The 57,041-nt window shown below is 67.6% G+C and carries 52 protein-coding genes and 1 tRNA gene (2 of these 53 cut by a window edge); 31 read left to right on the forward strand and 22 right to left on the reverse strand.

Annotation, left to right across the window (positions count from 1 at the left end; translation table 11 throughout):
* On the forward strand, positions 1–1,567 hold the 3' portion of the coding sequence (locus EV643_RS03550; protein ID WP_133798452.1) for a M14 family metallopeptidase. The gene continues 95 nt to the left of window position 1, outside the view; only the last 1,567 of its 1,662 coding nucleotides appear in the window; its start codon lies beyond the left edge, outside the window; the stop codon is at positions 1,565–1,567.
* Here the strand turns inward: EV643_RS03550 and EV643_RS03555 are convergent.
* Positions 1,564–2,568: a LacI family DNA-binding transcriptional regulator gene (locus EV643_RS03555; RefSeq protein ID WP_133798453.1), complete on the reverse strand. Its 1,005-nt coding sequence runs from the start codon at positions 2,566–2,568 to the stop codon at positions 1,564–1,566. The two genes, EV643_RS03550 and EV643_RS03555, sit on opposite strands and share 4 nt — an antisense overlap.
* A gap of 119 nt (positions 2,569–2,687) precedes the next feature.
* On the opposite strand from EV643_RS03555, the gene arfA reads away from it, so the two are divergent.
* The 8 genes from arfA to EV643_RS03595 all read left to right on the forward strand — a co-directional run bounded on the left by arfA (position 2,688) and on the right by EV643_RS03595 (position 11,367).
* Positions 2,688–4,196 (forward strand): arabinosylfuranosidase ArfA, encoded by a 1,509-nt coding sequence (gene arfA, locus EV643_RS03560; protein WP_133798454.1) that lies wholly within the window; start codon positions 2,688–2,690, stop codon positions 4,194–4,196.
* Positions 4,193–5,521, forward strand: coding sequence for an ABC transporter substrate-binding protein (locus EV643_RS03565; RefSeq protein ID WP_133798455.1), 1,329 nt, complete (start codon positions 4,193–4,195; stop codon positions 5,519–5,521). Before arfA ends, EV643_RS03565 begins: the two co-directional genes overlap by 4 nt.
* A gap of 2 nt (positions 5,522–5,523) precedes the next feature.
* Positions 5,524–6,465 (forward strand): carbohydrate ABC transporter permease, encoded by a 942-nt coding sequence (locus EV643_RS03570; RefSeq protein ID WP_133798456.1) that lies wholly within the window; start codon positions 5,524–5,526, stop codon positions 6,463–6,465.
* On the forward strand, positions 6,462–7,289 hold the full coding sequence (locus tag EV643_RS03575) for a carbohydrate ABC transporter permease (protein WP_133798457.1): 828 nt from the start codon (positions 6,462–6,464) through the stop codon (positions 7,287–7,289). The genes EV643_RS03570 and EV643_RS03575 overlap by 4 nt, the downstream gene beginning before the upstream one ends.
* Positions 7,290–7,316: 27 nt before the next feature.
* Positions 7,317–9,533, forward strand: a complete 2,217-nt coding sequence (locus EV643_RS03580) for a family 43 glycosylhydrolase (RefSeq protein WP_166665298.1) — start codon at positions 7,317–7,319, stop codon at positions 9,531–9,533.
* Positions 9,533–10,525 (forward strand): glycoside hydrolase family 43 protein, encoded by a 993-nt coding sequence (locus EV643_RS03585; RefSeq protein WP_133798458.1) that lies wholly within the window; start codon positions 9,533–9,535, stop codon positions 10,523–10,525. Before EV643_RS03580 ends, EV643_RS03585 begins: the two co-directional genes overlap by 1 nt.
* A 69-nt stretch (positions 10,526–10,594) precedes the next feature.
* Positions 10,595–10,999, forward strand: coding sequence for a hypothetical protein (locus tag EV643_RS03590; protein ID WP_133798459.1), 405 nt, complete (start codon positions 10,595–10,597; stop codon positions 10,997–10,999).
* Complete coding sequence (locus tag EV643_RS03595; protein WP_166665299.1) at positions 10,996–11,367, forward strand: helix-turn-helix domain-containing protein; 372 nt, start codon at positions 10,996–10,998, stop codon at positions 11,365–11,367. The genes EV643_RS03590 and EV643_RS03595 overlap by 4 nt, the downstream gene beginning before the upstream one ends.
* 9 nt (positions 11,368–11,376) lie before the next feature.
* On the opposite strand, the gene pdxR is transcribed toward EV643_RS03595, so the two are convergent.
* Entirely contained in the window at positions 11,377–12,741 is a 1,365-nt protein-coding gene (gene pdxR / locus EV643_RS03600; RefSeq protein ID WP_133798460.1) for a MocR-like pyridoxine biosynthesis transcription factor PdxR, read from the reverse strand.
* A gap of 67 nt (positions 12,742–12,808) precedes the next feature.
* On the opposite strand from pdxR, the gene EV643_RS03605 reads away from it, so the two are divergent.
* Complete coding sequence (locus EV643_RS03605) at positions 12,809–13,498, forward strand: pyridoxamine 5'-phosphate oxidase family protein (RefSeq protein ID WP_238165330.1); 690 nt, start codon at positions 12,809–12,811, stop codon at positions 13,496–13,498.
* Positions 13,499–13,507: 9 nt separating this feature from the next.
* On the opposite strand, the gene EV643_RS03610 is transcribed toward EV643_RS03605, so the two are convergent.
* From EV643_RS03610 to EV643_RS03620, 3 genes are all read right to left on the reverse strand, one after another.
* Positions 13,508–14,299, reverse strand: coding sequence for an ABC transporter permease (locus tag EV643_RS03610; RefSeq protein ID WP_133798461.1), 792 nt, complete (start codon positions 14,297–14,299; stop codon positions 13,508–13,510).
* Between the two features lie 8 nt (positions 14,300–14,307).
* Positions 14,308–15,261 (reverse strand): ATP-binding cassette domain-containing protein, encoded by a 954-nt coding sequence (locus EV643_RS03615; RefSeq protein WP_133798462.1) that lies wholly within the window; start codon positions 15,259–15,261, stop codon positions 14,308–14,310.
* A 185-nt stretch (positions 15,262–15,446) separates the two neighbouring features.
* Positions 15,447–15,971 (reverse strand): EXLDI protein, encoded by a 525-nt coding sequence (locus EV643_RS03620; protein WP_133798463.1) that lies wholly within the window; start codon positions 15,969–15,971, stop codon positions 15,447–15,449.
* A 96-nt stretch (positions 15,972–16,067) separates the two neighbouring features.
* Here EV643_RS03620 and EV643_RS03625 point away from each other — a divergent pair, with 96 nt between their 5' ends.
* Positions 16,068–16,994, forward strand: coding sequence for an alpha/beta hydrolase (locus EV643_RS03625; RefSeq protein ID WP_133798464.1), 927 nt, complete (start codon positions 16,068–16,070; stop codon positions 16,992–16,994).
* Here the strand turns inward: EV643_RS03625 and EV643_RS03630 are convergent.
* Entirely contained in the window at positions 16,963–17,571 is a 609-nt protein-coding gene (locus tag EV643_RS03630) for a hypothetical protein (RefSeq protein WP_133798465.1), read from the reverse strand. The genes EV643_RS03625 and EV643_RS03630 overlap by 32 nt on opposite strands.
* A 302-nt stretch (positions 17,572–17,873) precedes the next feature.
* Here EV643_RS03630 and EV643_RS03635 point away from each other — a divergent pair, with 302 nt between their 5' ends.
* A complete protein-coding gene (locus EV643_RS03635) occupies positions 17,874–18,899 on the forward strand; it encodes an ABC transporter substrate-binding protein (protein ID WP_133798466.1) in 1,026 nt (341 codons plus the stop codon).
* A gap of 47 nt (positions 18,900–18,946) precedes the next feature.
* Here the strand turns inward: EV643_RS03635 and EV643_RS03640 are convergent, their stop codons facing one another.
* The gene (locus EV643_RS03640; protein ID WP_133798467.1) at positions 18,947–19,207 is read right to left on the reverse strand and encodes a cell division protein CrgA; all 261 of its coding nucleotides are present in this window, start codon (positions 19,205–19,207) and stop codon (positions 18,947–18,949) included.
* 128 nt (positions 19,208–19,335) lie between these two features.
* Here EV643_RS03640 and EV643_RS03645 point away from each other — a divergent pair, with 128 nt between their 5' ends.
* Positions 19,336–20,106 carry a DUF881 domain-containing protein gene (locus EV643_RS03645; protein WP_133798468.1) on the forward strand — a complete coding sequence of 257 codons (771 nt, stop codon included), beginning with the start codon at positions 19,336–19,338 and terminating at the stop codon, positions 20,104–20,106.
* Positions 20,107–20,129: 23 nt separating this feature from the next.
* The gene (locus tag EV643_RS03650) at positions 20,130–20,747 is read left to right on the forward strand and encodes an aminodeoxychorismate/anthranilate synthase component II (protein WP_133798469.1); all 618 of its coding nucleotides are present in this window, start codon (positions 20,130–20,132) and stop codon (positions 20,745–20,747) included.
* A 64-nt stretch (positions 20,748–20,811) separates the two neighbouring features.
* On the opposite strand, the gene pknB is transcribed toward EV643_RS03650, so the two are convergent.
* The 6 genes from pknB to EV643_RS03685 all read right to left on the reverse strand — a co-directional run bounded on the left by pknB (position 20,812) and on the right by EV643_RS03685 (position 28,425).
* Positions 20,812–22,647 carry a Stk1 family PASTA domain-containing Ser/Thr kinase gene (pknB, locus tag EV643_RS03655; RefSeq protein ID WP_133798470.1) on the reverse strand — a complete coding sequence of 612 codons (1,836 nt, stop codon included), beginning with the start codon at positions 22,645–22,647 and terminating at the stop codon, positions 20,812–20,814.
* A gap of 196 nt (positions 22,648–22,843) precedes the next feature.
* Positions 22,844–24,301 carry a peptidoglycan D,D-transpeptidase FtsI family protein gene (locus EV643_RS03665; protein ID WP_133798472.1) on the reverse strand — a complete coding sequence of 486 codons (1,458 nt, stop codon included), beginning with the start codon at positions 24,299–24,301 and terminating at the stop codon, positions 22,844–22,846.
* Positions 24,298–25,698, reverse strand: coding sequence for an FtsW/RodA/SpoVE family cell cycle protein (locus EV643_RS03670; protein WP_133798473.1), 1,401 nt, complete (start codon positions 25,696–25,698; stop codon positions 24,298–24,300). Before EV643_RS03670 ends, EV643_RS03665 begins: the two co-directional genes overlap by 4 nt.
* Entirely contained in the window at positions 25,695–27,095 is a 1,401-nt protein-coding gene (locus EV643_RS03675; protein WP_133798474.1) for a PP2C family protein-serine/threonine phosphatase, read from the reverse strand. Before EV643_RS03675 ends, EV643_RS03670 begins: the two co-directional genes overlap by 4 nt.
* A 9-nt stretch (positions 27,096–27,104) precedes the next feature.
* On the reverse strand, positions 27,105–27,587 hold the full coding sequence (locus tag EV643_RS03680; RefSeq protein ID WP_133798475.1) for an FHA domain-containing protein FhaB/FipA: 483 nt from the start codon (positions 27,585–27,587) through the stop codon (positions 27,105–27,107).
* A 10-nt stretch (positions 27,588–27,597) separates the two neighbouring features.
* Positions 27,598–28,425, reverse strand: a complete 828-nt coding sequence (locus EV643_RS03685; protein WP_133798476.1) for an FHA domain-containing protein — start codon at positions 28,423–28,425, stop codon at positions 27,598–27,600.
* A 227-nt stretch (positions 28,426–28,652) separates the two neighbouring features.
* On the opposite strand from EV643_RS03685, the gene EV643_RS03690 reads away from it, so the two are divergent.
* Positions 28,653–28,736: transfer RNA gene (locus EV643_RS03690), tRNA-Leu, on the forward strand.
* 221 nt (positions 28,737–28,957) lie between these two features.
* Positions 28,958–31,732 carry a heparinase II/III family protein gene (locus EV643_RS03695; RefSeq protein ID WP_133798477.1) on the forward strand — a complete coding sequence of 925 codons (2,775 nt, stop codon included), beginning with the start codon at positions 28,958–28,960 and terminating at the stop codon, positions 31,730–31,732.
* A gap of 211 nt (positions 31,733–31,943) precedes the next feature.
* Here the strand turns inward: EV643_RS03695 and EV643_RS03700 are convergent, their stop codons facing one another.
* The gene (locus tag EV643_RS03700; protein WP_133798478.1) at positions 31,944–32,195 is read right to left on the reverse strand and encodes a hypothetical protein; all 252 of its coding nucleotides are present in this window, start codon (positions 32,193–32,195) and stop codon (positions 31,944–31,946) included.
* A gap of 256 nt (positions 32,196–32,451) precedes the next feature.
* On the opposite strand from EV643_RS03700, the gene EV643_RS03705 reads away from it, so the two are divergent.
* Entirely contained in the window at positions 32,452–33,429 is a 978-nt protein-coding gene (locus EV643_RS03705) for a helix-turn-helix domain-containing protein (RefSeq protein ID WP_133798479.1), read from the forward strand.
* 52 nt (positions 33,430–33,481) lie between these two features.
* Here the strand turns inward: EV643_RS03705 and EV643_RS03710 are convergent, their stop codons facing one another.
* Positions 33,482–37,141: a S8 family peptidase gene (locus EV643_RS03710; RefSeq protein ID WP_133798480.1), complete on the reverse strand. Its 3,660-nt coding sequence runs from the start codon at positions 37,139–37,141 to the stop codon at positions 33,482–33,484.
* A 221-nt stretch (positions 37,142–37,362) separates the two neighbouring features.
* Here EV643_RS03710 and EV643_RS03715 point away from each other — a divergent pair, with 221 nt between their 5' ends.
* Positions 37,363–38,154 carry a PrsW family intramembrane metalloprotease gene (locus EV643_RS03715; protein WP_133798481.1) on the forward strand — a complete coding sequence of 264 codons (792 nt, stop codon included), beginning with the start codon at positions 37,363–37,365 and terminating at the stop codon, positions 38,152–38,154.
* Positions 38,155–38,186: 32 nt separating this feature from the next.
* Here EV643_RS03715 and tgmC read toward each other — a convergent pair whose 3' ends face one another.
* From tgmC to tgmA, 3 genes are read right to left on the reverse strand one after another with little or no spacing between them, the layout of a single operon-like run.
* Positions 38,187–39,365, reverse strand: a complete 1,179-nt coding sequence (gene tgmC, locus EV643_RS03720; RefSeq protein WP_166665300.1) for an ATP-grasp peptide maturase system methyltransferase — start codon at positions 39,363–39,365, stop codon at positions 38,187–38,189.
* Between the two features lie 17 nt (positions 39,366–39,382).
* On the reverse strand, positions 39,383–40,324 hold the full coding sequence (tgmB, locus tag EV643_RS03725; RefSeq protein WP_166665301.1) for an ATP-grasp ribosomal peptide maturase: 942 nt from the start codon (positions 40,322–40,324) through the stop codon (positions 39,383–39,385).
* A 3-nt stretch (positions 40,325–40,327) separates the two neighbouring features.
* Complete coding sequence (gene tgmA, locus EV643_RS44000; RefSeq protein WP_133798483.1) at positions 40,328–40,684, reverse strand: putative ATP-grasp-modified RiPP; 357 nt, start codon at positions 40,682–40,684, stop codon at positions 40,328–40,330.
* Between tgmA and EV643_RS03735 the strand changes: the two genes are divergently transcribed.
* A complete protein-coding gene (locus tag EV643_RS03735; protein ID WP_166665303.1) occupies positions 40,596–42,191 on the forward strand; it encodes an NsdA family TPR-like regulatory protein in 1,596 nt (531 codons plus the stop codon). The genes tgmA and EV643_RS03735 overlap by 89 nt on opposite strands.
* A 3-nt stretch (positions 42,192–42,194) precedes the next feature.
* On the opposite strand, the gene EV643_RS03740 is transcribed toward EV643_RS03735, so the two are convergent.
* Complete coding sequence (locus EV643_RS03740; protein ID WP_133798485.1) at positions 42,195–43,091, reverse strand: phosphotransferase enzyme family protein; 897 nt, start codon at positions 43,089–43,091, stop codon at positions 42,195–42,197.
* 127 nt (positions 43,092–43,218) lie between these two features.
* Here EV643_RS03740 and EV643_RS03745 point away from each other — a divergent pair, with 127 nt between their 5' ends.
* The 6 genes from EV643_RS03745 to EV643_RS03775 all read left to right on the forward strand — a co-directional run bounded on the left by EV643_RS03745 (position 43,219) and on the right by EV643_RS03775 (position 49,461).
* Positions 43,219–44,343 (forward strand): aminotransferase class I/II-fold pyridoxal phosphate-dependent enzyme, encoded by a 1,125-nt coding sequence (locus EV643_RS03745; RefSeq protein WP_133798486.1) that lies wholly within the window; start codon positions 43,219–43,221, stop codon positions 44,341–44,343.
* Between the two features lie 424 nt (positions 44,344–44,767).
* Positions 44,768–46,033: an extracellular solute-binding protein gene (locus EV643_RS03755; protein WP_133798487.1), complete on the forward strand. Its 1,266-nt coding sequence runs from the start codon at positions 44,768–44,770 to the stop codon at positions 46,031–46,033.
* 10 nt (positions 46,034–46,043) lie between these two features.
* Positions 46,044–47,009 carry a carbohydrate ABC transporter permease gene (locus EV643_RS03760; RefSeq protein ID WP_238165331.1) on the forward strand — a complete coding sequence of 322 codons (966 nt, stop codon included), beginning with the start codon at positions 46,044–46,046 and terminating at the stop codon, positions 47,007–47,009.
* On the forward strand, positions 47,006–47,839 hold the full coding sequence (locus tag EV643_RS03765; RefSeq protein WP_133798488.1) for a carbohydrate ABC transporter permease: 834 nt from the start codon (positions 47,006–47,008) through the stop codon (positions 47,837–47,839). The genes EV643_RS03760 and EV643_RS03765 overlap by 4 nt, the downstream gene beginning before the upstream one ends.
* A 426-nt stretch (positions 47,840–48,265) precedes the next feature.
* On the forward strand, positions 48,266–48,763 hold the full coding sequence (locus EV643_RS03770; protein WP_133798489.1) for a SigE family RNA polymerase sigma factor: 498 nt from the start codon (positions 48,266–48,268) through the stop codon (positions 48,761–48,763).
* Positions 48,760–49,461 (forward strand): hypothetical protein, encoded by a 702-nt coding sequence (locus tag EV643_RS03775; RefSeq protein ID WP_133798490.1) that lies wholly within the window; start codon positions 48,760–48,762, stop codon positions 49,459–49,461. The genes EV643_RS03770 and EV643_RS03775 overlap by 4 nt, the downstream gene beginning before the upstream one ends.
* Positions 49,462–49,470: 9 nt before the next feature.
* On the opposite strand, the gene EV643_RS03780 is transcribed toward EV643_RS03775, so the two are convergent.
* The gene (locus EV643_RS03780; RefSeq protein ID WP_133798491.1) at positions 49,471–50,658 is read right to left on the reverse strand and encodes a chymotrypsin family serine protease; all 1,188 of its coding nucleotides are present in this window, start codon (positions 50,656–50,658) and stop codon (positions 49,471–49,473) included.
* A 310-nt stretch (positions 50,659–50,968) separates the two neighbouring features.
* Here EV643_RS03780 and EV643_RS03785 point away from each other — a divergent pair, with 310 nt between their 5' ends.
* Together EV643_RS03785 and EV643_RS03790 are read left to right on the forward strand one after the other, a co-directional pair.
* Positions 50,969–52,072: an endonuclease gene (locus tag EV643_RS03785; RefSeq protein ID WP_133798492.1), complete on the forward strand. Its 1,104-nt coding sequence runs from the start codon at positions 50,969–50,971 to the stop codon at positions 52,070–52,072.
* Positions 52,026–52,433: a cation efflux transmembrane domain-containing protein gene (locus tag EV643_RS03790; protein WP_370452214.1), complete on the forward strand. Its 408-nt coding sequence runs from the start codon at positions 52,026–52,028 to the stop codon at positions 52,431–52,433. The genes EV643_RS03785 and EV643_RS03790 overlap by 47 nt, the downstream gene beginning before the upstream one ends.
* Here EV643_RS03790 and EV643_RS03795 read toward each other — a convergent pair.
* Positions 52,430–53,806, reverse strand: a complete 1,377-nt coding sequence (locus tag EV643_RS03795) for an ATP-binding protein (protein WP_238165332.1) — start codon at positions 53,804–53,806, stop codon at positions 52,430–52,432. The two genes, EV643_RS03790 and EV643_RS03795, sit on opposite strands and share 4 nt — an antisense overlap.
* 150 nt (positions 53,807–53,956) lie before the next feature.
* On the opposite strand from EV643_RS03795, the gene EV643_RS03800 reads away from it, so the two are divergent.
* The 3 genes from EV643_RS03800 (at position 53,957) to EV643_RS03810 (ending at position 56,145) form a co-directional block, all read left to right on the forward strand.
* Positions 53,957–54,790, forward strand: a complete 834-nt coding sequence (locus tag EV643_RS03800) for a siderophore-interacting protein (RefSeq protein ID WP_133798493.1) — start codon at positions 53,957–53,959, stop codon at positions 54,788–54,790.
* A 104-nt stretch (positions 54,791–54,894) separates the two neighbouring features.
* Complete coding sequence (locus EV643_RS03805) at positions 54,895–55,401, forward strand: TIGR04222 domain-containing membrane protein (protein ID WP_133798494.1); 507 nt, start codon at positions 54,895–54,897, stop codon at positions 55,399–55,401.
* A gap of 45 nt (positions 55,402–55,446) precedes the next feature.
* Positions 55,447–56,145, forward strand: a complete 699-nt coding sequence (locus EV643_RS03810) for a class I SAM-dependent methyltransferase (protein WP_133798495.1) — start codon at positions 55,447–55,449, stop codon at positions 56,143–56,145.
* On the opposite strand, the gene EV643_RS03815 is transcribed toward EV643_RS03810, so the two are convergent.
* Positions 56,111–56,866: a hypothetical protein gene (locus EV643_RS03815; protein WP_133798496.1), complete on the reverse strand. Its 756-nt coding sequence runs from the start codon at positions 56,864–56,866 to the stop codon at positions 56,111–56,113. The genes EV643_RS03810 and EV643_RS03815 overlap by 35 nt on opposite strands.
* A gap of 48 nt (positions 56,867–56,914) precedes the next feature.
* Here EV643_RS03815 and EV643_RS03820 point away from each other — a divergent pair, with 48 nt between their 5' ends.
* A protein-coding gene (locus EV643_RS03820; protein ID WP_133798497.1) for an aminoglycoside phosphotransferase family protein crosses the window boundary here: on the forward strand, positions 56,915–57,041 show its start. 221 nt of this gene lie beyond the right edge of the window; only the first 127 of its 348 coding nucleotides appear in the window; it begins with the start codon at positions 56,915–56,917; the stop codon falls past the right edge of the window.

Consider the following 57,041-nt stretch of genomic DNA (forward strand, 5'->3'; position numbering starts at 1 on the left):
ACCCGACCCCAAGGCCCAGGCCTACCAGAACGCGGAGTTGATCCAGCTGCTCCGGATCAACACCCCGACTGCCGCTGACAAGAAGCGGCTGCAGACCCTCGACCTCGACCAGGCCGAGTCGTCCGGCAAGAACTTCGTCGATGTCATTGCCTATGGCAATCAGGATCGCCGGTTCCTGAAACTGGCCGGCTTCAGTTGGTCGGTGCTGGAGGACGACCTGGTCGGCGCGGACCGCGACCGCGAGGCCGACGATGCCGCCTACGCGAAGGCGGTCGCCACCAAGGCCATCAAGGCCACGTTGCCGAGCGGCCGGACGGCGTACCGGCAGTTGGCCGACTACACGAACAATATGGCCGCCCTGGCGTTGCAGTACCCGACGAAGGTCAAGCAGTTCACGCTGAAGAACAGCTCGCTGGAGGGTCGCGCGATCAGTGGCATCGAGGTGAGCCGCGACGTCAACACCAGCAGCGGCAAACCGGTCTTCCTGATGCTCGGCCTGCATCACGCGCGGGAGTGGCCGTCCGGTGAGCTGACCATGGAGTTCGCCTACGACCTGCTGAAGAACGACGGCGTCGATTCCCGGATCACGAACATCCTGGACAAGGCCCGGGTGATCTTCGTGCCGGTGGTGAACCCGGACGGCTTCAACCTGAGCCGCACCCTCGGCTACGAGATGAAGCGGAAGAACTGCCGGATCACCAACGGACAGCTCCCGTCCGCCGGCCAGTGCGCGCAGTCCGCGAACCAGTCCCGCGGTGTCGACCTGAACCGCAACTACTCCGGCTTCTGGGGTGGCCCCGGCGCCTCGACCAGCCTGACCTCGGAGACGTACCGCGGTCCGAGCGCCTTCAGCGAACCCGAGTCGCGCAACATCCAGGCCCTCGTCTCGGCCCACCAGGTCACCACGCTGATCACCAACCACACCTACTCGAACCTCGTCCTGCGCGAGCCCGGCTACGCGAGCGCCGGCAACACCCCGGACGAGGCGATCTACAAGGCACTCGGCGACCAGATGGCCGCGCAGAACGGATACGAGAGCCAGTTCGGCTACGAGCTCTACGACACCACCGGCACCACCGAGGACTGGTCGTACTACGCGACCGGTGGGCTCGGGTTCACCTTCGAGCACGGGTCGAGCTTCCACCCCGCGTTCTCGAATGTGCCGAACTACTACTTCGGCTCCGGCAGTACGGCGGGCAAGGGCAACCGCGAGGCGTTCCTGATCGCGGCCGAGAACACCATCAACCCGGCCCGGCACTCGGTCATCACCGGATCCGGACCAGCCGGTGCCGTCCTGCGACTGAAGAAGTCGTTCAACACCAAGACGTGGAACGGGACCAACATCCCGGACGTGCTCGACACCACGATGGTGGTCCCGTCCGGCGGCACGTACAGCTGGCATGCGAACCCGTCCACCCGGCCGATCGTCGTACAGCAAGGCGGGACGGAATCGTGGACGCTGACCTGTGAACGTCCATCGGGTGAGGTGCTCGAAACGCGTCAGGTCACGGTCGCCCGCGGCGCGAGCGTAACCGCCGACCTGACCACCTGCGCGGCGAACTTCTAACCGCTGGTCGACTCGCGGATCTGCAATGTGTAGGGGACGGTGAGGTCGCGTCGGGCGGCTTCACCGGACCCCGCGATCCGCTCCAGCAGCAGGCCGACCGCGTTCTCGGCCAGCCACTCCTTGTCCGGCGAGATCGTCGTCAAGGACGGCGAGTGGAACCGGCCGTCCTCGATGTCGTCGAAGCCGACCACCGCGACGTCGGCCGGCACCTTCAGGCCCGCCTCGGCCAGCGTCCGCAATGCACCAAGGGCGAGCAGGTCGTTGAAGCAGAAGACCGCGTCGGGTGGTTCCGGCAACGCCAACAGCTCACGCATCGAGGCGGCGCCGTCCTCGCGGTGATACCCGGTGCCGGCCAGCTCCAGCGCTGGATCGTGGGCCAGCCCGGCCGCCTTCAGAGCTTTGCGATACCCCTTGCGCCGAACGACTCCGGTCCCGGCGCCACCACCGACACCGATCGCCGCGATCCGCCGGCGGCCGATCGAGATCAGGTGCATGGTCGCGTCGAAGGACGCCTGCACCGAGTCCACCGCGACGTGGTCCAGGGTGCCGCCGGCATGCCGTTCGCCCAGCAGGACCAGGGGTTTCGCGGTGTCGGCCAGGTCGATCTTGGCCGGTGCCGTGGTGATCGGCGAGAAGATGATCCCGTCGATCAACTGGCCGCGCATCCCGTCCAGGACCAGTTGCTCGCCGCCGGCCTCGCCCTCGGTCTGGTCGATCAGCACGGTGATCCCGCGCTTCTTCGCCGCCCGGGAGATCGCCGCGCCCAGCTCCGCGAAGTACGGCGAAGCCATCTCCGGGATGGCCAGCGCGATGAAGTCGGACCGGCCCTTGCGCAGTGACCGGGCGCTCACGTTCGGCTTGTAATTCAGCGCCGTGATCGCCGCCTCGACCTTGGCCCGGGTCCGCGAGGTGATGTGCGGATAGTCGTTGATGACGTTCGAGACGGTCTTCACCGAGACGCCGGCCCGTGCCGCCACGTCGCTCAGCCTGGTCGTCGCCATCCCCGCTCCTCCCGTCCAGCCGTCCAGTCTGCCGAGTGTGCCACGTCAGCTCTTTACAGGTGAGGTCAATCGTTGTAGAAATCCAGGTCAAACGTTGTAAATCGATTGGAGGGCACCAGGTGGCACGTCTCGCGGTCGATCCCGCGTTCGCCGTCGGGGCGCTGGACCGGCGGTTGTTCGGCTCGTTCGTCGAGCACATGGGCCGCTGTGTCTACACCGGCATCTACGAGCCGGACCATCCGGCCGCCGACGCGGACGGATTCCGTACCGACGTACTGGAACTGGTCCGCGAGCTAGGTGTCACCGCGGTCCGCTATCCGGGCGGCAACTTCGTCTCGAACTACGACTGGGAGGACGGTGTCGGGCCGAAGGATGACCGGCCGCGCAAGCTCGATCTGGCCTGGCGAGCGGTCGAGCCGAACCAGTTCGGCACCGACGAGTTCGTCGCCTGGTCGAAGCAGGCCGGGGTCGAGCCGATCTGGGCCGTCAACCTGGGCACCCGCGGGATCAAGGAAGCGGTCGAGCTGCTCTCCTACTGCAACCTGCCACCCGGGACCGAGCTGCCCGATCGCCGGGTCGCGAACGGCGCCAAGGAACCGCACGACATCCGCGTCTGGTGCCTCGGCAACGAAATGGACGGGCCCTGGCAGATCGGCCACAAGACCGCCGACGAGTACGCCCGGCTTGCTGAGGAGACCGCGAACGCGATGCGCCGCGTCGACCCCGGCCTGGAACTGGTCGTCTGCGGCTCAAGCAACGCGCACATGCCGACCTTCGGCGAGTGGGAACGCACGGTCCTGGAGCGCACCTACGACCTGGTCGACCACCTCAGCCTGCACGCGTACTTCGAGCTCAAGGGCGACGACCGGGCCAGCTTCCTCGGATCGGCCGAGGAGATGGACCGCTTCATCGCGTCGGTGGTCGCAACCGCCGACCACGTGAAGGCGCTGAAGCGCAGCGACAAGGAGATCACCTTGTCGTTCGACGAGTGGAACGTCTGGTACCAGCAGCACTTCCCCGGCGAGCTCGGCCTCGACGTACGCGAGGTGAGCCCGCTGATCGAGGACACCTACACCGTGGACGACGCGGTCGTGGTCGGCAGCCTGCTGATCACTCTGCTCCGGCACGCCGACCGGGTGAAGATCGCCTGCCTGGCCCAGTTGGTCAACGTGATCAGCCCGATCCGTACCGAACCCGGCGGCCGCGCCTGGCGGCAGACGATCTTCCACCCGTTCGCGTTGACCGCGAAGTACGCCGGCTCGACCGTACTGCGGACCGAGATCAGCGGGCCCGATGTGGAGACCCCGGCGTACGGGCGGATCCCCGCGTTGTGGAGCACCGCGACGTACGAGGAGAGCACCGGCGAGGTGGCGCTCTTCGTGGTGAATCGGAGCGAGACCGACGAGATCGAGCTGGAGGTCCCGCTGCGCGCGCTGGGACCACTGGAACTGACCGAGCACCTCGGTCTGTACGACGACGACCGGGCCGCGGCGAACACCGCCGACGAGCCCGACCGGGTCGTCCCCCGGCCGGTCGGCGGGACCGGCATCGACAACGGCATCTGCCGCGCCACGTTGCCTCCGGCGTCGTGGCACATGATCAGGCTCTCCCCTGGAGGTACACGGTGAACACCATCAACCGGCGACTCGTACTGGGCGGGATCGGCGCGCTCGGCGCGGCCGGCATCCTGGCTGGTTGCGGCGAAGGCTCGGCCGGCAAGCCCGGCGCGGGCCCGGCCACCGGCAACGGCGGCGCGAAGGGTTACGACGGACCGAACGTCGAACTCGACTTCTGGAACGGCTTCACCGGCGGCGACGGCCCGTTCATGCGCAAGCTGGTCGACCAGTTCAACACCGAGCACGCGAACATCAAGGTCAAGATGACTGTGATGCAGTGGGCCGACTACTACACCAAGCTGCCCACCGCGGTCAGCAGCGGGCGTGGTCCGGCGGTCGCGATCATGCACGTCGACTCGCTTGCCACCAACGCCGCGCGGAACGTGATCGAGCCGCTCGACGACGTGGCCAAGGCGCTCGAGCTCAAGCAGGAGGACTTCTCCGACGTCGTCTGGAAGGCCGGCGAGTACAACGGCAAGCGGTATGGCATCCCACTGGACGTCCACCCGCTCGGCTTCTTCTACAACAAGACGCTGATGAGCCAGGCGGGCCTGGACCCGGCCAAGCCGCCGACGAACGCCGACGAGTACGCCGCGGCGCTGGACGCGCTGAAGGGCAAGGGCATCCAGGGCCACTGGGCCACGCCCTTCCCGTTCACGGGTGTGCTCAGCGTGCAGGCGCTGCTTTGGCAGTTCGGTGGCAACCTCTTCAACGACGACTCGTCGAAGGCGACCTGGCACGAGGAGCCGGGGGTGAAGGGACTGAGTTGGTTCGTCGACCTGGTGAAGAACGGACACAGCCCGAAGAACGTCGCCCAGGACGCGGACAACATCGCGGTGATGAACGGCAAGAACGCCTTCGTCTGGAACGGCATCTGGAACATCAACACGTTCAAGGAGAAGAAGGGTCTGGAGTGGGGCGTGGCTCCGCTGCCGAACATCGGCGGGACCAAGGCCGCCTGGGCCGGTTCGCACCAGTTCGTCCTGCCGAAGCTGAAGACCCCGGACCAGAACAAGTCGACCGCAGCCCGCGTGTTCGTCAACTACATCAGCCAGAAGTCGCTCGAGTGGGCCAAGGGCGGTCAGGTCCCGGCCCGCAAGCAGGTCCGCGAATCGGCCGAGTTCCAGGCGCTGCCGGAGCAGGCCGCGCTGGCCACCCAGATCGACGACCTGCACTTCCCGCCGCCGGTGCCGGGGATCGGTGACGCGCTGAACGAGCTGAACGAGGCAGTCAACGAAGCCGTGTTGCTGAAGACCGAGCCGGCCAAGGCACTCGCGGACGCGTCGGCACGGGCGGACAAGATCCTCGAGGCCAACCGCAAGAAGTACGGCGCGTAGCCATGGCGGTCCAGGCCAGCGCGGGCGTGATCCGGAAGCGTCGCGCCCGCGCTTCCACCGCGGTCCGCGGGTACGGCGCTGCGACCCCGTACCTGTTCCTCGCGCCGTACCTGCTGCTGTTCCTGGTGTTTGTGATCGGCCCGGCGATCTTCGGAATCTGGATGAGCCTGCACGACTGGGACTTCCAGCTACCGGGCAAACCCTGGGTCGGGCTGCAGAACTACAAGGACCTGTTCGACCCGCTGTCCGCGACGGCCGAGCCGTTCTGGCACGGTATGCGGGCGACCGGGATCTTCACGATCGCGTCGGTGCCGTTCCTGGTGGCGGTGCCGCTCGGGCTGGCCGTGTTGCTGAACCGGGAGTTCCCCGGCCGGACCTTCTTCCGGGCCGTGTACTTCGCGCCGTTCGTGCTTGGTGTCGCGGTGATCGGCCTGATGTTCCGCTACATCCTCGACACCAACTTCGGCATCCTGAACGCCTTCCTCGAGCTGTTCGGTCTGCCCGAGATCGGCTGGACCAACGATCAGCCGTGGGCCTGGGTGTCCCTGGTCGGGGTGACCGTGTGGTGGACGGCCGGCTTCAACGCGATCATCTACCTCGCCGGGCTGCAGGACATCCCGGCCGAGCAGTACGAGGCGGCCGAGCTCGACGGCGCGGGCAGCTGGCAGAAGTTCCGCAACGTCACCCTGCCCGGGCTGCGGCCGGTCTCGGTCTTCATCGTCATCATCACGCTGCTGGCCAGCGCGAACATGTTCGGTCAGGCGCTGCTGGTCACACAGGGCGCACCGGGGGACACGACCACGACGGCGTTGATGGTGATCACCGACACCGGCTTCAGCCAGTTCCGGATGGGTCAGGCCGCGGCGATGAGCTACCTGCTGGCGCTCTGCCTGGCGATCGTCGCACTGATCACGTTCGCCCTGATGAGGGAGCGTAAGTCATGAGGCGCCGACCGTCTGCCGCGTTCTGGGTGATGGTGGTGCTCCTCACCCTGCTGGTGATCGTCCCGTTGCTGTGGATGCTGATCACGTCCTTCAAGACTGTCGGTGAGTCACAGTCCGACCCGCCGACGCTGATCCCGCAGGACCCGACCGGCCGCGCCTACGGCGAGATCCTCACCACCGGTGGCCAGAACCCGGTCCTGCGCTGGGCGCTGAACAGCTTCGCCGCGGCCGGGCTGCACGCGCTGCTGGTGGTCGTGGTGTCGTCGATGGCCGGCTACGCCCTGGCCCGGATGAGTTTCCGGTTCAAGAACGCCATCTTCAGCGTGATCCTGCTGACCCTGTTCGTTCCGGGTTTCGTGTTCCTGATGCCGAACTACCTGCTGATGGACCAGCTCAGCTGGCTGGACACGTTGTGGGCGCTGGTCGTCCCCGGCGCGGCCGGAGCGTTCGGTGTCTTCTTCATGCGGCAGTTCTTCCTGGCCATCCCGAAGGAGCTCGAGGAGGTCGCGCTGATCGACGGCGCGAGCGCCTGGACGATCTTCACCAGGATCATCCTGCCGAACGCCAAACCGGCGCTGGCCACTCTGACGGTGCTGTCTTTCCTGTCGAACTGGAACGACTTCGTCTGGCCGCTCTTCGTGTTGTTCAGCCCGGAGCGGCTCACGCTCCCGGCCGGTCTCTCCCTGCTGCAGGGTGCCTACACCACGGACTACCCGGTGATCATGGCGGGTGCGACCGTGGCCGCCGTGCCAGTGCTCATCCTCTACGTCTTCGTCCAGCGCTATGTGATCGAAGGTGTCGCCAACAGCGGCATCAAAGGCTGATCAATCCCCTGCCGAGAGGAACCGCCAGTGCCTCGAAGATTCCTTGCCGCCGCGCTCGCCGTGGCCGCAATAACCGCCGGTACTACGGCCGCCGTCGCGGCCCCCGCGCCGATCACCACCCAGAACGACATCTCCTCGAGCTTCGCCGACACGTTCGCCGATCCGTCCGTCATCCAGGGCCGGGACGGCTACTGGTACGCGTACGCGACGTCAGACCCACTTGTTGCGGGAGGCCCGTTCGGCCTCATGCACATCGCCAGGACCAAGGACTTCGGTTCCTGGGAGTACCTGGGCACCGTCTTCAACGACAGCACCAAACCGTCGTGGGCCGCGCCCGGCTCCTTCTTCTGGGCCCCTGACATCCGGTACCTCGGCGGCCGGTACGTCATGTACTTCACCGTCACCGACACGGCCGCGAACCCCGGCGGCGATCCCGCGATCGGCGTGGCCACCGCGCCGGCACCGGCCGGTCCGTGGACCGCAACCGACGCGCCCGTCGTCACCCCCAAACCGGACGGCAACGGCGGCTACTTCGGCACGATCGACCCGGCGATGCTGACCGCCGCCGACGGCAAGCGCTACCTGTACTACGGCGGTTTCTACGGCGGCATCTCGGTCACCGAGCTGTCCGCCGACGGGCTGCACGCCGTCGGCTCCCCCACCCAGGTGACCATCGGCGACCGGTACGAGGGCGCGTACGCCGTCTACCGCGACGGCTGGTACTACCTGATGGGCTCGTCGATGAACTGCTGCGCCGGCCCGACGGCCGGGTACTCCGTCTTCGCGGGCCGCTCGAAGTCGCCGAAGGGCCCGTTCCTCGACGCCGACGGCGCTTCGCTGAACGAATCCCGCGTCGGCGGTACCACGGTGATCACGCAGAACGGCAACAAGTGGATCGGCCCGGGCCACCACGCGTTCCTCACCGACGCGGCCGGCCAGGACCACATCGTCTACCACGCGATCGACCGAGGGACGCCCTGGCTGACCGACCCGTTCGGCATCAACCGGCGGCCGATGCTGATCGACCGGATCGACTGGATCGACGGCTGGCCACGGACCCGGGCGGGACTCGGTCCGTCTGATACGCCGCAGCCCGCTCCGGCGACGGGTTCAGGTGCAGGCATCGACTCGACCGATCCGGCCGGTGGGTTGTCGGGTGCGACCAGGCAAGCTGGTGACTCGCTTGGTGGCCCGACTGCGGTTGTCCGAGGTGTTGCCTCAACTCGGCAGTCCGCGCCGGGTGGTTCGGTCCGGGTGGATGCTGATGTGCGTTTGGGAAGCTCCTTCACCACGGTCCTCGGCGGGTCGGTGGTCGCGACAGTTTCCGGCAGCCGCGTGACCGTGTCCGCCGACGGCCGTACCGCATCGGCCTCGCTCCCTGCCGACTTCGACCGCTCCCAGTGGAACAAGCTCAGCGTGCAGGTCGTCGGGAACACGGTGACCGCGCGGCTGAGTGACGCCGGGCTCGGTGACCTCTACGCGGAGGCCCGACTCGTCGTACCAGGGCTCAAGCTGAAGGCGGCACCAGTTCGCTGGCTGGGAACGGCCGAGTTGGACAACCTGACCGTACGAGCCGTTGCCGATCCGGTACGCCGGGCGGCTGCGGTACCGCAGCCGGGCAAGGTGCTGGCAGGCGATGAATTCGATGCCGGGCTCGGGTCCGGTTGGTCCTGGGTGCGGCCGGATGCGAAGGCTGTTGTTGCCGATGGCAAGTTGTCATGGCCGTTGCAGAACACCGACCTGGTCGGCTCCGGGAACAACGCCGGTCTGCTGTTCCACCAGGTACCGGCCGGCGAGCGCTGGATCGCCGAGACGAAACTGCACCTCGAACTCGGCGAGGGCGACATCCGGAACTACCAGCAGGCCGGGATGATCGCGTACCGCAACGACGACGACTTCGCCCGGCTGGGGAACGTCGCGATCTGGCGCACCCGGCAGACGGAGTACGGTCGTGAACTGGTCGCGCGGCCGTCCGACGGTGCGACCAGTTACGGCGGCGCCGCGATCGGACGGTCGGCTCCGGACCTGTGGATGCGGCTCGCGTACCAGCGGAACGCGGCGGGCGAGCACGTCTACCGTGCAGGGACGAGTGTCGACGGCAAGAAGTGGACGTGGGGTGCGTCGTGGGTGCTGCCTGCCGGAGAAGCGCCCCGAGTCGGGATCTACGCGCACGGTGACTTCACGGGGGCGAGCCCGGCGCCGGTCGCGACCTTCGACTACCTGCGGTTCTATGAAAGCAAGTGATGCTGCGTCGGCTGGGGTTGCTGCTGCTGTTCCTGGTTTCGGCCGGGTGCGGCGGTGGCGACCCCGCTGGTGTTCCGGAAGAGGAGACCATGGGCTTCACCAATCCCGTGTACGACAACAACTTCGCCGATCCGCACGTGATCGCGGTCGGCGACGGGTACTACGCGTTCGCGACGAACGGCCCGCTCGGCAACGTCCAGACCCTGAAGTCCGCGGATCTGATCTCATGGGAACAGGTCGGCGACGCGTTGCCGACCTTGCCCGCCTGGACCTCGCCGGGAAAGGTGTGGGCACCCGAGGTCGCAGTACAGGCGCCTGATCGGTACGTCATGTACTACACGACCTCGGACGACGAGTCGGGGCGGCAGTGCGTCGGCGTCGCCGTGGCCTCGAAACCAGAAGGTCCCTATGTCGACAAATCGAGCAAACCCCTGATCTGTCAGGCGGATGAGGGCGGTTCGATCGACGCCAGCCCGTTCCAGGACTCGACCGGCCAACGCTGGCTCTACTGGAAGAACGACGGCAACGCGATCGGCGTCGACACCTGGATCTACGCTTCCCGGCTGTCCCCGGACGGCCTCACCCTGACCGGCGAGCCCACCCGCCTGATCAAGCAAACCCTGCCGTGGGAGGGCAACCTGGTCGAGGCGCCCTACCTGATCGAACGCGCCGGCAAGTTCCACCTCTTCTACTCCGCCAACGCCTACGACAAGGACACCTACGCCGTCGGCCACGCCCTCTGCACCACCCCCGCCGGCCCCTGCACCAAATCCGGCGACCCGATCCTGGTGAGCTCGAACGACGCCGCCGGCCCCGGCCACAACATGGTCCTCCACAAGGACAACACCGATTGGTTCATCTACCACGCCTGGGACCCCGCCCTAGTAGGCATCGACCCACCCGGCCGAACCATGTGGCTCTCCCAACTAACCTGGTCCGCCGACACCCCCAACGTCCAACCACCCCTTCGCAACAACCCGGCCAACCCGTGATCGTTGTCGAAGCAGCAAACCTGTGGATATGATTTAGGAGTCATATGATCTGAGTGACATAGTTCGCTGGTGCAGATCGACTGGCCGGCAGATTTCGACCGATGGCTCGATGCCCTGGAGGATCGAGCGGAGAAGGGAGACTCGCAGGCGAAACAGGTGCTGATCCTGGTCACGGCCGCCCTCAAACACCTTCAGGATCTCAGTGAAGCGCCGAGCCGTGACACGGAGACCGCGACACTTCGATGGGTTCGGCAATCCGGGCGGCATCCGCTCTGGCGGGTATCGCATCCATATCGGGCGGGTGTGGCGGTGCGACTCATCTGCTGGTTCCCGCCAGACTCCGACACGGTCGTCGTCGCGCTCTTCGCGGGTGACAAGGCGCGGATCGGAGACGTGTTCTACAACTCCGTGGCCGGGCGAGCCGACGGACTGATCGATCAGTGGAAGCGGGAAGCGATGAGGAGGCAGCCATGAGCGTGGACGACAGTGGTCCGACCTTTGTCCGTGGCAACGACCGTCTCAACCGGCTGCTGGCCAAGCCGGAGATCGCGGCCGGGGTAGCCGAGGTCGAGGCCGAGGCGCGTGAGATGGACCGGATCTACGCCGAGAACCTGGCGATGATCCGCCGCGCCGGCGATCTCACACAGGTAGAGGTCGCTGAGCGGCTCGGCGTCGGTCAAGCGGTGGTCTCCCGCCTCGAACACCGCAGTGACATGTTGCTTTCGACGTTGGCGTCCTACCTGCACGCCACGGGCGCGCAGCAGCCGCGGATCGTGGTGCTGCTCAACGGCATGGAGGTCGAGCTCGACCTCGACCAGTTCCGGGAACCGAAGCCTGCCTAGTCCCCCGGCCTAGGTCCTCAGGACCCGGGTGAGGATTTTTAGGGCTTTGTGGAAGTCGGGGGTGGTGGGGGTTGCGTAGCCGATGACCAGGCCTGGTGGGCCGGGGATGCTGCGGCGGTAGTCGGAGAGGGGGGCGATGGCGACGCCGGCGGCGCGGGCTTGGGCGGCGACGGCTCGGTCGTCGACGTGGTCGGGGAGCAGGAGGGTGATGTGGAGGCCGGCGTCCTGGCCGATGATCTGGCCGTAGGGCGATAGGACGGTGCAGGTGTGGTTGCGGCGGTCGGCGTACAGGCGGCGGGAGCGGCGGACGACCTGGTCGAGGTAGCCGTCGCGGAGCATGGCTAGGAGAGCGGCCTGCATCGGCCAGGCGGGCCAGTCGGCCGAGGCCTCCCGGAGTGCGGTCAGCCGGTCGATGACGGGGGCCGCCGCGACCAGCCAGCCGAGGCGGAGGGCGGGGCTGAGCATCTTCGAGAGGGTGCCGAGGTGGACCACCCGGTCGAGGTCGAGCTGGGCCAGCGCGGGCAGCGGCGCCACGTCGTACCGGAACTCGCTGTCGTAGTCGTCCTCGATCAGGGTGGCCCCGGTCCGGCGCGCCCAGCGGACGAGTTCGTTGCGTCGGGCAACAGGGAGCCGGCCGCCGAGCGGGTACTGGTGGGACGGCGTGACGTAGACCGCCGACAGGTCGTCGCCGAGCGTGGACACCCGGAGGCCGTCGGCGTCGACCGGGACGTCGACGACCTCGAGCCCGTGGTCCTGGGCGGCGGTCACGGCGTTGAGGTAGCCCGGGTCCTCGATCGCGATCCGTTCGCCAGGGCGGGAGTTCGCGGTCAGCAAGAGGCGCAGACCGTGGACGGTGCCGTTGGTGATCAGCAGGTTCTCCGGGCCGCACGCGATACCGCGGACGCGGCCGATGTGCTCGGCCAGCGCGGACCGGAGTTCCGCGAGCCCGGCCGGATCCTCGTAACCGCGCGGTGGGGCCTGCGCCGATACCTCACGCCACGCTCGCCGCCAACCCGGATCCACTTGCGGGTGGATATAGGGAATGCCGGGCCGGAGGGTCAACAACGCGGGCCTGGTGTCCTCGGCCGGTCGTGCTCGTTGGCGTGGGGCGGGAGGCAGCGGTACGACGTCCGCCACGTAGGTGCCCGATCCCGTCCGTCCCGCGATCCAGCCCTCGGCGTGCAGTTGGTCGTACGCCGCCTGTGCGACCGAACGCGAAACCGCCAGCTCCTTGGCGAGCTCGCGGGTCGACGGCAACCGGTGTCCTGCCTGCAGCCGCCCGTCGCGGACCGCCGCACGGAACTGCTCGGCCAGCTGCAGATGCAGGGGCACCCGAGCGGACCGGTCGAGGGTCAGCGGTAACGACGTCTGCAAGTGGACTACCTGATTCGATCGGGAATGGACCGTGCCAGCATGCCATTACGCTGCCAGGCTCGACATCGTGACCATCACCACGACCACCCCCCTGCAGCCGACCGACCGGACCACGCTGCGCCGCTCCAAGGAACGCGCCGCGACCGACCGCGAGGTCCTGTACGACGTACTGCGGGCCGGCATGTTCTGCCACCTCGGTGTGATCCTCAACGGCGACCCGGTGGTCCTGCCCACGGCGTACGGGCTGGATCTCGACCAGGGGCCGGACGGGGTCATCTACCTGCACGGCTCGGTCGCGGCGCGAAGTGTGGTGGCGGCGCCGGAGCAGACCATCTGCGTGACGGTGACGCACACGGACGGGCTGGTCCTGGCCCGATCCGCGTTCCACCACTCGGTGAACTACAGGTCGGCCGTGATCTTCGGCGTACCGCGGCTGGTGGCCGACCCGGACGAGAAGCTGCACGGGCTGAACCGGATCGTCGACCACCTGGTACCCGGCCGGTCCACCGCGACCCGGCCGCCGAGCCGGAAGGAGCTGGCCAAGACGTCGGTACTGGCGTTGCCGCTCACGGAGGCCTCGGTCAAGACCCGGGACGGGGCGGCCAACGACGAAGAGCAGGATCTCGGCCTGCCCTACTGGGCCGGCGTGATCCCGCTCCGCGTCGTGGCCGGCGAACCGGTCACCAATCCTGATTCAGATTTACTGGTCCCGGCCCATGTCCGGACCAGGGCGAACCTGCTGGGCGCTCCCAGCTGACCTGGAACTTCAGGCCGCCGTGCCCTTGTTGTAGCTCTTCTGGGCCCAGAAGTAGCCGACCAGCGCGATGGCGACGCACCAGGCGAGGGCGAGCCAGCCAGTGCCGCCGTCCATCGGCGCTCCCAGCAGCAGGTGTCGCAGGGTGTCGATGATCGCGGTGAACGGCTGGTACTCGGCGAACCAGCGGATGCCACTCGGCATCGACTCCAGCGGGATGAACGTGTTGCTCAGGAAGGGCAGCAGCAGGCTGATCGGCAGGACGATGTTGCTCGCCCCCTCCGCGGTCTTGCTGGTCAGGCCGAGCGCGATCGCGAACCAGGTCAGCGCGACGGTCACCGCGACCATCAACCCGGCCGCCAGAACCCACTCCCCGAAAGTCGCGTTCGGGCGGAACCCGATCAGGACGGCGAACCCGATCACCAGCGCCAGGCTGGCGATTGTCAGGATCACGTTGCCCAGCACGTGCCCGGTCAGCACAGCCGGCCGGAAGATCGCCATCGTCCGGAACCTGGCGACGATGCCCTCGCTCATGTCCATGGCGGCGCCGACCGCGGGGGACATCGTGCCGGACGCGATGGACATCAGCAGGATGCCCGGGGTGAGGAAGTCGATGTAGTCGAAGCCCTCCCCGCCACCGAGACCGGCCGAGAAGGTGTCGCCGAAGATCAGGCCGAACAGCAGCATCATGATCACCGGCATCCCGAGGGCGCCGAGCGACAGCCCGGGATAGCGCAGGGCGTGCCGCAGGTTGCGGCGCAGCATGGTGGCGGTGTCGGCCATCGGGTAGGCGGTGTTAGCCATTGGGGTGCTCATTTGCTCGTCACTTTCTCGTTGTCGTTGGCGGTCGGCTGACCCGTGACGGCGAAGAACACGTCATCGAGGTCGGGGGTGTAGATGGTCAGCTCGTCCACCTCGAGGGAGGCATCGTCGATCCGGGCCAGCAGGGCGCGCAGGGTGTGCACGCTGCCGTCGCTCGGCACCAGGAGGACCAGCGACTCCTCGTCCCTGGACGCGGACGGCAACACCTGGCTGGCCAGCGCGAACTCTTCTGGTGCGGTGAACCGAAGCCGGATGTGCCCACCTGGAGCCAGCCGCTTCAGCTGCTCCGGGGTGCCCTGGGCAACCAACTTGCCGTGGTCCAGTACGGCGATCTGGTCGGCGAGCTGGTCCGCCTCCTCCAGGTACTGCGTGGTCAGCAGGACCGTGACGCCACCGGCGACCAGTTCCCGAATCAGCTGCCACATGCTGTGCCGGCTGCGCGGGTCGAGACCGGTGGTGGGCTCGTCCAGGAAGATGATCTGCGGGTTGCCGACCAGCGTCATCGCCAGATCGAGCCGGCGCTTCATCCCGCCGGAGTACGTCATCGCCACGTTCTTGCCGGCCTCGACCAGGTCGAACCGCTCGAGCAGCTCGTCCGCCCGGCGCCGGCCCTCGGCGCGACCAAGGTGGTACAGGTCGGCCATCATGATCAGGTTCTCCCGGCCGGTGAGCAGGCCGTCGACCGCGGAGAACTGGCCGGTGACGCCGATCGCGGCGCGGACCGCCTCCGGGTCCTGGTGCAGGTCGTGGCCGGCCACCCGGATCTCGCCGGCGTCGGCGGTGATCAGGGTGGACAGGATCTGCACGACTGTGGTCTTGCCCGCGCCGTTCGGGCCGAGCAGGGAAAAGATGGTGCCTTTGGCAACGGTCAGGTCGATGCCGTCGAGCACGAGTTTGTCGCCGTAGGACTTCCGCAGTCCCCGGACCTCGATCGCTGCTGACATGGTTCCTCGCTTGTTTTCGGGCAGGCTCGCGCCGGCCGTGGTGTGGGTGGTCGTGTTCCGGGCAGGCTTCCGCCGGCCTGGGGTGTGTGGGTGCCGGGAGGAGAGCGTGCTCGACCAGCCGGGCGGCGCGGTTGCCGTCAGCCGCCGGTCGGGATGGTGCTGTTCAGTTGCTGGTGGTCAGTCGGTCAGATGTCCAGGTCCTCCACCGCGGGCCCGCTCGCGGCGTCCTCGACCAGGGCGTAGAGGTCCTCGGGGATCTGATCCCGTAGTTCCTCGATGGTGTCGACCACGGTCAGCGTCGACTCGCCTTGCGCCATGCTCCAGGACTGGTCCGAGCTCCAGTTGCCGATCCAGCTGCGCCAGCCGGTGAGGTACTCCTCGTCGCTGGCGCCCTGGATGTACTGGTTGCGGCGGTCCGCGTGCAGGACGAACTTCCCGGTGCGGCTGCGGTAGATCTTGAAGGCCTCGTACCCGTTCTTGCTGGATCGGCCGCCCTCGGCGAGCAGTACGCCGGAGAACCGCTGCTTGCGGCCGGTCCCCCGGCCCACCCGCACGGTGATCTCGTCGTACCCCTCGAGCCGGCCTTCTTCCATCTCGACCCAGCGCCGGAGCGCGATCGAGATCGCGGACGACAGGTTGCCCGCGATCTCCTGGGCCCGCTTGTAGAGGGCCAGGTCGTCATCGGACACGTAGATCGTCTTGTTCGGCATGTTCTCTCTCCTCCTACGTAGAACTATACGTATGGGGTACGTACATGTCTACATATATGGCCGACGAGTTGCTCCGGAGCCTGAAATGATCGGCTCGTGGATACCGCCGAGGCCAGCTACGACCGGCTGATCGACGACGCCGCCGCGCTCTACGAGCAGGGTCAGTCGGCGACGGCGCTCCAGTTGATGGACTCCGTCGAGACCGAGCTGGGTGCCGAACTCGAGCCCTGGTCGGCCGAGCTCGCCCATCTCCGCGCCTGCCTGCTCGGCACGCTGGGCCGGACCGACGACGCTCTTCAGGTGCTCGTCACCGCGAGCGATGCGGGCGGCTGGTGGCACGAACAGATCCTGACCGAGGACGACGATCTAGCCGCCCTGCAGGACCTGCCGGCGTTCCGGGAGATCGTCCGGACGTCGCGTGAGCGCCGCAAGTCCGATCCGGTCGCACCGCTGATCGAGCTGCCCGCGGCCGGGCGTCCCGTAGTACGGGTTGTGGTGGCGTTGCATGGAGCGGGGCTGCGGGCTGGGCATGCGGCTCGGGAGTGGGCCGGGGTGCTCGAGGACGGTGCCGCGCTGGTGTGTGTCGAGTCGTCGCAGCTGATGTCACCGATGTACCGGACCTGGCCGGATCGGGCGAAGGCGGCCGAGGACATCGCGGCCGCGCTGGAGTACCTGCCGGCGGAGCTGCGCGGCCTGCCGATGATCGCGGCCGGCTTCTCGGCTGGTGGCCGGGCCGCGCTCGACTGGGCGCTGACGGGTCAGCCGGTTCCCGTGGCGGGCGTGGTCGTCCTTGGGCCTGCGCTCAGGGAACTGCCGGAGACTGCGCACTCGGCACTGTCTCCGGCAGTGGTTCTGATCGGAACGGATGACGAACTGGTCGAGGTCGTGGACGAAGCGACCGGGCAGCTCGAAGCGTTCGGGCTGACGATCGTGAAGCTGCCCGGCCTCGGGCACGAGTTCCCGGCGGACTTCGGCCCGCTGCGCGACGCGATCAGCGGGGCGAGTACAGCCAAGGGTGCTTGAGGTCGAAGAACGTGGGCGGGCCGGCCGACAGCTTGTTCATCTCCTCCATCTGGGCCTGTAGCTCCGGTGGCGGCTCCTTCTTCTCGCCGATCCGGGCTTCTTCCTCGGAGGTGAAGTACATCGCCATCGTGTAGTCGCCGTCGTCGTACGACGCGACCTCGCTGCCGATGACGTCCGGCCGGAACTCGGCCCACTTGTCCGCGTCCTGCTTCATCAGCTCGCGGGCGCGGTCCGGATCGGTGCCGTGGCCCTGCATCACCTGGACGAAGCCGGCCGTGTCCGGATCGCCCTGGAGGTCGAGGTCCACGTCCTCGGTGTCGTGGAAGGTGGCCTCATTGGTGAACAGCCCCGAGACTTCGCGCCACCACTGGTCCTGAGCCTGTCGGTCGCTGTTCTGCCGCGCGGCCTCGGCGGACTCGAACCGGGCAAGTGCGACGAATTCCCCGTCGTCCGTGACGCCTGCCGTCGTCCCCAGCCAGCCGGTCGCGTTCGGTGCGAGCTCCTCCGCCCACCGGTCGAACGCGGCATGGATCTGCTCGGCGTCTTGCGCATGTGCCTGAATGACCTGAACGAACATCGAGAGACCCTCCCAAGTCTTCGTTGCCCAATGCCCCTGATCTTTCGACCGTACGCCCGTGCACGGGGCCCGTCGATGCCGGAAGCCGTCTTCCCCAGCTGTGGACAAACCGGTGATCAAACCTCAACAATCCACAGATTTCGGCGATCTTGACCCGAATCGTGTGGAAAAGCCTGGGACAACCTGAGGACAACCCCCGCCAAAGCTGTGCACAGCTGGGGATACGGGTGTGGATAACCTCGGCGTACTCAAGGGGCTTAAGGTAAGGCTTACCTAATTTCTCGCCCCGCTCAGGAGTTGCCGTGTCCGTCCTGTCTGCCCGCCCGTCGCGGCGGAGTCTGTTGCTCGGTGCCGCGTCCACCGGAGTGCTCGCCGTCCTCTCCGCCTGTTCCGACGCCGCGGACCAGGCCGCCTCCGGCTCGGCCGCCTCGAGCGGGCCGTGGGAGTTCACCGACGACCGTGGCCTGAAGGTGACCCGGCCGGCCCCGCCCGCGAAGGTGGTCGCCCAGGTGTCGGCCGCGGCCGCGCTGTGGGATCTCGGGGTCCGCCCGGTCGGCATCTTCGGCGAGACCAAGAACGCGGACGGTACGCCGAACCAACTGGCCGGCTCGGTCGACCTGGCCACGGTCACCTCGGTGGCGGAGAAGTGGGGCGAGTTCGGGGTGGAGAAGTTCGCCGCCCTGCAACCGGATCTGCTGGTCGCGCCGATCCAGGTGCCGAACGAGCTCTGGTACGTGCCGAAGGAGTCGGTCACGGCGATCGAGGCGGTCGCGCCGACGCTCGGGGTGACCTACCTGAACCGGTCCGTCGACAAGGTGATCGACCGGTATGCCGAGCTCGCCCAGGCGCTCGGGGCCGACCTGCAGGCTCAGTCGGTGGTCGCTGCCAAGACGGAGTTCACCGCGGCATCGAAGGCGCTGACCGAACTGGCCGCGACGAAGAAGGGGCTGAAGGTGCTGTTCGTGTCCGGCGGACCGGACGGCCTGTACTTCGGCAACCCGGCCGCTTTCTCGGACCTGACCCTGCTGAAGAACCTCGGGCTGGGCCTGCTCACGCCCAAGGCGGACCCGAAGGAGCCGCAATGGGAGCCGGTCTCGTGGGAGCTGGCCGACCGCTACCCGGCCGACGTGATCCTCTACGACTCGCGGTCGACCCAGGTTTTCTCCAAAGACCTGGCGAAGTACCCGACGTTCGCCCGGCTGCCGGCCGTGAAGGCCGGTCAGCTGCTGGCCTGGAACCCGGAGACGCCGACCAGCTGGGCGGCGTTCGGGGTCGCGCTACGGAAGCTGGCCACGGACCTCGGCCCGGTGCGCCCGATCACCGGCTGACGTCCGCGAGACCAGCGTGCGGGGCCGCGGCAGTCAGCGGCCCGGGCTCAGATCCACTGGGTGGAGACGACGAAGCCGACGGCGATCAGGCCCATGCCGATCAGCAGGTTCCAGTTGCCCAGGTCGTTCATGAACGGGATGTCCTGACCGGCCACGTAGAAGACGACCAGCCAGACCAGCCCGAGCAACCAGCAGCCGAGCATCAGCGGCGCCACCCACGGGCGGCTGGTGGTGCGGGGCTTCTTCGGAGTCTTCTGCGGCTTCTCCGCGGTCGACTTCTTCTTGTTACGACTGCTCGACTCGGGCACGGCTTGGCTCCTTGTAGCGGACACTAAGGTGAGTGGTGCCGCCTCGGTTCGCGAGGCTGCGCCAGCCACACGGACGGGTCTGGCCTCGGTTAGCGTAGTGCAGACGGAAACCATTGGAGTTGACACGGGTGAGCAGGCTGAGGCGTTTGTCGCTCTGGCGCGCGGGTGCGCCGGTGGCGCTGCTGTGCGCCGGCCTGCTCTTCGCGACCAGCGCCACCAACGCCCGGGGCACCGATCTCCGTCCTAGTCGCAACACTACGCTCGCGGGCCTGGTCGAAGAACAGAGCCGCCGCAGCGCCGCGCTGACCCGGCAACACGCAGCGCTGAGCGGAGACATCGAGAAGCTGCAGGCCCAGCAGGGCTCGATGGAGCCGAAGTTGGCCAAGCAGCTGAAGGACCTGTCCGTCGCGGTCGGTACGACGCCGGTCACCGGTCCGGGCCTGACCGTGACGCTCAAGGACGCCCCGCCCGAGGTGGTCCGGGACAACCCGGACGTGGACGCCGACTGGCTGGTGATCCACCAGCAGGACATCCAGGCCGTGGTGAACGCGCTCTGGGAAGGCGGCGCGGACGCCATCTCGATCCAGAACCACCGGGTCATCTCCACCACCGGGATCAAGTGCGTCGGGAACTCGGTGGTCCTGCATGGCGTGCCCTATCTGCCGCCGTACAAGATCACCGCGATCGGGGACCGGCGCAAGCTCCAGCAGGCGCTCGACGACTCGCAGTACATCGAGAACCTGCAGGACTACGTGGTGAAGTTCCAGCTCGGCTACGAGGTGAAGAACGAGACCGCGATCGCCATGCCGGCGTACGAGGGCACCCTGGATCTACAGAGCGCCACCGTCCCTGGCTTCGAGCGGACCCCGTCGGTCAGCCCGTCCACCAGCGGCCGTTAGCGCCGTTTGCAAGAATGGGCCGCATGCCGCGGATCCTGGTCGTCGACAACTACGACTCCTTCGTCTACAACCTGGTGCAGTACCTGCAGCAGTTGCGGGCCGACACCACAGTGCTGCGCAACGACGAGGTCACGCCCGACGACGTCACGGAGTACGACGGGGTGCTGTTGTCGCCCGGGCCGGGGACGCCTGAGGAGGCCGGGGCGTGCGTGGAGATCGTCCGGCGCAAGGGTGGCGAGGTGCCGATCTTCGGTGTCTGCCTGGGTCTACAGGCGATCGGCGTCGCGTACGGCGGGGTGGTCGGCCGGGCGGACGAGTTGCTGCACGGCAAGACGAGCCAGGTCTTCCATGAGGGTGCCGGTGTGCTCGCCGGACTGCCGTCGCCGTTCACCGCGACCCGGTACCACTCGCTCGCGATCGCTCAGGACTCCGTGCCGGCTGAGCTGCAAGTGACCGCCCGGACCGAGGCCGGCGTGATCATGGCCGCGCGGCACCGGGATCTCCCGGTCGAGGGCGTCCAGTTCCACCCCGAGTCGGTACTCACCGAGGGCGGTCACCGGATGCTCGCGAACTGGCTCGCCGTCTGCGGTGACCCGGACGCGGTCGCCCGCTCGGAAGGCATGGCCCCGGTCGTCAGCTGACCTGAAACGACAAGACCGCGGAACCCGTCGACGGGTTCCGCGGTCTTTGCTGTCAGAAGGCGAGTTACTCTCCGCCGCCACCCGGGAAGCCGATCGTCGGCGGGGTCTCGGTGGGCGTCTCGGTGGGTGTCTCGGTCGGCGTCACCGTCGGGGTCGGCGTTTCCGGCCGGACCGCGATGGTCAGGATCACCTTGGTGCCCTTGGCCACCTTGGAGTTCGGCGCGACGCTCTGCTTCACCACGGTGCCCTCGACCGCGGTCGCGTCCTCCTGCTGCTCGTAGCCGACGGTCAGCCCGAGCCCCTTCAGGGTGCTGGTCGCGTCGTCCTGGATCTGCTTGGTCACGTCCGGCACGGTCACCTTCACCGACCCGCTGGACAGGGTCAGGGTGAACACCGTGCCGGCGGCGTACTGGCTGCCCGGGTCCGGGCTGACCTTCAGCACGGTGCCCTGCGGCTCCTCGCTGTCGGTCACCTCGGACTTCTCGGCGACCTTGAACTTCCCGGCCGCGCCCGTGAGCTTGTCCCGCGCCTCCGACTCGCTGTCGCCGATGACATCCGGGACCGGGAAGGTGCTCGGCCCACCGGACACCACCACCGTGACCGTGGTGTCCTTGTCCACCATCGTCTCGGCCGTCGGGTTCTGGGTGACGACCAGCCCCTTCGCGATGCTGCTTGCCTGCACGGTGTGGCTGATCTTCAGACCCTGCGCGGTCAGCAGTTGAGTGGCCACCGGCAGCGTCTTGCCGGTCACGGCCGGAACGGCGACCTGGGCCGGCGGGTTGCTACCGCCACCGTTGCCGTTGCCGAGGTTGGTGATCAGCGCGTAGGCGCCGATCGCGACGGCGACGATCCCCACGCCGAGCAGGAAGTAGGCCAGCCCGCGGTTGCGCCGGGCCCGGGCGTCCTCGACGTCGTCCATCCCGTCGTCGGGCGGGAGCAGGTCGTTCGGCGGCTGCTGTCCGTACGCCTGGGTGGCTGCCATCGGGGCGGCCGCGGTCGGCGCCATCGCGCGGGTCTCGCCGACCACTGCCATCGGCGCGGTCACCTGCTGCCCGGACAGCACCCGGTGGATGTCCTGCCGCATCTCGGAAGCGCTCTGGTATCGCTCCTCGCGGCTCTTCGCCAGCGCCTTCAGGACGACCGCGTCGACCTCGGGCGGGATGTCCGGGTCGAACGAGGAAGGCGGCGCCGGCTGCTCCCGGACGTGCTGATAGGCCACCGAGACCGGCGACTCGCCGACGAACGGCGGCCGGCCGACGAGCAGTTCGTACAGCAGGCAGCCGGTCGAGTACAGGTCGGACCGGGCGTCGACGGTCTCACCGCGGGCCTGCTCCGGCGACAGGTACTGCGCGGTGCCGATCACGGCCGCGGTCTGGGTCATCGTGGAGGAGGTGTCCGCGACCGCCCGGGCGATCCCGAAGTCCATCACCTTGACCTGGCCCTGTGGGGTCAGCATCACGTTGCCGGGCTTGATGTCGCGGTGGACGATGCCGGCCCGGTGGCTGTAGTCGAGCGCCTCGAGCACGCCGGAGGTGATCTCCAGCGCCCGCTCCGGCATGATCTTTCGGCCCTCGCGGATCAGGTCACGCAGCGTCTTGCCGGTCACCAGCTCCATCACGATGTACGGAATGGTGATGCCGGAGCCGTTCGGGTCGGGTTCCTCACCGGTGTCGTAGACGGACACGATGGTCGGGTGGTTCAGCGACGCCGCCGACTGGGCTTCGCGCCGGAACCGCGCCTGGAAGGTTGCGTCGCTGGCCAGGTCGACGCGGAGTCGCTTGATCGCGACCGCTCGCCCGAGCCGGTTGTCGACACCCCTGCGGACGTCGGCCATCCCTCCTCGGCCCAGCGGTTCGCCCTCTTCGTAGCGCCCGCCGACGAGACGTGCCTGCGATGTCATTGCTCTGCCTTCCCAGCTGCAAGGATTCCTGGCCGAAACACACTCAATTTGCCCACCGTAGCCGTAGCCACACCTGGACCCCCGCTGTGCTGATTTCTTGCCCCGCCCCACCGCCCCGGTCTGGGCTGATTTCTTGCCCCGCGCCACCGCCCCGGTCTGGTGAGACGCGCTGTCAGCGCATCATTCCGTATCGTCGTCATTGGCTCAGCACCGCCTCCATCACCGCTTTCGCGATCGGTGCGGCCAAGGTTCCACCAGCGATGTCGTTGCGCGGTACGTTCGCGTCCTCGATCATCACCGCGACCGCCACCTTCGGGTCGTTGGCCGGCGCGAACGAGGTGAACCACGCGAACGGCGGCTTGTCCGGCGACGTCTGCGCGGTACCGGTCTTACCGGCCACCTGGACGCCGCTGATCCGGCCGGGCTTGCCGGTGCCGTTCTGGACCACGTCCACCATCATCTGGGTCAACTGGCTCGCGACCTCCGGCGAAACCGCCTGGTGCAACGACTCGGGCTTGGTCTCCGAGACCGTCTTCAGGTCAGCGGTCTTCACGTTCTGCACCAGGTAGGGCTTCATCACGTCACCGCCGTTGGCGATCCCGGCCGCCACCATCGCCATCTGCAGCGGCGTGGCCTGGACGTCGAACTGGCCGATCGCGGACTGCGCGACCTGCGGGGCGTTCGGGTCGGCCGGGAACCGGCTGGCGACCGCACCCAGCTCGGGCAGCTGGCGCTCGCCGAAGCCGAACTTCTCCGCCTGCTCGCGCAGCGCGTCCGCGCCGAGGTCGAGCCCGACCGAGCCGAACGCGGTGTTGCAGGACAGGCGCAGCGCGACCGTCAGCGTGGCGTTGTCGCTGCCGCCGCAGTTCTGGCCGTTCTGGTTCGGCAGCCCGACCGTCGTCTGCGGCAGCTCCAGCACGGCTGGGCTGCGCACCTTGGTCTCGGGCGTGTACCGGCCGCTGGACAGTGCCGCGGCCATGGTGACCAGCTTGAACGTCGACCCGGGCGGGTAGATCTCCTTGATCGCCCGGTTCGACATCGGCTTGTTCGCGTCCTCGTTCAGCTTCGTCCAGGCGTCGCTGACCTGGTCCAGGTCGTGGCCGGCCAGTTCGTTCGGGTCGTACGAGGGTCGCGACACCAGCGCCAGCACCTTGCCGGTCTTCGGCTCGATCGCGACGACCGCGCCCTTCTTCCCGGACAGTCCCTTGTACGCCGCCAGCTGGGCCGCCGCGTTCAGCGTGAGGGAGACGCTCGCGCCCTGCTGGCGACGGTTCGTGATCACGTCCACCACCCGGCGGAACGCGAGCGACGGGTCGGAGCCGTTCAGCTCGGAGTTCTGGGTCAGCTCGATCCCGGCCCGGCCGTACAGGTAGGAGTAGAACCCGGTGACCGGGGCGTACGCGGCGGCGACCGACGGCAGGTAGGTCCGCTGGTACTCGAACCGGTCGTTGGACGGTTTGCTCTGCGCGATCGGCGTCGCGCCGATCAGGATCGGGCCGCGGTCCACCGAGAACTGCGAGTCGCGCACCCGGCGGTTGTCGTTGCGGCCGTTCAGCTCGTTCGCCCGGAACGCCTGCAGATAGGTCGAGTTCGCCATCAGCGCGAGCATCAGGATGATCGCCGCCACGGCCAGTCGTCGGATCGCTGAGTTCACTGCTTCTGCACCGCCATGGCGATCGTCTCGTCGGATACCGGAGCCGCGGGGGTCTGCGGCCGGCGGGCCTGGTCACTGATTCGCAGCAGCAGGGCGATGATCGCCCAGTTCGCCACCAGTGAGGTCCCACCGAGCGCCATGAACGGCGTGGCCAGGCCGGTCAGCGGGATCAGGCCGGTGACCCCGCCGACGATCACGAACACCTGCAGCGCGAACGACATCGCCAGACCGGTCGCGAGCAGCTTGCCGAAGATGTCCCGGCAGCCGAGGGCGGTGCGCAGGCCGCGCTCCACGATCAGCGTATAGACCAGGATGATCGCGATCATCCCGGTCAGGCCGAGCTCCTCGCCGAACGAGGAGATGATGAAGTCGCTCTGGCCGTAGAAGCCGAGGATCTCGGGCCGGCCCTGGCCCAGTCCGCGGCCGAGCACACCGCCCCAGGCCTGGCCCATCAGCGCGTTCGAGACCTGGCCGCCGACCTCGTTGAACGGGTCCAGCCAGTCCGCCACCCGCTTGTTCACGTGGCCGAAGGTGGCGTACGCGAACCAGGCGCCGCCGAGGAACAACAGGCCACCGATGAGCAGCCAGCCGGCCCGCTCGGTCGCGACGTACAGCAGGAACAGGAACAGGCCGAAGAACAGCAGCGACGAGCCGAGATCCTTCTCGAAGACCAGGACACCCAGGCTGACCGCCCAGGCGATCAGGATCGGGCCGAGGTCGCGGGCCCTGGGCAGATCGAGACCGAGGAACCGGTGCCCGGCCAGGGTCAGCACGTCCCGCTTCACCACCAGGTAGCCGGCGAAGAAGACGACCAGGCTGAGCTTGGCGAACTCGCCCGGCTGGAACGACATACCGAGGAACCGGATCCAGATCTGCGCGCCGTTGATGTTGACCCCGAGCCCGGGGACCAGCGGCAGGATCAGCAGGATGAGACCGGCCAGGCCCGCTGTGTAGGTGAGGGCCTGCAGCCGGCGGTGGTCCCGGATGAGCAGGATGACGACCAGGAACAGGATGATGCCGACCGCGGTCCAGGTGATCTGCTGCGGTGCGGCGGCGGAGCGGGGCTCCCGTCCGGCGGCCTCGGCGGCCTGCTTCAGCCCAAGGTCGACCCGGTGGATCATCGCGACGCCGAGGCCGTTGAGGAGCACCGCGCACGGCAGCATCACCGGATCGGCGTACGGGGCGCGGTAGCGCAGCACCATGTGGGCGATCAGGGCGAGCAGACTGATCCCGGCGGCGTAGTACCCGGTGCTGGCCGGGATCCGGTCCTGCACGGTGAGGCCGATGTTGATGTAGGCGCCCACCGCGACGGCGATCGCGATGATGAGCAGCATCAGTTCCACCCCGCGCCGGGTGCGCGGGATGATCTGGATGACGGAGGTGGACGCGATACTCATCGAACCCCGTCGCAGTCGTCGGGGTTGACCGTGCCGTCAGGTGTGCTGGACGGCGTGCTGGCCGGTGTCGACACCGGAGTGGTGATCGGCGTCTTGGGCGGCGTGGACACCGGCGGCTTGCCCGAGGCGGTCGGAGTGGTCGGCGCCGGCGTCGGCTTGGGGGTCTGCTTGGCCGCCTTGGCCGCGCACTCGGCCGCGGTCCGCTGCAGTTCGCTGACGATCTCCCGGGCCGCGGCCAGATCGTCGGCCTGGATGTTGCCCTCGACCTGCTCCCGGCTGTACGTCGGCAGCTTGTCCACCTGCAACGTCTGCTTCTCGTACATGTTCGACAGGGTGAGCCCGGGGATCTCATCGTCGACACCCTTGAAGATCGCCACGTAGTCGCCGTCGGTACCGACGTAGTACTGCTTCTGGGTCCAGCCGTACGCGAGCCAGCCGCCGCCGCCGATCAGGGCCAGCGCCACGATCAGGACTGCGAGCCGGCGCAACCAGAGGAACCGCTTCGGTGCCCGGGGCGCATACCGCAACTCCTCCGGATCCAGGTGGCCCGCGGCTCCACCGAGCCTGTCGTCACCATCACCCCGCCGTACTACGACAGTCGGATCGCCGCGACCGGTGCCACCCTGCGCGAGCTCGGCGGCGGCTCCGACGAGTTGGGGAGCGGTCCCGCTCACCGGCTCCGTCTCGACCACGTCGGCCACGACGCAGGTGATGTTGTCGTTCGACTGGGCTTCCAGGGCGTGCGTGATCAGCTCGACCACGACCGAGTCCGGCGTACCGTCCGACATCGAGGCGGCGATCTGCCGGTCGCTGACGTAGTCGGGCAGGCCGTCGCTGCACAGCATCAGCCGGTCGCCGGCCTGGACGTCGAGGATCTCCAGGTCCGGATCCGAGTCGGGCCGGCCGTCCAGCACCCGGAGGATCAGATTCCGGTGCGGATGGGTGAAGGCCTCCTCGGCCGAGATCCGGCCCTCGTCCACCAGCGACTGGACGAACGTGTGGTCGTGGCTCAGCTGCTGCAACTGTCCACCGCGCATCCGGTACGCCCGCGAGTCGCCGAGATGGGCCAGCCCGAGCTGGACGCCGTCGAACATCAGCGCCGTGACGGTCGACCCCATCCCCTCGCGTTCGGGGTCCTCCTCGACCAGCTCGGACAGCCGCTCGTTGGCCCGATGCACGGCACCGGCCAGCGCCTCGATCATGTCCTCACCGGAGATCCCCGGTTTGTCCAGCCGGCGGATCACCTGGACGGCGGCCGCACTGGCCACCTCACCGGCCGCCGCACCGCCCATACCGTCGGCGAGCAGCAGCAGGTGCGGACCGGCGTACGCGGAGTCCTCGTTGTTGTGGCGCTTTCCGATGTCGGACAGTGCGGCGTAGTCGAGTGACAAGGTCATGGCGGCGGCCTACTTCGCGATGTTCAGCGTCGTCCGGCCGATCCGGATCGAACCGCCGATCTCGGCCGGCACCGGCCGGCTCACCCGCTGCCCGTCCAGGTACGTGCCGTTGGTGGAGCCGAGGTCCTCGACCCACCACTCACCCTCGGACTGGAACAACCGGGCGTGCCGGGTGGACGAGTAGTCGTCGTCGAGCCGGATCTGGCAGTCCGAGCCGCGGCCGATCACCACCGGCTCGGCGCTCAGGGTCGCGCCGACCCCGGCCTGTGGTCCGTCGGCGATCGTCACCGAACCTGGCTGCCCTTTCTTCTTCTTGCTCGGTTTGACCGGCTTCGGCGTCCGGCCGCCCTGGGCCAGCACCGGCGCCGGCGCGCGGCTGTCCACCTTGGCGCCGAACAGGTCCGAGCGGATCACGGACAGCACTGCCAGGACGAACATCCAGAGCAGCGCCAGAAACCCCAGTTTGATCAGGGTCAGGGTCAGTTCCGACATGGAAGGCCAGTCACCACCCGCTGCTCGGCGGCTGGGCGATCGGCTCGTCCGCCAGGCGCAGCGTCATGGTCGTGTTCCCGATCCTCACAGTCGATCCGTCGGTCAGTTCCGCCTCGGCCGTCCGGCGGCCGTTCACCAGCGTGCCGTTGGTGGAGCCTAGGTCGACCAGCACCACCCGGACCACTCCTGGGGCGGCCGGCATCAGCCGGATCTCGGCATGCCGCCGGGAGACGCCCGGGTCGTTGATCTGGATGTCGGCGTCCGTCCCGCGACCGAGCACCACGCCTGGCGGATTGATCGGCCGGCGGCGGCCGTTCACCTCCAGCAGCACCTGCGGATGGCCGCGGCGGGCCGCCGGGGGCGCTTGAGGTGGTGGCACCGGTGCGCTCTGCATCACGGTCGGTCCGTCGTTCGGTGGGTACTGCATCGGCTCCGGTGGGGTCGGTTCGGGCGGGCGCCGGTTCGGCGTCCCGATGGTGGCGCTGACGACCCGGAACTTGCCGGTCGGTAGGTCGTCGGCCTGGGTCAGCTGGATCTCGATCGGTCCGGAGAAGGTATAGCGCTGGATCTCGGCGTGGTCGCGCAACTCGTTGGCGAGTTCGTGGTTCAGCGTCCGGCCGTAGGCGTTCAGCCGCTCGAAGTCGTCCGGGCCGAGCTCGATGGTGAAGCTGTTCGGCACCAGCCGGCGGTCCCGGGACAGGATCCGGGCGGTGTTGTCGATCTCCCGTTTGAGCGCCGCGGCCAGTTCGATCGGCTCCACGTCGCCCTTGAACGCGCGCGCGAAGACACCACTCACGATGCCCTCCAGGCGTCGCTCGAAGCGCTGCAGCGGTCGCACGCGTCCTCCTAACGGTCGGTCGTCAGCTGGGGCCAACGATCGTGCTTGCCGAACGGCGCCCTTCGCAGGCTCGCCGTACGCCAACGCCCACCGGGTGCACGGTGGGCACACCTGGTACGACGATCGATCGTATCGGGAGGTTCGACCCAACCCGCAATGCAAGACTCTTCCGGATCGCATGCTAATGTTCTTCCTCGGCTGCGGATGGCAGTTCAGAAGCAGTCAGCGCGCGGGTGGCGGAATAGGCAGACGCGCACGGTTCAGGTCCGTGTGCCCGAAAGGGCGTGGGGGTTCAACTCCCCCCTCGCGCACAGGAAGTCCCGGTCGACGACCGGGACTTTTTGCATTCCCCGGGACCTTTCGCCTGCCGGAGTGTGGCGACCATCACCCGCTCCCGAGACCCCGCCTGCGGCCGAGCAGTTGCTTTCCGTTCGGTTTCTGCCCGCTTTCTGGTCCGAGCCTGTGTACCTGCCGAACACCTAGGGTCTGGTGCCGTTCCAGGAAACCGTTGTGGGGAGATCCGGTGTCTCGTATGCGTACCAGAAGGCGTGCGGCTGTGGTCGCCGCCACCACGACCCTGTTGTTGCTCGCCGGGACTGTTGGCGCCCGGGTTGGATCCACCGCCGAGAATCTGTCCGACGCGGAGTTCTTCGCGCTCCTGGACTACGACGGCATCGCGGACCTGGGCGGCGTCGAGGCCGCCGTACGAGCTGGTGACTACGCCGCCGCCAAGCGCGAACTCCTCAGCTACTACCGCAGCCGTCCGGCCAATGACGCCGGCAAGTTCACCCACAACGACTGGCCCGGCGTCCTCGAGTTGACGCCCGACCACATCTGGACGCTGGGCTCCGGAGAGGTCTACCGGACCACGCTGCGGTTCAGCGCACAGGAGTCGACCGTCACCGCCGACGTCACCGCGGCCGCGGTCGCAGCGACGGGTGGAACCGCGGGCTTCCTGCTGATGGCCCGGACCAAGGAGCCGGTCACGGCCTCGGTCAACAGCCGCGAGAAGGCTTCGGGTAGGCCGGCCCTGCGGCTGACGCTGACCGATGGTTCGGTCCGGACGCTCAACCCCACGGCCGACACCTACATCAAGGCCGGCACCGACGCCGGTACGTCGTACGGCGGCAAGGACGTCCTGCAGGTACGGGACCAGGGCAGCGGCCCGTTCACGGCCGAGACCCGGAAGGCCTACCTGCAGTTCGACCTGCGCGGTGTCTCCGGTGTGCGCAGCGCGGAGCTCTCGCTGACCGGGCGCGCGGACGCCGCCAAGGACGTGATGGTGTTCAGCAACTCCGAGGCGTTCGTGGAGAGCAGCCGTACCTGGAACAACACCGTGCAGAACACGTACTCCTGGCAGGGCGATCCCGGTGGCTTCGACTGGCTGCTGCCGGCCGGCGCCGACAAGGAGTACTGGTACCAGTTGGCGCGCTTCTTCTTCGCCGGCCCTCTGGCCAGGGCGTACCAGGGGACCGGCGAGGAGAAGTACGCCGACGCCCTGATCGGCACGATGACCGACTTCATCGCCGATGCCGACGGGTACGGCACCGAGTACGGCGCGGGCTCGTATCCGCGCAGCCTGGACACCGCGCGCCGGCTGGACAACTGGACGGCGGCGTACGAGATCCTGCGCACCAGTCCATCGCTGGACGCGGAGGAGAACGTCCAGATCCTGAAGACGATGTACCGATCGGGCCTGCACCTGCGGGGCAACGTCCACGACAGCCCGAACTGGATGCAGACCCAGAAGATCTCGCTGCTCCACGCCGCGGTCTACCTGCCGGAGTTCACCGCGGCCGCGGGCTGGCGGGGCAACGCGGCCGACTTCCTGGCGGGTCAGCTGAACGACTCGACCTACCCCGACGGCGGGTACCGGGAGGCGACCAGCGGCTACGCCCGCGGGTACGTCTCTCAGTACGTCGACCTCGTCGAGTTCATGAAGAAGCACGGCATCGCCTTCACCGCGACCGAGAAGCTCCGCAAGCTCGGCCACTTCCTGATGGACCAGACACTTCCGAACGGCTACACCGCGAACTACGGGGACAGTGGCAGCGATGACCAGCGCACGGTACTGCGCCGTCTCGGCGAGCTGCTCGGCGACCAGGAGCTGATCTACGTCGGTACGTCTGGGAAGGCCGGTACGAAGCCCGCGCACGTCGCGGCGCGGTATCCGGACACCCGGGTGGCGGTCTCCCGCTCCGGATGGTCGGCGGACGACGCCTACCTGCGGTACAACATCGATCGCGGTCCCCACAGTCATCCCGACGAACTGTCGCTCGTCACGTACAAGCACGGCCGCGAGTTGCTGGTCGACCCGGGCACGTACAGCTACAGCTCGGATCCACGATCGGACTGGTTGCGGAAGACCACGGAGGCCCACAACACCGTCGAGGTCGACAACTTGCCGCAGAACTCCAAGGCCGCCGGCGAGATCACCCATTTCGTCAGCAATCCGGCGTTCGACCTGATCAGCGGGAACACCGATGCCTCGGCCGGCGCGTGGCACGCGCGGTCCGTGCTGGCCTTGCGCTCCGGCGTGTCGGTGGTATCCGATCAGCTCAGGCCGCGCGACACCGCCTCGCACCGCTACGAGCAGAACTGGCACTTCCTGCCGGACGCGAATCTCACCCAGAGCAGCACGACCAAGGCAACGGTCACCCGGTTCGGATCCGGCGCGAACGTGACAGTCGTCCCCGCGGATCCCGGGAAGCTCACCGCCTCGGTCGCCAACGGTTACTACTCGCCTGCGTTCTACCGCGTCAGCGACGCGAAGTACTCCTCGTACGTCAAGCAGGTCGCGGGGCGTACGACGTTCGACACCCTGCTGCTGCCTTCGTCGGGGGCCGCGGACACCGGCGTACGGATCACTCGGCTGCCGGTAGGCACGCTGACGCCGGATCTCGTCACAGCACTGGACATCCGCTTCGGCGACGGCGGTCGCGGCACGTACTACAAGTCATGGGCGACGAAGGCCAAGCGCGCATTCGGAACGTACAACTTCGACGGGAAGATCCTCTACGTCCAGGACAATCCCGCCGGAAGCGTGCAGTCCTTCATCCTGTACGACGGGTCGACGGTGCAGCGTGCCGGCAAAGTCCTGGTCAACTCGCCGGTTCCGGTGAACGACATCGCGGTCACCTACGACGGATCCAAGCTACGCATCGACGGCCGCACCCTGACCGCCTCAACCGACCCAGCAAAGGCGATCGCCATCACCGCCCCAACCGCCACCGAGGTCCTCCTCAACGGCACCCCCGTCAACTTCACCCGCACCGGCGACTTCATCTACGCTGCGGCCGCAAGTTGAGCTCCGCCATTCCAGTACGACGTACGACGGCCAGTTGCGCCGATACGAACCCAAGCCCTCGCAGACCCGGATGCACTGGCGCAACGCCAACACGGGTCAGCAGCCTCCGTCCAGACTCCTTGAGGCCCCGACGGCCGCGCGAGTGGGGACCGTGAACAAATTGTCGGGGGGTCGGTCTAGTCGTGCGGTGTTGATGGTCCCGGGTTGTTGTTCAAGGTCCTGGTTTTGGGGCGCGACGCGTGCGGCGAGGTCCTGGGTTGGGCGCGGCGGGGATGGGGTGCGGTCGGCGAAGGATTCGGTGGAGGAGGTTGCCGGTGGGGGCGCCTCGGTGTCTGGGTGGGGTTGGGGTGGTGGGGGTGGAGTTGCCGCGGTGGAAGGGTGAGGTGGCGCCGAGGAGCATCCAGAGTGCGAGCAACGCGGCGGCAACCAGGCCGGCGATGCCGACGTAGTCGGTGACGGTCATGTCGATCTCTTTCGGTGAACTCGGGCGGGAGTGGTTGGTGTTCGGTGTGAACTCGGGCGGGAGCGGTTCGTGGTTCACCGTTGGTGACGGAGTAGCGCGGACTTCGTGATGGCACTGTGGTGCCAGGAGTGTCAACCAGAGGGAATGGCGCAACGGTGTCGGGCGCTGAGAAGGTTTGTTGCCGTGGTTGAGGAAATTGCTCGCCACTGCGCGGATCGGCTGCGTAGGTTGAGCTTCGAGCATTGGAGGTGGGGCGATGCAGGACGGATCGCTGCTCGACGCAGGCGAGGAGCAGGCGTACCGGCTGCTGGTCGGGTTGTCGGTCGCGAGATCCGCGGAGCTGGCCGAGGTCGCCAAGTTGCCGCAGCACGAGGTGGACGAGGTGCTGCAGCGACTGCAGGCGAAGGGTCTGGTCGCCGCACAGCCGGGTGACGACCCCGTCTTCCGCCCGCTGCCACCGGATGTGGCCCTCGGTACGACGCTGCTCCGGCGGCAGGAGTCGCTCGAATCGGCGCGGCAGGCGGTGGCCTCACTGAGCGAGGAGTTCCGGGCCAACGCGAGCCGGCGGGACGCGCACCACCTGGTCGAGGTGATCGTCGGGGCGAAGGCGCTCCGCGACCGGCTCCGCGATCTGCAGGAGTCGGCCCGCGAGGAGATCCTGTGGTTCTGCCGCGCCAATCCGCTGGCGATGCAGGGCGCCGAGAACACTGAGGAGTACGGCGCGCTCAGCCGCGGCGTCCGGTACCGGGCCATCTACGAGCGTGCGCTGCTGGAGACGCCGGGCGAGCTCGACACCATCGCCGAAGGGGTCGGCTGGGGCGAGGAGGCCCGGACGCTCCCGACGCTGCCGGTCCGGCTGGCGATCGTGGACCGGGCGACGGCTGTCTGCCCGCTGGTGCGCGACGAGGCGCTCGGGATCGGCGAGCCGACCGCCGCGGTGATCAGCCAGGGGCAACTGCTCGACGCGCTGCTGGCCCTTTTCGAGACGCACTGGGAGGCAGCGACACCGGTGAGGTTGCAGGCGAGCGACGCCGAGATCACCGAAGGGCTGGACGACTCCGAACGCTTCCTGCTGTCGCTGATGGTGGCCGGCGTCCCGGACAAGTCGATCGCGTCGCAGCTCGGCATCAGCCGCCGTACCGTGCAGCGCCGGCTCGACCGGATGATGGCGCTGGCCGGAGTCGACACGCGGACGGGCCTCGCCTTCCAGGCCGCCAAACGCAACTGGCTCTAACGCAATCGGCCCGGGCAGGCTGCCACCTGTCCGGGCCGATTCAGCTGCTGAACTACTTGCGCCCGTACGCCCGGATCACCGTCTGGCTGACCTTGTTCCCGGCGTTGTCACCCGCAACCACTCGCAGGGAGACCGTGCCATTGCCCGCCGGAACCACACCGACGTACTGCCCGAGCGCCCCGACCGTGATGACCCGCCGCCAGGTCTTGCCCTCGTCGAACGACACCTCCGCCTGCAACGAGGTCGACCGCGCCGCCGCAGCTCCGGCCTGCTGGTTCACCTTGAATCCGATCATGTGCGGCAGCCGGGCGACCCGCCCGGTCAGATCCGTCGGTACGTCGTACCCGACCTGCAGCAACGGCAACGCCACGGCCTGGTCCTCCGGCGCCTTCTTCGACCGGAACTCCCACGCGGTCCGGGTCTCCGTCGCCCAGTTCCACTCGCCTTCGGAGTCGTCGCGCTGAGTGTTGAGCTCCAGCCGGTACGCCGCGTCGCCGCCGCTGGTGATCACATCGGCCCAGGCGTCGGGCAGTTCCGCGACGACGGCGCCGTCCTTCTTCAGCACGGCCGACGACGATGTGGTCTCGCCGATCGTGTAGTGGCCGGCGGCATCGACGAAGGCCGGAATCCGCAGTGACAAGCGGTCGCCGGTCCGGGTGGACGTCAAACCAGGCACGGCCGCCGGACGTACAACGGGCTTGAACCAGCTTTCATTGGATGCCCCGGTCCGATACGTCCGTGGCAACGAGGTCAGCCCACCTTGCAGCGGGTTCATCGTGTCCCAGGTGTAGAGGTGGTGCACCCGGTGCTGCCAGAGCGAGTCTCCCGCGGTCACCCACTCCTCGCGGACCTTCGGTGTCTCGACGAACCGCTGGGAGTCGTTCCACGCGTACTCCTGCCACGGCCGCCAGCCGAACCGCTGCTCTTTCGCCCAGTTGAACCCGCCGTTGTCCTGGTACGAGGTGTTCACCCGAGCACTGTTCGCCGCCGTCACCTTGTAGGTGATCTTCGCCGGGATGTTGCCGGTCGAGACCTGGAGTACGTCGTACAGGTAGGGGCTGGACGTGGTCAGCGTCAGGTCGATCGTGGCCCGGCCGGCGCGCGCCCGGTCGATCAGCTTGCGGCCGTCGACGGTGGTCGTGACCATCGCGGGGATGGGTTCGCGGTCGCCGGTCGGGCGCCAGACCGTCCACGCCGACCAGTCCGCCGGGCGGACCAGGATCACCGCCGCCGCACCGGCCTGCGCAGCCGCGGCGATCTGGTCCTGCTCGTTGCCGTCCTCGCTCGTATTCAGCACGGCGACCGCGCCCTTCACACCGCGAAGGTCCGGGCCGGCCGCGACCAGGCTGAACCGCTTCTTGCCCTCGAACGACGGCGACTGGTGCAGCAGGTTGATGTCCAGCGGACCCTGTACACCTTGGACGGAGGCCTGGACCAGCGGTGCGACGAGCTGCCAGCGGGAGGAGAACTCGAAGCTGCCCTCCTTGACCGGCGCGGTCGGCGTGACCAGGACCTGCTCGACCGTGCTGAAGTGCATCACGCCGTGGCTGATCTTGCGTCCGTTGCCGTACTCGCGGTGCACGTAGTAGCTGAGCACGGCCTGCTGCTCGGACGGCTTCGGCGTCTCGATCGTGATCGGCACCGCCTTGCGCGCGTCGATGACGAGCTCGGTGTCCTGGGTGACGGTGATGTTCGGGTCGGTGAAGACGCTGACCTTCTCGTCCTGCGGGTCGTAGTTCTCGACGATCGAGTGCAGCAGGTAGGTGCCCTCCTCGATCTCGGTGGTGATGCTCCCGCCGTCCGGGATCCAGGCCAGCGAGTCGGACCGCGAGTTGTCGCCGAACAGGGAGAACATCGGGACGCCGGTCGGCTGACCGTCCAGGCCGACCGCGCGCAGCGTGACCTTGTGCTTCGGACCGGCCCGCAGTACGCCGACGGCGGTCCGGACTGAGACGCCATTGGTGCCTGTGGCAACGATCCAGCCGCTGTGCAGACCGCGGACCAGCTTGGCCGGGTCCAGGGTGACCGGCACGTCGACGCTGCCGCCGGCCGGTACGGTGATGGTCGACGGCAGTCCGAGTGCGTCGGTCTCGGGCTGGTGGGTGTCGAGGTTGTCCACATCCACCGCGAGCGTCAGCGTGACCGGAGAGGTGGTGTCGTTCCGGTAGGTGATCGTGCGGCTCGCGGAGGCGCCGGCCAGACCGAAGTCCGCGACGCCGGTCGCGTAGACCTTCTGCGCGACGGCCCGCGCGAGGTCGACCCGGCCCGCGCCCTGGGCGTAGACGCTCAGGTCAGGCGTGGTCTTCGCCGTACTGACCAGGGCGTTCTTGAGCTGGTCCGCGGTCCAGTCGGGGTGCGCCTGGGCGAGCAGGACGGCGGCACCGGCCACGTGCGGCGCGGCCATCGACGTACCGGAGGCGGCTGTGTAGAGGTTGTCGATCGGCTCGCCCATCGTGGTACCGGCGGCGCGGGCGGCGACGATGTCCACACCCGGCGCGGTGATCTCGGGCTTCAAGCCGTCGTCGCCAAGGCGTGGGCCGCGGCTCGAGAACTCGGCCAGCTGGTCATTGCGATCCACAGCGCCGACGGTCAACGCGGAGGCCGCGGCGCCCGGCGTACCGATCGACTGGTCCTGGCCCTCGTTGCCCGCCGAGACCACGAACAAGGTCCCGGTCTGCGCGGTGATGTCGTTGACGGCCTGGCTGAGCGGGTCGGTGCCGTCGGTCGCGCCACCGCCGAGGCTCATGTTGACTACCTTCGCGCCCTCGGCGGCGGCCCACTCCATCCCGGCGATGATCCACGAGTCGTATCCGTACCCGTCGTCGCCGAGCACCTTGCCGACCAGGAGATCGGCCTTGGGTGCGACGCCCTTGCGGGTGCCATTCGCGCCGGCGCCGGTGCCCGCGATCGTGGCGGCGACGTGGGTTCCGTGGCCGAAGTGGTCCTCGGAGCCGGTCGGGCTGCCGGAGAAGTCCTCAGCCTGCTGCACCTTGCCCGCCAGATCCGGGTGGGTCGCGTCGACACCGGTGTCCAGTACGGCGACCTCTACGCCGCTGCCCTCGTATCCGGCCTGCCACGCGGCGGGAGCACCGATCTGCGCGACACTCCGGTCGAGCACCGGGCGAACCTTGCCGTCGAGCCAGATCTTGGTGACGCCCTGGTCCAGGGTGCGGGCCGTTTTCGACTGCGGTTTGAGCGACTCCCACAGCCCGGTCAGCTCCGACTTGGTCGCCGTGACGGCCGCAGCGCCGATGGAGTCGAGCGGGCGAGTGGTCGTCGTACCGGTCAAGGCCGAGCGCGCCTGCACCCCACCGGCGTACCGGACGATCAGCGGGAGGTTGCTGGTGGCGGTGTCGCCATATCCGTCCGCGAGGAGCTCCTCCACGTCGAACAGGTCCACATCGAGCACACCGGACGACACGAACTGCACGGCGTCGCTCGGCAGCACCCGCAGGCCGCCGTCCACCTCGATCGTGTGGAAGGCGACCCGCTCGCGCCCGGCGGCCGGTTGCACGTTCGCGGCCTTCTTGCCCGCACCCGCGTCGGTGACTTCGACGACGTCACCGGTGATCAGGGTGATCTTCTGCGACTTGCCCGCTGGTGCCGCGGACGCGGTGGAGGCGGTCGGTACAGCGGTGGCCTGGAGGGTCGTCGTACCGGCGAGGGCGAGAGCGGCCGCGAGGATGGCGGCCTGACGGGCGGGGGAGAGCATGGTGGACTCCTTCGAGAGGTCAGGGGGCAGGCACCTCTTTTCCTGGAGTCTGCAATCCCGTCACCTGCTTGTGCCCTGTCCAGCGCTGCCGTTCCTGTGACATGGCGCATGCACGCCACCGGCAACCCGGGACCAAGCGTGAACCCACCGTAACGGAGAGTCGCCAGACACGCGTGCATCTTCCGCTGCACCCAAGGCCCAACAGGTGCAGGATTCAGTGCATGACCGCACAGCAGATCGTCCGCCGGTGGGCCTGGGTCGGGACGTTCGTGGTCGGCACGGTGCTGTACCTGCTGGTGCTCGCCGTGCTGACCGACACCGGCAACCCCAACCTCTTCCCGACGATGATCCTGCTCGGCGCCCTGGTGGTGCCGCTGACCTTCGTCACCTTCGCGGCCAGGAGCTCCGGCCGCTGGCTGATCGACGGCCCGACGCTCGGCGGTTCGCTGCTCTTCGGTGGCGTCGTCGGAGTGGTCGTCGCCGGCCTGCTCGAGTACGACGCGATGCAGCGGCTCGGCGCTCTCCCGATGCTCGGAGTAGGCCTGATCGAGGAGGCGGCGAAACTGGTGATCCCGGTGATCCTGGTGCTCTTCTTCGGACACCGGTACCGGCGCTCGATCGGCACCGGCATCATCATCGGCGTCGCGGTCGGCACCGGGTTCGCCGTACTGGAGACGATGGGCTACGCCTTCGTCGCGCTACTGCAGTCCGGCGGGAACGTCGGCGCCGCCGAGCAGACCCTCTTCATCCGCGGCCTGCTGTCCCCCGCCGGCCACGCGGCCTGGACCGGAATCACCTGCTGGGGCCTCTGGCGCTTCGCCGTCGCTCCTAGCGGCAAGCGATTCCTCGGCTTCCTCGGCATGTACGCCGTCGCCGTCGCCCTCCACACCACCTGGGATGGCCTCGGCGGCCGCATCACCTACGCAATCGTCGGCGCCATCTCCATCGGCCTCCTACTCCTCGGCCTCAAGAAAGCCCAACACCAGGACAACCGCATCCCAGCCCCGGCCTGACCGTGCGCCCCTTCGCCGGAACCCTCGATCGCCTACTCGGGTAGGTGCCAGAGCTTTGGAGCATCGGGGAAGCCAACGTACTGGTGCTCGGCGGTGATGGTGACCTTGAATGCCTCGACGCCAGGATTTCCAGCAGTTCGCCATGCACGTACGGCGATCTCGACGGCGTCCCACATGCGTATCGGTCCACCCTGGAGCACAGATCCGTCAGCAGCCGACACGACCGCGTACGAGCCTGTGGCCACGTCAACGAGATAGTCCAGCGGACGTCCGGCCTCGTCGGAACCCTTCACGTGCTGGGAGTTCGGAACGGCAAGTTGGACCAGGAGGCGACCAGGATCCTCGTCGAGCACAGCCGCGCTCACTGAGGTTGTCGACCGGATCTCGTCCGGAGCACCCGTTCGGATCTCGGTGATGCTCGGAGCGACCTGGCGCCTGGCCGGCATGAACGAGGCGGGATCACCTAGGAACCAGCCCTCTGCAGTCGCGGGTCCCGTGACATCGACACGAGCCAAAGCAGAGGCGTCGAGCCAGCCGGACAACGTCAAGAGAATCTTTCCGCCAGACTTCGTCGACTCGATCCATGAGCGCGGAACGCTTCTCAGGGAGCATGCAGCGATGACGCGGTCGTAGCCACCCGAAGGCGGTGTCGGCAACCCATCCAAACCATCAGCGACCGTGAGCCACGGTTCGTAGCCGATGCTGGCGAGAGACGTCCGTGCCGCGGCAACCACCGCGCCATCGACGTCTACCGAGGTGATCTGAGCGGGCTGAAGTCGCGCGCAGGCAAGGGCCGTTGAGTATCCGGTGCCTGTGCCCACCTCGGCGACCGAGGACGAATCGTCGACGAGCAGGTTCTCCCACATCCGCGCAACGAGGCTCGGCATGGTCGCCGACGATGTCGGCGTCCCCGCTGTCGGGCCGTTCACGTCGTTCGGGAGGATCGCTCCATCAAGCTGGGTCACCAGCGAGTCGTCTGAGTAGATCTCCGCCAGCCACGTCTCGGGGTCCGAATCGACGTCGGCCGTCGTCGGCTCCCACCGGCTGTCTCCGTCCGGGTCGAGGGAGTGGCGGAAGTAGTGCGCGAGGAATGCCTCTCGGGGCACGGACTCGAAGGCGGCTCTCCACTCCGCCGTTCGGAGGTCGCCGCTACTGACGAGCCGCTCGGCGAGTTGCGCGCGGAGCTTCCTGCTCAGGGCCTGGTGTTTCATCGTAGGAACATCCTTACTCAGTCGGCGAGAAGATCCGCGAATGCCCGGGCGATGGGCAGGCCGGTCTCGGACTCGATCCATCCCCATTCGCCGCCGGGGTTGCACTCGAACCACCACCAGGTCCCGTCGAGCGCGTCGATGCCGAAATCGAAGCATCCGTAGGAGAGCCCGAACCGTTCGAGGTACTTCGTCAGCAGGACGTTGAGGCCGGCTGGGGGTTCGACCACCGTGTAGCTCCGGATCAGGTCATAGCGTTCCCGCCAGTCGGTCAGCGGCGAATCGATCCGTACGCAGAAACTGCGGTCGCCGACGACGGTGACCCGGACGTCGGCGGATTTGTCGACCCGTGCCTGAAACAGATGCGCGGTCCCTCCAACCGACTCGTCCAGTTCGTCGGTCGACACCGCTCGCACCCAGATCGCCCTGGCCTCGCCGTCCTCCTCGTACTCGGTCGACCACAGCGGCTTGTACACCGCGATCCCGTGTTCTTCGACGAACTGTCGCGCATCGTCCAGGCGGTTTGTCACGATCGTCGGTGGTACTGCGAAGCCCAGTTCGGTTGCCACCGTCAGTTGTGCAGGCTTGTACTCCGCCGCCATCTGCCGGCGCGGGTGGTTCACCTGGCGGCATCCGGGCAAGGCGGAGAGGACACCACCAAGACCAAAGCGCGCCTGATCCCGGGAGAAGCGCGCATCCTGGGCGGCGAGGCCGGCGAACGTGGGCTGAGTTGGCCGCCGGTAGTAGATGGAACGAACTGCGGACAGGTCCGCCGCCCTGGACTCTGTCCACAGTGATCCGGCGAACGCTCCTTCCCCGTAGCGAGCGGTCGTGGCGAGCGCATTCGGGAAGTCGGCAAGGTCGAACCGAACCACCGGTACGCCGCGCTGGTTGAGCTCGTCGATGACCAGATCTGCGGTCGTATCTTCTCCTGTGACAACGAGAACGCAGTCACGCAGCACAGGTCAGTCCTGCTCGGCGTCGGGATCGGTTCCGTCGACGATCACGCGTCCGTCAAGGTTGGTCATCCGGGGGTTCCTGGTGTTGCGGATCGAGCCGTGCTTGGGGCCGGCGACGACCTGGCCGAGATGGTCGTAGTAGATCCCCACCTGGGTCTCGTGGTCCACCTCGTGCCTGGCTGGGAGGGTCCGCCCAGGAGAGGCGAACGGGCGCATCCTTGTGAGACCCCAGGGTCGGGCAGTGCGTACAGGCTGCATGTCGTGACCTTTCGTGGTGGACGGAGCCGACATCGGTCGCAGGGATTTCACAATGTCGGCCCCGTCGATCGAGGAGAACGACATCCATCTCAGCCCTTTCGTCATCCTGGCGGGAGGAGCAAAGACCGTGCATTCGGCAACGACCTGTGCAGAACCCGTGCACAACAGACGCGAAACCCCAGGCGGCCACCTGTTCGCTCCGCCACAGCACGACTACTGTGGGTGGATCGTTCCGGTAACGCGAAGAGGTTGCATGAATTCGCCCAACGAGTTGTTCGCCGCATTGATGGATGAGGCTGCCTGCTCGCGAAGCGCGCTCGCGCGGGACATTCGTGAACTGGCAGCGGCCAGAGGACTCACGGACATCCGATGCGACCACGTCGATGTCGGTCGCTGGCTGAAGGGGATGGCACCCCGTGGCGCGAAGCCGGTCCTGATCGCCGAGGCGCTGGGCCGCCGCCTGGGTCGTGCGTTGTCGCTGAGCGATCTTGGCTTCGCCGGTGCACAGCCGCTGACCCTTGCACTGACCTTCTCCGAATCGCGTACCGCGACGATCCGGACCTCTCGAACGCTCTGGACAGAAGACTTGAAACGCTCGGACTTCCTCCGCTCGGCAGTCACCGCGAGCATGTTGACCACTCCAATGGCTCGGTGGCTTCTCTCGCCGCCCGCCGATCCGCCATACCGCACGACGGGCACCCGACGGGTTGGCACGGACGACGTCGCGGCGGTCCGCGCGACGTTGCACATGTTCGAGGGCCTTGACCATCAGTTCGGCGGAGGGCATGCGCGAACGGCAGCGGTTCAGTACCTCGCCGACGCGGTGACACCACTCCTGCATGCGAGCTACAGCGACGCGATCGGCCGACAACTGTTCGCGGTCGCTGCGCAATTCACGTACAAGACCGGAGCGATGGCGTACGACGTCGGCCTGCACGGGCTGGCTCGGCGCTACTTCGTTCAGGCGCTCAACCTGGCACATTCCTCAGGGGATCGCCCGTTGAGTGGGAAGGTTCTGGCGTTGATGAGTCACCAGGCCAACTACCTTGGCGAGTACAGAGAAGCTGTCGATCTCGCCAGGGCGGCCGCTCAGGGAGCGGGTCCCGAAGCCACTCCACGGGTCCGCGCGATGTACGCCGCCATGGAGGCACGTGGATTGGCCAGCATTGGTGACAAGCGAGCCTGCGTCCGCATGATGAAGGCGGCCGAGGTCAACTTCTCAACCGGCTCTGACACCGAGGAACCTGACTGGATCGGCTACTTCGACCAAGCCGAGCTTCACGACGAGCTGGCTCATTGCTTCACCGCCCTCCGGTCACCGCGGGAAGTCGAGCGGCACGCCAACCTCGCGCTCGGCGACGCCTCTGAGTTGCATCCCAGAAGCCGCACGTTCTGCCGCATGTCACTAGCCACTTCGTACGTCGACGCCGGCGACGTCCCACGAGCATGCGAGACGGCCGACAAGGCGCTCACAGCGGCCGGAAGGATCAAGTCCGCCCGCGTTCGCAGCTACGTCCAGACGTTCGATCGACGGCTGAGTGCGTTCGGTGGCCAGCGGTCGATCGCCGACTTTCGGGAGCGCGCGCGGCAGATCCTGGCGGTCGCGTCCTAAGAGTCACGTGCCGGGCGTCCAGGACCTCGGGGCGTCTGGGTGGCGGAGCGAGGCGATGCGACGGTCGGTCTCGTCTTTGAGTCGGGGTTCACGGACAAGCCGGCTGAGCAGCCAGGCGGTCATGCGGAACTCGCGCAGAGCGGCCAACACCCCGAACCCGTCCCACGACCGAATATCCCAGCCGTACGCCCCGACGAAGGCGTCGTACTCGCGTTCGTCGTACCAGCCCAGCCGTAAGTAGACAGCCGATACGACGAGGTCCCACTCGCGTGGGCCGACGCTGAATCGCTCGAGATCCAACAACACGGCAACTCCATCGCTACCGCGGATCGCGTTCTTCCGGTTGGCGTCGCCGTGGATGACACACACCGGGAGTCCAGCACTCACCTGGGCGTACTCGTGCCGTAGCTCATCAAGCCGTTCAGCAAGGAAGCGACTGTCAGCACCGCTTAGCGCTGGCTCAGCGTCGGCGAGATGTTCCTGGAGGCGGACGAACGGGTCGAGCATGGGGATCTCGAAATTCGATGGCACTGGGAGATGGTGGAGCTGCCTGAGCAGTCGGGCGAGCTCGGCCGTACTGGCCATGGACGCATCGCGCACTTCGTGCCAGAACGTGACGACATGACCGTCGGTCGTCACGGGCTGATCGATCGTTTCCACGGGCCTCACGGCCGGCACTCCTTGGGCTGCGAGCCAGTTTCCGCTGCGCACCTCGCGCACCGCTCTGTCGCGGACTGCGGACCGCGCCACGCGGGCGACGATGCCGCCAGACAGGCGGAAGACCGCATTGTCGGCGATCGGCCCCAACAATTCGATCCTGGCATCCTGGATGGCAAGTTCGACGGCGACGGCACGAAGAGCCGCGAGTGCTGTCGTGTGCTCGAGCGGGCCGTCAGCCATGCTGGCAGTCTCCCATTCGGAAGACCACAGACGACCTGGTCAGCCGTGGTCGCCAGTTCGCGTCCTGCTGCAGACAGCCGCAATCCTGTTCCGGTCTGACAGCCGTCGATACGGAAGGAGTCGGTAGATGCCGGTTTTGCCTGAGTTCAAGCTGGAGACTTACTTCTCGCGGTGGGAGTTCAAAGCCCGCTATCACTTGACTGCTTCGGATGCGGAGACGCTGGCGGTGTCCGAGTTGTTGGAGATGGCGGATGAGGATGGGCGGCGGCGGTGGGAGTCGTTGGCGCTTGGGTACACCGAGACGCGGGGGTTGCCCGCGCTGCGCGAGGAGATCGCGGGCACGTACGAGGGCGTCGTACCGGAGGACGTGCTGTGTTTCGCGGGGGCTGAGGAGGCGATCTACCTTGCGATGCATGTGCTGCTGGATCCTGGTGATCACGCGGTTGTGTTGACGCCCAACTACCAGGCCGCCGAGACGATTCCGTTGTCGATCTGCGAGGTCACTGGGGTCGCGTTGCGGCCGGAGGACGACTGGGCGCTGGACGTCGATGCCATCGAGCGAGTACTACGGCCGACGACGCGGCTCGTGTCGGTCAACTTCCCGAACAACCCGACCGGCGCAGTACCGGAGTCGGCTGAATGGTTGCGACTCGTCCGGCTCTGTGAGGATCGCGGGATCATCCTGTTCAGCGACGAGGTCTATCGCGGGCTCGAAACTGGACCGTCCCTACCGCAGGCCGTCGACCTGTCGCCGACGGCGTTGTCCCTCAACGTGATGTCCAAGGCGTACGGGTTGCCGGGGCTGCGGATCGGGTGGATCGCCTGCCGCGATCGCTCGGTGCTGGAGAGGCTGGAGCGGGCCAAGCACTACACGACGATCTGCAACTCCGCCCCGAGCGAGATCCTCGCGCTGATCGGGTTGCAGGCGCGGGACCGGATCCTCGAGCGCAACCGCGGGATCGTCGCCACGAATCTGCCACTCTTCGACGCCTTCTTCGCGCAGTTCCCGGACCTGTTCGCGTGGAAGCCGCCGCAAGGTGGATGCGTGTGCTTCCCGCGATACCTCGGCGCGGACGGCGTCGAGACGATGTGCGCGGAGCTGGTCGAGCAGGCCGGCGTTCTGTTGCTACCGGCGAGCATCTACGGGTCGGAGTTGACCGCGACCCCGGCCGATCGGTTCCGCCTCGGGGTCGGCCGGCGAGGGCCCGAGGAAGCACTCGATCAGTGGTCGGCCTGGCTGAAGAAGCGCTGAAGGGCCAACTGGTTCGTTTTGCAGTAGACCAGTTCGTAAATTGGTAGGTTGCGCTATCTGCAACGCAGACTGCTGATAATGCTGCACCAGACACCCAATGCGGAGCCTCTCCGACTGACTGCGCTCGCACGACTTAGTAACGGACACTCCCGAACTATTGACGCGTCAGTCGCGCCTGGGCAATTCTCTACGCCACCGAACGAACAGGTTCATACCAGTCAGCCGGCCGCCAGACCCGGCTCTCCGCCAGAGGTGATCCATGAAGTTCCGTTCTCAAGGGCATGTCTGCTCATCCCCTGCGTGCTGCGCGGCACTCGGCACGGCATCTCGCCGCACTGGAGCAAAGGCCACGATGCGCCGCATCGCTGCCTTCGCTCCAGCACGCCGAGCTACCGCACCGAGCACCTGCTCGCGACTGCAGGGGATGAGCAGACACGCCCTCGCCACTGCCGCTGTCGCGGCCCTCTCGCTCACCGCGATCGCCGCGTGTGGCTCCTCGGACGGTGGCAGCGACGCCGCGCCCGGCCCGACCACGATCGACGTGTGGCTGATGAAGGGCAGCGTCTCCGACGACTTCCTCAAGCGGTTCACCGACGACTTCGCCGCCAAGCACACCGACGTCAAGCTGAACGTGCAGATCCAGGAGTGGAACGGGATCGGCCCGAAGATCATCGGCGCGCTGGCCAGCAAGGACGCGCCCGACGTGATCGAGGTCGGCAACACCCAGGTCCCGCAGTACTCGGCCTCCGGCGGCGTGGTGGACCTGACCGACAAGTTGGCCGACCTCAAGGGTGACGACTGGATCGAGGGCCTGGCCGGGCCGGGCAACTACGAGGGCAAGCAGTACGGCATCCCGTACTACGCCGCGAACCGGGTCGTCGTCTACCGCAAGGACCTGTTCCAGGCCGCCGGGATCACCACGCCGCCGAAGACCCGGGAGGAGTGGCTGGCCGCCACCGCCAAGCTGAACACCGGCGGCAACCAGGGCATCTACCTGCCCGGCCAGAACTTCTACGTGCTGGCCGGCTTCATCTGGGACGAGGGCGGCGATCTCGCGGTCAAGGACGGCGACAGCTGGAAGGGTGCGCTGTCCACACCCGAGGCGCTGAAGGGGATCGAGTTCTACAAGCAGATCCAGGCGCTCGGCAAGGGCCCGAAGGACTCCGACGAAGCGAAGCCGACTCAGACCGACGTGTTCGCGCAAGGCAAGGTCGCGCAGATGATCGCGGTGCCCGGTGCGGCTGAGCTGATCGCGCAGGCGAACCCGGCGCTCAAGGACAAGCTGGGCTTCTTCCCGATCCCCGGAAAGGCGGCCGACAAGCCGGGTGCCGTCTTCACCGGTGGGTCCGACCTGATCATCCCGGAGGCTTCGGACGCCCACGACGCGGCCTACACGTTCATCAAGGAGCTGGCCGGTGAGCAGTGGCAGGTCGACCTGGCCAAGTCGATGAAGTACGTGCCGAACCGGACCAGCCTGGCCTCCCAGGTCGGCGCGGACGAGGGTACCCAGGCGATGGCGGCCGGCGCCGCGAACGGCCAGGCGACGCCGAACTCGCCGAACTGGGCCGCGGTCGAGGCGAAGAACCCGATCAAGGAGTACCTGACCAAGGTGCTGACCGGCGGTGACCCGGCCGCGGCGGCGAAGGCGGCCGACGCGATCATCACCGATGCCCTGAACTCCGGGAAGTAACACCGTGGCCGTGGTTCAGGCTGAGAGGACCACCGCGGACGCCCCCACTGCCCCGACCAAACCGGTCGGGGACAGGCGGGGGCGTCCCCTGTGGGTCCGCCTACTGCCCTATCTGCTGGTCGCGCCGACGCTGCTCGGTACGGCGTACCTGCTGGTCTACCCGATGGTGCGGAACCTGCTGATCTCGTTCCAGAAGTTCGGCATCGGGCAACTGATCCGGGGCGGCGCCGAGTTCGTCGGCATCGACAACTACCGGGAGATCTTCACCGACGACAAGTTCTGGTCGGTGGTCGGCCGGACGTTCGTGTTCACCGCGATCAACGTCGGCCTGATCATGGTCCTGTCCACGCTGGTCGCGCTGCTGATCAACGCGCTCGACAGGTGGATGCGGCTGACCGTGATGGGCGGGCTGGTGCTGGCCTGGGCGATTCCGGTGCTGGCGGCAACGACCGTGTTCCAGTGGTTGTTCCAGTCCCAGCTCGGAGTCGTGAACTGGGCGCTCGTACAGCTCGGGTTCGAGCAGTTCGACGGGCACGCGTGGTTCGCGGACGGCCGGTCGACGTTCGCGATCATCGTCGTCCTGATCGTCTGGCAGTCGGTCCCGTTCGCCGCCCTGACCCTGTACGCCGCGATGACGACCGTACCCCGGGAGCTCTACGAGTCGGCCCAGATCGACGGGGCCGGGCCGGTGAAGATCTTCCGGCTGATCACGTTCCCGATCCTGCGGCCGATGTTCGGGCTGATCCTCTGTCTGGAGGTGATCTGGGTGTTCAAGAGCTTCGTCCAGATCTGGGTGATCAGCCAGGGCGGTCCGGGTGACGCGACGCTGACGTTGCCGGTGTACGCGTACCAGATCGCCCAGTCGCTGAACCGGTACGACCTGGGCGCGGCGATCTCGGTGGTCACTGTTGTGCTGCTGACGCTGGTGCTGCTCGCGTACTTCCGGCAGATGTTCAAGGAAGAAGGTGAACTGTGAGGACCCGCCTGCACCGCCGGGTGCTGCTCAACCTGCTCGGTCTCGGCGTCTTCGCCTTCTCGGTCTTCCCCGTCTACTGGATGGTGCTGACCGCGTTCAAACCGACCAAGGACATCCAGGCGGAGACGCCGTCGTTCCTGCCGGTTCATGTCACCTTCAGCCATTTCAGTACGGCGGTGCACGCCGACGGGTTCTGGTTGTTCTGGCGGAACTCGGCCTTCGTGGCTGTCACCGGCGTACTGCTTGCGTTGGTGGTGGCGTGTCTGGCCGCGTTCGCGGTCGCGCGGATGAAGTGGAAGGGACGGCAGGCGTTCATCCTGATGGTGTTCGTCGCCCAGATGACGCCGTGGGAGGCGTTGCTGATCCCGATGTACGTGATCGCGCGCGATACGGACATGCTGGACAAGTTGCCGACGCTGACGTTGATCTACTTCATGATGACGTTGCCGTTCACCATCGTGACGTTGCGCGGATTCCTGAACGCGATCCCGGCCGAGCTCGAGGAAGCCGGGCAGGTCGACGGGTGCAACCAGTTCCAGGCGTTCCGGCGGATCGTCTTCCCGCTGCTCGCGCCCGGGTTGCTGTCGACGTCGCTGTTCGGGTTCATCACCGCGTGGAACGAGTTCGCCTTCGCCAACCTGCTGATCATCAAGGAGCAGGACCAGCGCACGCTGCCGGTCTGGCTGTCGTCGTTCAGCAACACTTTCGGCACCGACTGGGGTGCCACGATGGCGGCGGCCACCCTCTTCATGCTGCCCGTCCTGCTGATTTTCCTGGTCCTCCAAGGCAGGGTGACGACAGGCGTCGCGGCCGGCGCCGTGAAGGGCTGATGGCTGCTGGTTCAGCTAATGGTCAGTACCGTGAGACGGCCCCCGTAAGCCATGGACATTCCGTTCCGAACTGAGTACGGTCCGTAACGGCGTCCGCACCACGCCACCAGGAGAGGACCTCAGGTCCACTCCCCACCAGTCGGTGAGGTGCTGCCCGCCAGTGGCGCCTCGCTGGTGGATGGGCGAGCGGATCCCGGTAGCGGCCGGGATTCGATGGGGGCCCATGCACCTAGGTGGGGCGGGCCGAGCGCGGTCATCCGACCATCGCGCTCCCCGCCCCACCGACTCAAAAGCCAAACCCGCCCGCCTCGCGTCCCCCGTCTCGGCCTTGCCGAGCGACTCAGAAATTTCCTGTTCCTGCCCCCCAACGCACCAGCGCACCTCTTCGTCTAGCTTGGCGACAGGAAACATCGAGGGACGGTGCTGGTGGCTGATTGGGAAAGCACGTTCGCCGAGCTGGTCGCGGTCCGCGGCCCGGCGTTGCGCGCACACGCTTACCTGCTCACCGGGAACCCGGGAACCGCCGGCGACCTGGTGCAGGAGGCGCTGCTGCGGGTCTTCGGCCGGTTGCGGGTGGGTACCGATATCGAGCAGCTCGAGGGATACGTGCGGCGGGCGATTCTCAACCTGTACGTCGACGATCGGCGGCGGGCGAAGAAGTGGCATGAGACCCGCCATCTACTGGTCGACCAGGCCGCGCACGACGACGACCACCTGGTCACGGCGAACGCGGTCCGCCAAGCACTGTCCGACCTGTCACCCAAACAGCGCGCCTGCGTGGTGCTGCGGTACTACGAGGACCTCTCCGTCCTCGAGATCGCGGACCAGCTCGGGTGTGCCGAGGGCACGGTGAAACGGCACCTAGCCGATGCGAGAACCAGGTTGGCCGCGCAGCTCGGCGTGACAGAGGAGAGTGTGCAATGAGTTCGAAGGATCTGAAGGATCTGCTCGGCGCTGTCGCCGACGAAGGGCGCGACACCGTGGACCTGGACGAGCGCCACCTGGTCGGCAAGATCCGTACCCGCCGTCGCCGGCAGCGGGTGATCGTCAGCGCCGCCAGCGTCGGCACAGCCGCCGTGATCGCCGCCGCAGCCGTCGCCATCGTCCCGAACCTCGGCAACCAGGAGCCCGATGTGGCCTCCGGGACGGGGCTCTCCGCGACCGGAATCGCCGGTATCGGGAGAGGGGCGAGCTGTGGTGCCGCTGTCAGTGGCGCGCCTCGTGCGGATTCACCCATGAAGCTCGATGTGGTCGGCCCGGTCCAGCCGGGCGCGAACGCTGACTTCGCGACGATCGACATGCAGGTCACCAACACCGGCAGTGCGGCAGTCGACGCGATCACCGGCGCAGGCGCGGAGATCACCGTGGTGCAGAGCGGTGTGGTCGTCGCGACGCCTGCCGCGGTGCGCGCGAAGGGCTATCCGGCGAAGCTTCAGCCTGGCGGGTCGGAGAAGTACGAGGCCACTGTCAGCCTGCGCCGATGCGATGCGGCATCGACGCAGACCGGACAGCGGCTGGCGGCGGGGAGCTACCAGCTCTATGCCACCAAGAACTTCAGCCCGACCGACGGGGGCCAGATCGTGGAGATCCAGGGTGGCCCTTGGGCGGTCGAGCTGAAGTGATTTCCTGACCTACTTGATCGCGATGCTCGCTCTGAAGACGGACCGGATGGTGGTCCATCTCTCGGCGTACATCACTTCGTCCGCGTGGGCGATGTGCATACCCCGGATCTGTACCGTCCCGCGGACGTACTGGTACAGCGGTGCTCCGGAGTCACCACCCTCGCCCGCCGGACCCTCGTAGGAGATCAGTTCCACCGTGCAGCCCGCTTCGTCGCAGAACTGGGCATGCAAGCTGGTGACCACCTGCGAGCACTTCTCGTACGTCGTCTGGCCGCTGCGGCAGTACGCCGCGCCGACCGCGGGGTCGGACGCGCCACTGACCAGAATCGTCCGGCCGGTCGAGCCGCCGACATAGATCACCGAGCCGTAGCTGCCACCGCCGACGGCCTCGAAATCGTAGTACGGGAAGCTCGCCCGGTTGCGGACCGTGCCCCAGAGCTGCTCGCCACCGGTCGAGAAGACCCGCTGGCGAAGAGCGAAGCAGTGCCCGGCGGTGATCATGTAGCGGGCGCTGGAGACGATGGTGAATCCACTGGTGCAGACGCCGCTGCCGTTGGTGATCGATGCACCACCACGGTGCGGAGCCGGGTCACTCTGCCGGCTGTCCCGGCCGACGTCGCCGTACTTGGCCTGTAGCAGGACCGGGTACTTGGCGAGCAACGGCTTCATCGTCTCGGCCGGTGCGTTGGTCGTCACCGACATCGCGTCGCGCTGGGCGTCGTAGTGGAAGCCGTACGCGTACTTCTTCGCGTCGGCCTTCCACTGGCGGCCTTCCAGCGCGGTGCGGATCGCGGTCAGCTCGGCCTTCGTCGCTCGGCTCTGCTGGACCTTGGTGTCGGCGCCGGCGACGCGGGCGGAGTTGGCGCTTGCCTTGGCGTTGCGCGGCATCCGGACCACATACTTGCCGGTCGTCTTGTCGTAGTAGACGCCCAGACCGCCGACCTTCTTCGCGTAGTCGTCGACCTGGCTGAACTGTTTCTCTTGTGCCGTCTGCGGACCGTCGGGTGCCGTGGCGGCGGCTTCCTCCTTCTGTGCTCGGGCGGCTGCCAGTGCGGCCGCATCCGCCGGGTCGGGCGCCGTAGCCGCGGTCGAGTCGAGTGGCTGGGCCACCGACGGCTGCCCGGCGAGCACAAGCCCGCCGATGCCGACCGAGACAAAGGCGACCGCCAGCGACAGCGATCTCCTGGTGAAACGCATTCGCTCCCACTCCCCAGAAATGTTCGGGCAAGGTGCTGAAGCTGCAGTCTGCCGAACCAGGGGTGCGGTGCGGCCACAGAGGCAGGAACCTGACACCTCGACGTCGTCCGATGGTGGACAACTATTCCTGCATCGGACGTTCACCACAGTCCCTGAAGGGGCAGACTGACCGGCGAAGCATTCCACACTTGCCGTGATTCGACACCTACTGCCCGTGATTCCACCGCCCCGTGGGAGACCCGCCGTGCCAATCTCGCGCACCACCCGCCCCGCCCCTATCATCCGTCGCCCGATCGCTCGTACAGCAGTGATGGTCGGTGTCGTGCTGGCGCTGCTCGGCATTGGCATCACGCCGGCGCCGGCCGCGACCACCGCGTCGATCACCGTCGCCACCGCGTTGCAGCGGCAGGACGGATCGGTCGCCACCGTCGAGGGATATGTGGTCGGGCAGCCGACCGCGACGACCACGGTGGTCCGGAGCAACTTCCCGAACGACTACGCGCTCGCACTCGCCGACTCGGCGAGCCAGACGAACACCGCCAGCATGGTGTACGTCCAGATCCCGAGCGCCTTCCGGGCGCAGTACGGGCTGCAGACGAACCCGGGGCTGCTCGGGCAGAAGATAGCCGTGACCGGGACGTTGACGGCGTACTTCTCGCATCCGGGACTGAAGGACGGGACGGCGTTCACCGGCGGCAGCGGTGGTGGTGGAGGCGGTGGCTCGGATCCCGGTGACTACTACGCGAACGCGGAGGGCAAGACCGGGGCGGCGTTGAAGTCGGCGCTGCACACGATCATCTCGAACCAGACCAAGCTGAGCTACGACCAGGTCTGGAACGCGCTGAAGGACACCGACCAGGACCCGGCCAACACGAACAACGTGATCCTGCTGTACTCCGGCCGCTCGCAGAGCAAGAGCACCAACGGCGGCGACCCGAACGACTGGAACCGCGAGCACGTCTGGGCCAAGTCGCACGGCGACTTCGGTACGGCGACCGGCCCCGGGACCGACGTCCACCACCTCCGCCCCGAGGACGTGTCGGTCAACGCGGCCCGCGGCAACCTCGACTTCGACAACGGCGGTACGACGGTGTCGGAGTGCCCGGGTTGCGCGGCGGACGGCGACTCCTTCTCGCCGCGAGCTGCCGTTCGCGGTGATGTCGCGCGGATGATCCTCTACATGGCGGTCCGGTACGAGGGCGGCGACGGCTGGCCGAACCTGGAGCCGAACAACTCGGTCAACAACGGATCCGCGCCGTACCACGGCAAGCTGACGGTACTGAAGGCATGGAGTGCGGCGGACCCGCCGGACACGTTCGAGAAGCGGCGCAACCAGGTCATCTACGACAACTGGCAGCACAACCGCAATCCGTTCATCGACCACCCCGACTGGGTCAACTCGATCTGGCCCTGATCACTCATCGGTACAGCGCGCGCTGATCGGTCAGACCTCACCGGATACGTCGAGCGTCGGCATCGGGCTGGCGATCGCATCGCTGATCGTGATGCCGTTGCTCTCCACCGCGCAGCGTCGTACCGGCCGGGCGCTGCACTCCAACGCGGTCGTTGCCGACGGCACCCAAACGCTGCTGTGCACCTATCTGTCCGCGGTGCTGCTGGCCGGGTTGATCCTGAACGCGACGGTCGGCTGGTTCTGGGTCGATCCGCTGGCCGCGCTCGTCATCGCCGCGGTCGCCGTCCGCGAAGGCATCCAGGCCTGGCAGGGCAAGGGGTGCTGCGCTCCCGGTACCGCCTGCGACGACAGTTGCTGCTAACGGGTGTCCATCGAGTATGTGGTCTTGCCTGCGGTCCGGGTGGTGGTTTGCCGGCCGTCGGCCGGCGTACCGGGTGCGGCTGACGGCTGGACGATCGCCGGCGCCTGGGAGGCCGGGGCGAGGCCCTTCTGCGCGATGTCGCGGCCGACGCGGGTCACCACCCAGTCGCGGAGACTGGGGTCGGGGACGGTCACGATCTCTCCGCCCGGGCCCTCCTGAAGCAGACCTTTGACGACCAGAGCGTGCCGTGCCTCGTCCAGCTCCTGCCAGCGGCCGGGGCCGCCCACTCCCGGCATCGACAGTCCGCTCGCCCCCTGGACGGCAACCTTGGCGAGCAGTTCCTTCTCGGTAGGGGAGCAGACGTTCCATGCGGCCTGGTGGACGATCTGGGCCTCGGTGTCGATCTCCTTGACGGCCGTCCTCGCCACGTCCGCGGTGATCCCGTTCGGCCCGGCGACCTGGACCGCGCGATCGGCCATGTCCCGCAACAGGCGGGGATTCCCATTGGCTGCCTTCACCAGGTGGTCCACAGCGTCGGCCTGATACGCGATCCGGTTGTGCTCCAGCGGTTTGGTCACCAGTTCGTGTGACTCCGCGACTGTCATGGGATCGCACGCCCGGATGTCGAACTGGCGCGCCGCGCTGACCCCTGCCCCCGACCGCGCACCGGCCGCTGCCACCAGTCGCGTCGACGTCATCTCGCCGCCCGCCGTGATCAGGTACACCGCCTGGTCCTTCTCCTGGAGGCGGCCGGACAACTCGGCCATCAACACCAGGTCCAGCTCGTCCGCGGTGTCCAGCTTGTCGACGATCAGCATCAGCGGCAGCTTCCGCTTCGACGATGCGTCGGACAGATCGTCAGCGAGCTGGAGCACCGTGGCCTTGAGCTCTTCCCTGGCTTTCGCGTCCCACTGCCGCTTGCCGATCACCTGGACCGGCATGATCCCGAGTCGCAGCTCGGCGCCGTTCTGAGCAGGGTTCTTGCCCCGCGCCCTCAGTGCCCTGACCGTCTTCCTCGCCTTCCACCAGGCACGGATCCCGAGCGTCCGGCGGATATGACCCAGGCGCTCGGACACGCCGCGGATGAAACGGACCTCCAGTGGCTCGGTGGCAGAGGCTTCCGCCCGGATACTGGGCCATCCCTGTCGCTTGGCCAACTTCTCGGCACGGTCGAGCTCCACGGTCTTGCCGGACCCCGGGGCGCCGGTGAACAGAACCGACCTGCGGGTGTAGTCCGGTTTGCGGGAGTCCTTCGGATCGGGCGAAGCGACCGAGAGCGGCCGTCCCAGCCGATCGGTCCGATTCACGAAGAATGTCGGCCATCGGGCCGCGCCGAAGACCCCCATGCCGGTCACAGTGCGTGAGTCAGTCATCTCCGGAGTGGGCCGGCAGCAACCAACAGGTGAACAACCGGTCAAGTCCCGGCGTCGCCCACGGTGCTGACCGGCGGGTTTGGATTTCGGCAGTGGGCTAGGGTTAGTTAGGTATGCCTTACTAATACCTGTGGAGAGGACCGTGGTCGTGTGAGCACTCCAGCGCCCCGTAACCGGCGAGCGAAGCTGGCGGTGGTTCGGCGGACCGAGCGAATCACGCCGCACATGATCCGGGTCGTGTTGAGCTGTGACGAGTTCACCGACAACGGGACGACCGATCACTACGTGAAGCTGCTGTTCCCGAAGGCCGGCGTGGAGTACCCGGAGCCGCTGGACATGGGGATCGTGCGGGAGACGTTCCCGGCCGACCAGTGGCCGACGATGCGGACGTACACCGTGCGCACCTGGGACGAGGCCGCGGCCGAGCTGACGATCGACTTCGTGCACCACGGCGACGAGGGTGTCGCCGGGCCGTGGGCGGCGAACGCGCAGCCGGGCGACAAGCTCTGGTTCAACGGACCGGGCGGGGGATACGCGCCGGATCCGGCGGCCGACTGGCATCTGCTCGTGGGCGACGAGAGCGCACTACCGGCCATCGGCGCCGCGATCGAGCAGTTGCCGGCGGGAGCCCGGGCGAAGGTGTACGTCGAGGTGGAGGACGAGTCCGAGGAGCAGAAGTTCGGCGGCTCGGAGGAGATCGAGCTGACCTGGTTCCACCGGGCCGGGGTGACCGGTGAGCGCGGCGATCAGCTGGTCGAGGCGGTGGAGTCGCTGGAGTTCCCGGCCGGTGAGGTACAGGCGTTCGTGCACGGCGAGGCCGGATTCGTCTTCCGGATCCGCCGCAACCTCTTCAAGGATCGCGGCCTGTCCCGTGTGCAGGTGTCGCTGTCTGGGTACTGGCGTCTGGGCAAGAACGAAGACGGCTGGCAGGCCGAGAAGGCCGACACAGTCCGCAAGGAACGCGAAGAAGCCGCGACTGCGTGATCCTGGTTACCAGGGCCTGTTTGGCAGGGCGTAGGCGCAACCGGAGGACCGGGTCGATCGTCGAAACGTGCGACGACGGATGTGGTTCAGAAAGGGTGACAGGGATGCTCACGGAGAATCCTCTCGACCTCGTGCAGGCCGCCTACCTGTGTGGCGGACCGCGGCGAGCTGTCCTGGTCACGCTGCTCACCCTGATCCAGGACAAGACGATCGCGGTCAGCTCGGCCCGGCACCGCGTGCGGTATGTGAGTGGCCTCCCGAACAACCAGCTCGAGCAGGTGGTAGTCGACTCCGTTCCCGAGGGCGGTCTCCAGCTTGCCGAGTTGGTCGACCGCGTGGTCGTCGACCAGGCGATGCGTGATCTGAGGGCCTCCCTGGTCGAGCGGGGTCTGTTGCGCCGCTGGCGGTTCGCGGGCCGGACGCTCCGGGGTCGCCAGGCCCACCGGCAGTTGCGCGACGACGGCAGGTCGGGGCTGGCCCGGGTCGCCGCCGTCGGCCCCGAGGCGATCACCGACACCCGGCTGCGCGACATCTTCACCACTCCGGATCCGGCCCAGGCGGCCGAGAGCAGCCGGGTCGACCAGACCGGCAAGCTCTGGGCGACTCCCTGATCCACGGGTCGAACAAACCCGCGGACCGCGGGCGTCGTACCCGGCATGAGTGTTGATCCGACGTTGTTCGACCGCTTCGCCACCGAGTACGACCGGTTCGTCAGCCTCCAGCCCGGGCAGAACACCGCTTGGCTGGAAGGGCTCGGTCTTCGCGGTGAGCGGGCCATTGATGTCGGTTGCGGATCCGGGCACGCGGTCGAGTTCCTGGCCGACCACTTCGACTCCGTGCTCGGCGTGGATCTGAGCGAGCCGATGATCGGGATCGCCCAGGACAAACGGTCCCGGCCCAACGTGGAGTACCGCGTGGCGGATGTGTTCGACCTGGCCGAAGACGGGTTCGACCTGGTCTACAGCCACACGATGATGCACCACCTGCCCGACTACCGCGCCGGATTGCGGCAGCTGAAGGACCTGGTCCGCCCGGGTGGCACCGTCGCCGTTGTCGACAACGTGTGCGACCTCTACCCGACCCCGCCGCGTCGCGCGTACACGTGGGGCGCCCGGTTGGGATTCCCGAAGGAGATCCGCAGGCTCGGGCTGCGGGACGCCTGGTTCGAACTACGGTTCTGGCACAGCAAGCCGTGGCTCGAGCACCTGCTGAGCGACGTCTACCTCTCCCGCGCCCAGTTCCGCGAGACCTACGACAGCATCTTCCCCGGCGCCCGGTACGACGATCTCGGGTTCGCGCTGGCGATGCACTGGACCGCCCCTACTCGGGCCGGGCAGCTGCGATCCGCCGATTGAGCAGTTGTACGAGGGTCGCGGCCTGGTCCGTCGGCAGCACCCAGTCCTCCCCCGATGCCTGCACGATGACCGCCGGCCCCGCCGTACCGACCGGCGGGATGGGCAACGTGATCGGGTACTTCAGCCGCTCCAACCCGGTCAATGACACCTCGTGCACCCCGGTGATCGCGGTCAGCGGATAAGTCCGGCCCAGATCGTTCGGATTCAGGCCACTCCGGTTCCGCAGCATCGCCCGGCCCTGGATCGTCACCGACTCGGTCCCCACCGTGAGCGTGGTCAACCGGAGCCCACGCAGCCGGAAGAACAGCTCGTACTGCGTGTCGGCGAGCTCGGGCACCACCGGCACCAGGAGCACGCGTTCGGCGTACCGGGCCAGGCCGACTCCGAGCACCATCCCGAGCCACATCACCGGCAGGAACAGGTACGCGGGCCAGTAGACGTCCAGCACGATCGGGTAGAACGCCACGAACAACCCGGTGACCGCGCCGAAGAACGCACCCACACCGGCCCAGCGCTGCGGCTTGTACCGATGCCGCGACCGCAGGAACCACCCCAGCACCAGCATCGCCAGCGGTAGCAACCCCGCCTGCCAGTTGAACGGCGTCACGCCCGAGCTGATCCATAACACCGCGCCGAGGAAGACCAGCGGGATGCCCAGATAGACGATCGTCACAACCAACTGGACCTGCCGATGCCGGCGCGTTACCTCGGGGGTGTTCACGGGAAAACCCAAGCACATCAGTGCCCTTACGCCCTACTGTGCTGGGCAATGAGTGAACTGGTGATTCCGCTAACTCTTTGGGAGCTGCACGGCGACGATGAGGATGCGCGGCAGTGGCTGGAGTCGTTGCCCGACCTGACCACGACGTATCTGAACCGCTGGAGTCTCGAGGTCG

Source organism: Kribbella caucasensis, from assembly GCF_004361855.1.
Taxonomy (GTDB): Bacteria; Actinomycetota; Actinomycetes; order Propionibacteriales; family Kribbellaceae; genus Kribbella; species Kribbella caucasensis.

Coding starts and splice junctions, on each gene's coding strand:
- EV643_RS03555 (WP_133798453.1), bottom strand. CDS start 2,568: ATGGCGACGACCAGGCTGAGCGACGTGGCGGCACGGGCCGGCGTCTCG.
- EV643_RS03570 (WP_133798456.1), top strand. CDS start 5,524: ATGGCGGTCCAGGCCAGCGCGGGCGTGATCCGGAAGCGTCGCGCCCGC.
- EV643_RS03575 (WP_133798457.1), top strand. CDS start 6,462: ATGAGGCGCCGACCGTCTGCCGCGTTCTGGGTGATGGTGGTGCTCCTC.
- EV643_RS03585 (WP_133798458.1), top strand. CDS start 9,533: ATGCTGCGTCGGCTGGGGTTGCTGCTGCTGTTCCTGGTTTCGGCCGGG.
- EV643_RS03595 (WP_166665299.1), top strand. CDS start 10,996: ATGAGCGTGGACGACAGTGGTCCGACCTTTGTCCGTGGCAACGACCGT.
- EV643_RS03610 (WP_133798461.1), bottom strand. CDS start 14,299: ATGGCTAACACCGCCTACCCGATGGCCGACACCGCCACCATGCTGCGC.
- EV643_RS03615 (WP_133798462.1), bottom strand. CDS start 15,261: ATGTCAGCAGCGATCGAGGTCCGGGGACTGCGGAAGTCCTACGGCGAC.
- EV643_RS03620 (WP_133798463.1), bottom strand. CDS start 15,971: ATGCCGAACAAGACGATCTACGTGTCCGATGACGACCTGGCCCTCTAC.
- EV643_RS03630 (WP_133798465.1), bottom strand. CDS start 17,571: ATGTTCGTTCAGGTCATTCAGGCACATGCGCAAGACGCCGAGCAGATC.
- EV643_RS03650 (WP_133798469.1), top strand. CDS start 20,130: ATGCCGCGGATCCTGGTCGTCGACAACTACGACTCCTTCGTCTACAAC.
- pknB (WP_133798470.1), bottom strand. CDS start 22,647: ATGACATCGCAGGCACGTCTCGTCGGCGGGCGCTACGAAGAGGGCGAA.
- EV643_RS03670 (WP_133798473.1), bottom strand. CDS start 25,698: ATGAGTATCGCGTCCACCTCCGTCATCCAGATCATCCCGCGCACCCGG.
- EV643_RS03675 (WP_133798474.1), bottom strand. CDS start 27,095: ATGACCTTGTCACTCGACTACGCCGCACTGTCCGACATCGGAAAGCGC.
- EV643_RS03680 (WP_133798475.1), bottom strand. CDS start 27,587: ATGTCGGAACTGACCCTGACCCTGATCAAACTGGGGTTTCTGGCGCTG.
- EV643_RS03695 (WP_133798477.1), top strand. CDS start 28,958: ATGCGTACCAGAAGGCGTGCGGCTGTGGTCGCCGCCACCACGACCCTG.
- EV643_RS03700 (WP_133798478.1), bottom strand. CDS start 32,195: ATGACCGTCACCGACTACGTCGGCATCGCCGGCCTGGTTGCCGCCGCG.
- EV643_RS03705 (WP_133798479.1), top strand. CDS start 32,452: ATGCAGGACGGATCGCTGCTCGACGCAGGCGAGGAGCAGGCGTACCGG.
- EV643_RS03710 (WP_133798480.1), bottom strand. CDS start 37,141: ATGCTCTCCCCCGCCCGTCAGGCCGCCATCCTCGCGGCCGCTCTCGCC.
- EV643_RS03715 (WP_133798481.1), top strand. CDS start 37,363: ATGACCGCACAGCAGATCGTCCGCCGGTGGGCCTGGGTCGGGACGTTC.
- tgmC (WP_166665300.1), bottom strand. CDS start 39,365: ATGAAACACCAGGCCCTGAGCAGGAAGCTCCGCGCGCAACTCGCCGAG.
- tgmA (WP_133798483.1), bottom strand. CDS start 40,684: ATGACGAAAGGGCTGAGATGGATGTCGTTCTCCTCGATCGACGGGGCC.
- EV643_RS03740 (WP_133798485.1), bottom strand. CDS start 43,091: ATGGCTGACGGCCCGCTCGAGCACACGACAGCACTCGCGGCTCTTCGT.
- EV643_RS03745 (WP_133798486.1), top strand. CDS start 43,219: ATGCCGGTTTTGCCTGAGTTCAAGCTGGAGACTTACTTCTCGCGGTGG.
- EV643_RS03755 (WP_133798487.1), top strand. CDS start 44,768: ATGAGCAGACACGCCCTCGCCACTGCCGCTGTCGCGGCCCTCTCGCTC.
- EV643_RS03775 (WP_133798490.1), top strand. CDS start 48,760: ATGAGTTCGAAGGATCTGAAGGATCTGCTCGGCGCTGTCGCCGACGAA.
- EV643_RS03780 (WP_133798491.1), bottom strand. CDS start 50,658: ATGCGTTTCACCAGGAGATCGCTGTCGCTGGCGGTCGCCTTTGTCTCG.
- EV643_RS03785 (WP_133798492.1), top strand. CDS start 50,969: ATGGTCGGTGTCGTGCTGGCGCTGCTCGGCATTGGCATCACGCCGGCG.
- EV643_RS03795 (WP_238165332.1), bottom strand. CDS start 53,806: ATGACTGACTCACGCACTGTGACCGGCATGGGGGTCTTCGGCGCGGCC.
- EV643_RS03805 (WP_133798494.1), top strand. CDS start 54,895: ATGCTCACGGAGAATCCTCTCGACCTCGTGCAGGCCGCCTACCTGTGT.
- EV643_RS03810 (WP_133798495.1), top strand. CDS start 55,447: ATGAGTGTTGATCCGACGTTGTTCGACCGCTTCGCCACCGAGTACGAC.